The sequence below is a fragment of the Microcystis wesenbergii FACHB-1317 genome (genome assembly GCF_014696875.1).
Taxonomy (GTDB): Bacteria; Cyanobacteriota; Cyanobacteriia; order Cyanobacteriales; family Microcystaceae; genus Microcystis; species Microcystis wesenbergii_A.
The window spans coordinates 1-50,095 of record NZ_JACJQV010000126.1 but is presented as its reverse complement, the minus strand read 5'-3'; the positions used below and the strand labels follow the sequence as shown (position 1 = coordinate 50,095).

Sequence of the window (50,095 nt, the reverse complement as noted above, 5' to 3'; positions counted from 1 at the left end):
GCCGCTTGAAAATCACTTATCTCGCTTTTATCTTCCTCAAAAATTACATCTTTTACCCAATGTAACTGATTTTCTATTTTCCAATGTCCTCGAATAATTTTAGCAAATACTTGGGCGGATTCAGTTAGGCTACTGATATAGTAAGCTGTTTCTTCATAGGTTTTATCCCCGCGACTACCCCTTCTTTCTACTTTAATAACTCTTCGCAGATTTTCAAATCCTTGTCTTTCATTTTTCCTCACTTTAAAAACTTCTATTTTTCTGGATATTTTTCGACCATGACTATTATCTTGTTCAAGAAAACAACTTTCTGGCTTTGAGGAATTACTCAGGTCTTGTATTCGCTGATAAAGATTTTTCTGATTTCCTTTAACTGTGATAACATAATCATTTTTAGTCTTGGCTATTAAGCTGATTGTTTTCTTCTGACAGTGTAAAGCATCGCCAGTAAAAACTTTATTTTGGAGAGTGCAATCCTCAATTATAGCTTGACCTTCGTCGATTTCAGACCCTTTTTTGTTTTCAATTCTTTTTAAGTGTAATACCAAGCCACTTTCTTGACTAAACAATGAGACAAACATAATAAAATTTTGTTGTTCATTGTTAGGATTCTTTAGAGTGTTTTTGAGACTTTTTCCATCTATGTCTAGCCAATTTATATCACTTCTTTGTCCATATTCTTCTAATGCCCATTCATTAAACATTTTTAACAAACTCTGCCAGTCAACTCCCATCATTACCCTTCTAATTGTTGAATAGGATGGGACTCTTTCTGGAATTATGTTAAATTCTTGACTGAGCCTGTGCCGATTATTTTTAGCAAACTCTCCTAGCTCTCTATAACCTGAGTATCCTAGCATTGTTCCCAGTATTATTACTACTAATACTATCCATAAAGGGTGTCTTTTTCCTTGATCTTTCCGAAAGTCCTTGACTTGTTTCAGTTTTTCTATTAAGCTCAACATATCTTTCAAAAGTTCGCGTTCACTTCTCATTTTACCTGACAGTGATCGCTTTTACTTTTGATATTCTGATGGGAGAATGAAACAGCCCTAGGGATAACCGTGGGCATAGTTGGTGGTTCCATCGAGAGGATCGATCGCCCAGAGATACTCGCTATCCGTCCCTGGCAGTTTTCCCGATTCTTCCGCTAAAATCCCGTGTTTGGGAAAGTGACGGCTAATAATTTTGATAATTTCTGTTTCTGCTCGACGATCTATTTCCGTCACTAAATCGCCCGATCGCCCTTTTTCTTCTATTATCTCGATTTTACCCCAATTATCGAGGATAATTGTTCCCGCCGCTAGGGCGGCCTCGCTGGCAATGTCTAGGTATTTTTCTAATTGGCTGCTGGTATCTGGCACGATTAATCCCTAATCTATTCTTCATCTAAGGGTAAACCAAAACGCACTTTTCCACGAGCAAAAAAGCGACCGAATTGCAGTTCATAGACTTCATCTTCGTCTTGGGTGGCTACTTCCATATCGCCACGAGCATAACTGACACAAAGTAAAGCATAACCTCTGGCTTTTAATTCCGGCGATAGTCCGATCGCTTCTGGTTGATGGATATCTCCTGATAATACCCTGACCGCGCAGCTGGTACAAGCTCCATTGCGACAGGAAAAGGGTAATTGATAGCCCTGTTTTTCCAGACTGTGGAGTATATAGTTATCCTCGGCAACGGTGGTGGTAATTTTTTCGCCCGTCTGACGATTGTTAACGGTGATTTGATGATATTTAGTCATAGTTTAGTTAGGCGGAAATTATCGATGCAATTCTAGATAGTTCTAAATTTAGGGGCTATTTTGATCAACCATATCGATTATATCATAAATCATTGCTCAAATAGTCATCATCTTGACAACTGTTAACTTTTCTTAGGTCACTTGCCAATTTTCAGCAATTCTCATTTTAAGGTTTCATGACATTAAAACCCTTGCACCTAGAGGGGTTAATAATTCTTAACGAATCTCTAGATCGCTGAAACAACGCAAAATCGTTTCAAAATGAGAATTGCTGGCCAATTTTTATGGCTCTTGAAAATTCATCTCTTTTAATCTAACTGCACCATCGATAATTGAGATTTCCTGGGAGCCAATTTGCACGATCGCATCTAATCCCTTACCGATAATTTTAACTGCTGGGGGACGACTTTTCTGTACGGTCATCACTAGAAAAAACTCCTCGCTACCTGTGGCTAAAATGCGCTCACCTGTATCAGTTTTCTCGACTTTTAAAGTCACGGGAGTGATAAAAGTTCCCTGCATAGTTGCCCGATTTTGAGTGATAGTAAAACTATTTTTTCCGAGAGTGACATTTCCCTGGGTATTCATCACCCAAGTTTTATTAATAAATTCTGGTTGCTCGACTTTACCTAATAATTTATCCATCAAGACGAATAATCCGGGGGAACCGGAGGACAGACTGTAATCGACGGCGAAAGAGCGAACTAGAGCGACTCCTGCGGGTGGTTCAGCCCCTTTAACCCTAATTTTATCAGTTTTTAACGTAATTACTCCCGAACCATCGGGACTAGATTGAAAAGATATCGGTTTTGCCTGTCGCCAAGGCGGTGTTTTCGGGAAAATAACCGTATTTTCCGAATTCCAGTCGCCTTTTGAACCCTCAAAACTCGCCCAATGTCCTCCTAATCCCCAAATTCTCACACTGGCGACATCGGGAAAAGACCATCCTCCCACAAAAGGTTGCTGTTTAAGATAGATACTAGCGACAAAATCCTCTTCATTTTGCCAGCGATTACGAAAAGTATAAAATCCCTTTTCTTGATCAACTAAAACCCTGGAAAGTTGGCGTTCGGGATTTTCTGGAGTAAGATTAGATGGATAAGCAGCGAGAAGAAAAGGGGCAATATGAGGATAATGGGGGTGAAAAAGTTGTTTTTCTTGACCTTGTAATCGCCATTTTATTGCTGGTAGCCATGATTTATCGGTAATTCCCAATCCGATAGTTAATAAAGATACCCCTACAAACATCTGATGTCTGCCATAAGCAGGAATCAATAATTGACCATTTTTAGGGACAATTCTGGTTAAATAATGGGGGATCAATTGGGCTGCCGAGGAACCAGTTACTAAGTCTAATCCGAGACTATTTCGATAGCCTTGTAAAAAAGGAAAAACAGAAATAACCATGGGTTCGGTGCTGTATAAATCTCCTTCTGTGCCAAATCCTCGATCGCCGATCGCTGTGGTAAAATAGCGTTCGATGTGACGTTTGGCCATTTCCACCTGTGCCGAGGGAGAATAGAGAGAATCGGGTGGTACATCTTCTTTGAGAATCGCTAAACTAGCTAAACCGGCCGCACCTCTGGCCCGCGCATTCCAGTTACTAACTGCGTTTCCATTCCATCCATCTTTGGGTAAACCACTGAGAAGTTTTTTACTTTCACTGAATAACCAGCGAGTAATTTCCTGTTGGCGCTTTTCTCCCCAAAGATCATAACAAAGATCGTAGGCGAGAGCGACTCCAGCAACAATTGGCGATTGTTCTAAGATTCTCCTTCCCCGATTTTTACGGGTTTTTTCGATAATTTCCCAGGCGATTTCTGCTGATTTTCTATCTTGATTTAAAATTGCTAAAAAACAATGACCTGTGGCATGATAACCCCCATTAGGCACATAACCATCGTAATAAATTTTTTCTTGTAAACTGTTGTTTAATTGGGCGATAATAGTTTGACCGATGGGAGTTTTCGCTTTTTCTCTGAGATTAGTTAATTCTGACTTGCGAAAGATTAAACGGGGATGTTCTCGCGCTTGTAGGGGTTGATAATTAGGGACAGGATTGGGCCATAAAGGGGAAATTGTGCCATTAACTGTGTTTTGTAGTCTTCTTCCCCCTAACGTGCCTTGATAGCTGCCGATAAGTTGGTCTTGGTAGGGGACAATTTCGATATTATAGATAGCTTCCCTGACTTCTGCTTGCCAAGGGTGAGTTTGAATCTTCATTTTCACCTGTAATCGCCAAGCGTTGTCTAATTTAATCGTTTTTACCGTGCCTTGGTGATCCACTTCTTTATTGAATTTCGGCGCGTATCCCCACACCGACGGTTGACAAACAGCGCGATCACAGCTTAAATCTAGGGTAAGATTTTGATCAACGGGTTGATCTTGCCACAGTTTCCAAACACCATTTTTCAGGGTTAAACGAAGGTTGCCGGTTAATAATTGCGGATCAATGGTTTCTTGACTAGGTGCGCTTGTACCACCTAGCAAAAGTAAGGGAATGGCCGCTAAAAAAGGAGATATTTTCATAGTAAACAAGCGAGGGGAAATATAAGGTATTCTAGGAAGAATAATTTCCAAATAAATTGGTAAAATCGGCTGATTTCGCTTTTATCTTCTAAATTTACTCCGCGACTACGCCACCAAAGAAGAAGTAGTAGGAGCAGATGGGCGACAATGGCCAGAGGAGAATTAATTCCCGTTATCCCCAAGAGACCGACGGCAATCATCCCTGCATAACATAGAGAAATTGTCAAGAGGGAAATTATTAAGATTTTTTGAGGACCGAGCAGCAGGGTAAAAGTGGTAATTTGGTAAATGCGATCGCCTTCTAGGTCAGGCACATCCTTAAAAACAGCGATCGCAACGGTGAAAACGAGAACAAAAGCTGTTAAAACCCAGACCGAGGGATAGATAGACTGATTTTGATTAATAACTGTGTTGTAGTGGCGAAAAAGACCTAAATTAACGATGACACCTCGGACGGTAAAAATACAGAAGGCGGACCAGAGGGGAAAGCGTTTTAAACGCACTGGTGGCAAGGAATAGGCAGTGCCGATGAGTAAACTAATCCCCACGGTGATTAACAACCAAAAACCACCGATAAAAGCCAGTATAATTGCTAAAATACCGCTTAAACCCACGATTAACCCTCCTGTTAACCGAGAAAATTCGCCCTTGGCTAGGGGAAGATGGGGTTTATTGATTTTATCGATGTCGATGTCTTCTAACTGATTTAAACCGACGATATAGACATTACCCGCAAGACAAGCAGTCCAAGTGAGCAATAAAACCGACCAATGGCTAAAAAAATCGCTAATATTGCCTAAAGCAATTAAATACAGACTTAAAACACTGAAAGAAGTGCCGATAATCGTATGGGGACGGGAAAATTTCCAGAGACTCCCTAACCAGTGGAGAAAGTTAGGCTGGGGATGGTTGACTGGAAGAAAAGGAGCTTGATTCATCAGACCTCTGGTAAAAATCAAAAATTGTTGTTAGGGTTAGGAGTCAGTAGTCAGTAATCGGTAGTCAGGAGAATTAAAAATGAATAATAATCAATTAAATGGTCTATTTAGATATTTTATGCCGCTTAATCGTTATTTTTGACTTTTTTCAACCCTCAAAAATCAATTAGACAAGAGGTCTATCAAAAAAAATCAATCCTAGGGCAAGTAATCTGTTAAAATGATAATCCAGACTCAAACCCTGTGGAGAGGTGGCAGAGTGGTTGAATGCGGCAGACTCGAAATCTGCTTTAGGGTCACACCTAACGTGGGTTCAAATCCCACCCTCTCCGTTGAACTGATAATTTGGTGCTGTCGTTCTCAGCTATAATTTTTTGTCAACTATCTTAAGGGATATAAGTAGCGAGACACAATTAATTACACATAAGCTAAAACGCATCTAAGATGCGTTTTAGCAAGGCAGGAGGAATAAGCGGTTGAGAGTTTTTTGAATTTTAAGATATGTAACTTAAGTGCGTCTAAGCTTATCTAACTGTCTCTTGCATGAGTGCCTATCCTAACCAAGAAGTTAATTTTGCCCTTTCACTTTTTCATGGCTAGGGTCAAACCATCACCAATAGGAATAATACTGATATTTACCCGTTCATCCTGCTGAATTTTGGCATTGAGTGAACGGATAATTTTGGTGCGATTATCGGTGCTATCGGCCGTCGCTACCCGTCCCGACCAAAAAACATTATCGATAGCGATAATTCCGCCCGTTCTGACCAATTGTAACGCCTGTTCGTAGTAGCGATCATAATTACTTTTATCGGCATCGATAAAGACAAAATCAAAACTATTACTTTCTCCTGCGGCGATTAATTGATCTAAAGTCTCCAGGGCTGGGGCAATTCTTAAATCGATTTTAGCGGCGACACCGGCCTGCTGCCAATAACGGCGGGCGATACTGGTATATTCTTCGCTTAGATCACAGGCGATCAGCTTGCCTTCTCGGGGTAAAGCTAAGGCCACCACTAGCGCACTATAACCGGTAAAAACCCCTATTTCTAAGGTTTTTTTCGCCCCGATCGCCTGTACCAAAAAAGCCATAAATTGACCTTGTTCGGGGGCAATCTGCATGACTGCCAGGGGTTGAGAGGCAGTTTCTTGACGTAATTGAGCTAAAATAGGAGATTCTCGCCGACAGATAGATTGATAATAGGAGTAAAATTGTTGATCGAGTCCAAGAGTTTGATTAGCCATAAAAAAATTGCTAGTGGATGAAGTTATCGGGTAGAATTCTGGGTAACCTGAAGCTAGAGAGAGCTTATTTATTGGTTGACCAAAAAGGAAGACTTGGCAGGAAGCAAATCATGATGAAACCCGACTCGGATCATCTCTTTAACGAAGATCTCGAACAGTTGTTAGAGAGTTTAGAAGACAAAGACAGCGACGGTGAGGAGGCTCTAGACGAACTCAGCTTTTTATTTGAGCCGGCAGCCAGGTCTGGGGCTTCTCTTAGCCAAACCCCGTCTTCCTTGCCCTCAGAACGGGAATTACGGGAACTTTTTGGCGGTAGCATCAATTGGGAAGAAGCCGCCACTAATGATCTTTATTCTACCCGTAGGCCTGCGCCAAAGTCAGAACCAGAAGATGGGGATGATCTGGAATCGCTGCTGTTAGAAAATGCAGCGGTCCGGGACTCAAAAGCAATTATAACCATCAGCAACCCCAATTTTTACGACAGCCTCGAAGACTTAGACGCTTTTCTGGAAAAACCCACCCCAGGAGCGCAATCGCCACTGCCAGACATCTTTGAATCCCTAGAGGCCCTCCTCTCGGAATCCACGGCAGTGGAACGGGAGACTGGGGCGGAACATCTCCAACGGTTAGAATCACTGGAAATTGCCAGAGAAAGCCAAGAGAATAAATTCGAGGATTTAGAAAAACTCCTCACAGGGAGCCCTCGGGTGGTGGCGGGGACTCCGGCCTCCAGTTTCAGTCCACCAAAACGGTTAAATAACGGGCGTCCCCTTGTCAGTAAAGCTTTTGAACAGATGATGCGGGTGCCGATCAAACAATTGGATAACCTCAGCAATCTGATCGGGGAACTGGTGGTTAAACGCAATTGCCTTGAACAGGAACAGAAAGACCTGGGTCTCTTTTTGGATAATTTGCTTAACCAAGTCCAAAAACTCAGCGATGAGGGCAGTTGGCTGCAGGATCTCTATGAAAGAACCCTCCTAGAAAAGGCTTTGCTGGCTAGTCGCAATCCCGGCGGTGCCATCGGTTACGGTAGAGTTAAGGGAGAAAATCAGGGCGATTCGGCTATGACTGGCGAACTAGAGGACCTAGATCTCGACCAGTTTGATGATCATTTCCATAAAAAAGTGCAAAAAATCATCGAATTGATCGTGCGAGTGCGAGAATCGGCCTCTGATCTTAAATTTGTCGTCGATGAAACCGATCAGGTGATGCGTAGTCTGCGACAGGTTACCACCCAACTACAGGAAGGGATGACCAAATCCCGCATGGCTCCCTTTAGTCAAACTGCCGATCACCTCCCCCGGTCAATTCGCGATATGTCCCTGAAACTGCATAAACAAGCCAAATTAAAAGTGGAAGGGGGTGATGTTCTCATCGATCAGATGATCCTTGAACATCTCCTTAGTCCCATGACCCATCTGGTCAACAATGCGATCACCCACGGCATTGAATCACCCCAAGAACGCATGGCCAAGGGGAAACCTGCCCTCGGTACGATCTCTGTCCAGGCATTCCTACAGGGAAATCAAACCGTGATCACCGTTAGTGATGATGGGGCCGGTATTGATGCGAATCGGGTTAAACGCAAGGCGATCAAAAAAGGCCTAATCAGCGATCGGGAAGCTCAACACCTCAGTCGCCAAGAAGTCTATGAACTCCTCTTTCGCCCTGGTTTTAGTACCAAAGATCAGGCCGATGATTTTTCCGGTCGTGGGGTGGGTTTAGATGTGGTGCGGACCAGTTTAATCGATGTGCGGGGAACGGCAACTATTGACTCGGTACTGGGCAAAGGAAGCACTTTTACCATCCGTTTACCCCTAACCCTGAGTATCTGTAAGGCCCTCTTTTGTGTTAGTGATCGTGCGCGCATCGGTTTCTCCAGGGACGAAGTGGAAGAAGTCCTCCTCCCGAAAAGCCTGGAGGTCAAGGTGGCAAAGGTGGAAGAGGTGAAGATGAGCTTTTACCAGCCCAGGGATATCCAAATGGATATGGATGGACGGCGCTGCGTTTTCTGGCAAAATACTTTACTACCTTTCCAACCCCTGAGCGAGTTGCTTTCCTACAATCGGCGGGGCGGTCGCGGTAGTTTTTACACCAGCAAACAGGAGGACGACTCTTTTTCGATCGTGATCCTGCGCGGTGGTAATAATCTCTTGGCAGTGCAGGTAGATCAAGTGATCATGTCAGAGGACCGATTCCGAAGCTCGCTACCGGAAATCGTCATCAAACAGATCGAAGGACCGATTCCGAAAACGCTTGGGATTGCCGGGGCGACGGTTTTAGGCGATGGTACGGTGATGCCCATCGGCGATGTGTTAGAGTTAATCGACATTGCCCAGGGTCGTCTGCGTACCGATAAGGGGAGTCCTTGGCGCCAAACTGCCCCCCCCGTAGAGGTGGGACCTGGGCAAAAATCGGAGACTATGGTGCTGATTGTCGATGATTCGATTACTGTCCGGGAATTGCTCTCTTCAACCTTTAGTAAAGCCGGTTATCGTGTGGAACAGGCCCGGGATGGTCAAGAAGCTTGGGAAAAATTACGCGGCGGTTTGCCCTGTGATATCGTTTTCTCCGATATCGAGATGCCCCGCATGAATGGCCTGGAATTACTGTCTAATTTGCAAAAAGACCCCCGATTAGCGGCGATTCCCGTGGCTTTCTTGACTTCCAAAGCGGCGTACCTTCATCGCAAGGAGGCGGCGAAATTAGGAGCTAGTGGTTATTTTACCAAGCCCTGCCCAGACAGAGATTTACTCTCGGCAGCTGAAAAAATGATTGCGGGGGAAGTATTACTAGCTGATAGTATTAAAGCAACTCCTAATCAGCTTTCATCCTCTCCTCTGGTCTTGATTGTCGATGATTCGGTAATCATGCGAGAAATGTTAACGATTTCTTTTGTTAAAGCTGGTTATCGCATTGAACAGGCTCGGGACGGTTTAGAAGCATGGGAAAAATTACGGGCCGGATTAGCTTGTGATCTGATTCTCTGCGATATCGAAATGCCGCGCCTGAATGGGTTAGAATTGCTCTCTTGTCTGCAAGAGGATGAACAACTTCAGGGGATACCAGTAGCGATGGTTACCGCACAAGAGGCGCAAAAAATGCAGCATCTCGCCGCTGCTAAAGGGGCAAAAGGTTTTTTTGTTGTCAAGCCCTATATTGAGAATGTTTTACTGTCGGCAGCCCAACGTTTGATCGCTGGTGAGGTATTAATCCAAAAAGAAAGTCTTGTAGATTAAGTTCAGTGGGACTTAAGTTTGATCGAGGAGAATTTCTACTAAGGTTTTTACCGTTTTCTCTAACTGTTCAACCCGCTGCTCTAAACTAAGAGAAGGAGCGGGAGGTTTTCAACCATGAATCCCTCGCAAAAATGCCTGCCGCATTGTCCTGAAATCCCAAGTGCAAATGGTCAAGGAGAAACCATTGAAGAAGTCAAAGAAAGCTTAAAACCTTTAGCTGATATTCGTCGAGGACTACCAAAAGAAGCGATCGAGGAAACAATTTCCCTATGAACAAGATGATTTAATCAGTATTATTCGACATAGACAAATTGAAAAAAAGACGAGAAGAAATCGCCAAGAATATCCATCAAGCGCGTCAAGACTACCAACAAGGGAAAGTCTTTCGGGGAAACATTGATGATATTATCGCAGAATTAAACAATGACTAAATTAATTCTAAGCAAATATTTTTATTCATGTCGTCTTTTCTTTTAGGCTTGATTTTTGTCAATTATTGATCAGTAATTCCCAGATTTCTCCCCTATTATTGCCCTGGGAATTGATATTTCGTCGGGCTTTTACCCGTTGAATATTATAATTTTTATATAAATCATCAAAAAAATTGTTGTCAGAGTCAAAGTTTTTAACGTCGGAATTGCTTAAAATAAATTTATAACCAGCCTGATCCACTCGATCAATAAATTGTTTTAATCGTATTTGCTCCTCATCGTTAAAATCTTCTTTAGTATAAGAGGTAAAAGCTGATGTTTTTTTAATCGGTTTATAGGGAGGATCAAAATAAAATAAAGTCTTGTTATTGGCATAATTTAGGGTTTGGACAAAATCCCCTTGTAGGATCGTCACTTTCTGTAAATGATGGTTGACAGCTAATAAGTTTTCTTCATTGCAGATCAATGGTTTGACATATTTTCCAAAAGGGACATTAAAAAGTCCTTTGCTATTGACTCTATAAAGTCCATTAAAACAAGTTTTATTGAGAAATAATAACAAAACTGTTTTTTCTAGACAGTCATCGCAGCTGCGAGAATTAAATTCTATTCTTTTATCCAAAAAAAACTTTTGTTGTTCCTCTAGATTTTTAAGTTCATAAAAATCCTGCTGAATTTTTTTTAGCTTGACTATTAATTCTTTGACATTATTTTTAATAACATTATAAGCCATGATTAAATCAGGATTGATGTCATTAATAATAACTTTTTGGACAGGAGAAAAATTATTTAAAACTGAGAATAAAACCGCCCCACCTCCGACAAAAGGTTCAATGTAGTTAAACTGACAATCTTGAGAAATCTGGGAATTAATCAAAGATAGAATATTGGGAACCAGTTGAGTTTTGCCTCCCGCCCACTTTAAAAAAGGTTTGCCGCTAACTGTTTTCCTTCGAGACAAAGAAGTGGTCATTATTCCTACCAGATTATCCTAATTTATTCAATTTACAGCGCAATTCATGAAAACCTGATCAGAGAATGCGTTACGCTGGGCTAACGCATCTGAATATCCAATATAAGTAACTGATTATAATTAAATTGAAGATAGATTTTGGGTTTGATCCCCCCTGCCCCCCTTAATAAGGGGGGTATCGGACAATTTTTAACACCTACCTACTTATCTATTAGATATCAGAAAGGTAAACGGGGCATTTTTTTCAATACTGATTCAATTTGGTTGATTAAATCGAGCAGACGATTGCCATCCACATGAACCTCGCTGGTGGGATAATTATCGAGGACTTCGATGATTTGAATCTCATTATCATTAATGGCAGAAGTGACTAAGGCACCCCGTAAAGCTTGCCGACTAGCGGCTCGATTGGGTGTATGGACAATTTCAGTCGCATAATCTAGCAAACTTTCGCCAAAAAAACTATTAAGAAATTTGGAAAGAAAGACGGCATCCACCGCTACCCGACGATTAAGGATTTTGCGGAATTCTTCGGGTTTTTGGTTAGCCATCTTTAATTGTGCCGCTAAAGCGGGAGCTAATTCGCCTGTTTCGCTCAATTGCTTTAATTCTGATACCGATACGGACCCTTGGAAGATGTAGTATTTGATGATAGCTGATTCGGCGGCTGACAAAGACTGACAAACACCGAGAAAGATGGATATTCCTAGGGGAAGTAAAAGATTTTTGAACATAAACCAAAGGTGCAAAACAAGCGAAAAGCGATCGGGATGATTGACTCATTCTAGCGGAATTGGTTGCCGCTTAGGAAAAACTTAAGACGGTGATGATTATCTAGAGATGAATTTTTTAGTCACCCAACTAGGGGCAGAAAGCTGATAGCTTAATGCTAATCATTAATTTACATTCGCGAGAGAGCAGCGATTTTCGCTAGTTTATCTTTTCCCAAACCGTTGAGATCTTCTAGCTTTAACCATCCTTCCTTTAATAGTTGAGCAAAGACAAAAATTAGGGAAGTATAGCGATAGTCATATTTACCATCAATCTGATGTCGTCGGGCGCTTAGATAATCGTGCATTTGCCAGATATCATCTAAAACCGTGATCTGACCAGACTGTTCTTTAATATGTTCTATTAAAGTGCTAGTTTCTCGCTGATAGGCTTTTTGGAAAGCAGTTTGAGCAATTTCTTGTTCCGTATCTGACCAAATTATTTCACTCATAGGCATGATTTTAGTTTTAGGGATGATAATTTTGGATTTTTGAACTACCTCGACTCTTTTCGCCCACATCTGTTAAGAATGATTGTTTAGTTATTCTTACCTAGATCGGAGAAGAAACCGGTGTATTTACCAATTTTTTTAAGTCAGCCTTTTAATTGTATAAAAAAAAGAGTTCACTTGACAAGGAACTCTAATAAATTTCATCAGAATTTTTAATGATTTCTCTCAGTAGCTATTTAGCCACGGGCAAAGTTTAATAATTCTTTCGGAGAAGCTAATAAGTCGATCGCTACGAAGAAAATTTTATTATCAGGAGTTAGGAGGAAGCGCCATGCCATATTCATACCCACACCTGCACCAAACCAAGGAGTTTGTACTTTTCCCGTCACTTTAATCTGAGTAAAACCGTCATCGGCGGGTTCCACCACACCGCGTTCGGGGATTAATTTCAAATTTTGGCATTCTTCCCGGAAAAAGCGATATACTGCCTCTTTACCGACGACGGGACGTTGGAAAGGTGGTTGCAGAGCGCCGTCAGGGGTGAATAATTCAATTAATACATCAAAGTCGTTAGCGTTGAGGTTGTCCATATAGTTGAGGACGGTGGCATTGGTAACGCCTTCAATGCTAACTTTGGTCCGTTCGGCAATATTTTGGGGAGGAACCACGGGTTCGGAAATACGGTTATAATCGCCCAGTTTCTTGGGATCGTAGCCCATATCCACCACACAATTCCGCAGAACGGTGATTTGTTGTCCCGACTCTAATTTTTTAATCCCTTCTAAAACGGCGCTGGCATTAGCAGATAGTTCATAACCTTTGGGAATTGGGGCAACACTGCCATCTTCCATCCATTGTCCTAATTGATACCAGAATCCCAGTTTGATATTAGCAGACCAAGTGCTGTAGGTGCGACAAACCGGGGTGTCAGCATGGTTAGCTAAGTCGCACATCACCTGCGATTGTTGCAAGGGTGACATCTGCCGAATTTCATTCATGGTTTTTTCGGCAAATACCATACTAGCGGCGCCGGGGGCGGCAACGGTGATGGTTTTGCCCATTTCTAGGTAGGCAAACCAAATCAAGGCTAGTTGATCTTCGGTATTCAGCTGATTGAAACGCGCAATCGTGGCGGGAACCACATCCGCTGATAGCGTGTTGGGGAAAATGCTCCGCGCTGATTCGATCGTAAACGGCATAGATTCACCTTGAAGTAAAGTTTTGTATCAATTTACTGGCATTCTATCATATTGGCGACCCAAGGCAGCACTGATGGAGAAAATTTCCCAAAAAAGCTGTACTTTAGATCACACTTACCCGGGATTATCACCAAATCTTAATGGTTGAACAACTGTTCTATCATTTATCTAGGGTTGGCGGCAAAAAGTTTTTCGTGGGGGCAGGGTGTGACCCCCCCACCCCCCCCGACATCGTGGGGGCAGGTGGGGTGTGGGGTGTAGGGTTTTTCAGGGGGTCAATTACCTAATTTTCAGGGAAAAAGTGCCTAAATTTTGGCGTTGTCAGATCAGAATATGAAGAATGAATTGCGACACAACGAAAGCCTTGCTCTGAAAGCGTTGTCAAGTTTGCTCTGCTGCGCCATCAATAAACTTGACAACGCTTGTCATTTTTGGTAGGCTACGGCGTAATTGCAAGCTCAACAACACTTTTTAGAAGGCACTTGCTCATGTCATTAGCAAAACTTATCGAAAAATCCATCGGGGGGGGGTAATACTTATCAGTCTCTCCGTCGCCAGTGGAGTACAAGCTGTAACTATTACGGTTCCTAGCGAATCTAATCCTTGGCTGGCAGGGATGCCAAATGGCTCTACAGCTTCCTTTACAGATGTTGCTCCCGATCAATCTCCTGTACAAGTGTTGGGACTTTCCCTTATTCCCGGACAAACACTTAATTTCTCCGTGACCGGGGCAGTCAGCAATACTCCCTTCCTACCCCCACCCACTGCTACGCCAGATGGGGAAGTTTTTATTAGCCATTCGCCTGGGAGTCAAAATGGAATTTCCGATATTACCGCTCCGATTAATTCTCTTGTCGGTGTCTTTTTAGATAACAGCCAGCCAGATTCGACTCCCGCACCTGCAGCTCTTAACTTTTCTTCAATTGGACTTAATTTTTCTTCGTTAGCTCCACAAGTTAAGCAAGTTTTCTTCATTGGCGATGGACTGACAGGAACCGGCAGTGGTGCTGTGCAGAATTTCATCGTTCCTACTGGTGCAACTCGCCTCTTCCTGGGTCCAATGGATGGTTTTGAATGGAAAGGCAACAGTGGCAGTTTTACCGTAACAGTTCAAGCAGTACCTGAACCCAGCACGATTTTCGGCTTAGGTATATTGGGACTTGGCGCTTTCTTCAAGCACAACCTAGCTAAATCTAACAAGTCGAATAAATAGGACAAGTAAACGGGTTAAACTTTGGGCGCAAACATTGCGCCCCTACATTGCACCTTGTGTAATCGGTAGTGGCCTATAGTGTACTGCCTTTCTTCGATAATCCTTTCTTATCACCATAACTCCGGCAAGCAGAATTAAGATGAGTTAGAGTTTAAATGCTTGGGAAAATAGGGTTCGTAGGCGCACGGATTTTCCATTATGAATATAATATCATGTCAAGGGGCTTTTGTCAAGAGAAATTTTGACAATATCCAGAAAAACGTAGCCTATTGTAGGGCTAATTCATGAATTAGCCGATTGTAGGGGTAATTCATGAATTACCCCTACACCTATTACCTAGTGATAAGTAAAACGTAGGGTGCGTTAGACGGCAAAAATTTATGCTTTGACTTGAAGCTAACAATCCGTCCTAACGCACCACCTAATCATCGACTATGATTGAATTAATCACTGATAACTGATAACTGATAACTGATAACTGATTACTGATTACTGATAACTGATAACTGATAACTGATAACTGATAAAGCTATGACACTCAAAGAACAACTAATTAAAGAAATCGAGCAGACACCTGACACCCTTTTGACTGAATTACTTGACTTTTTGCTCTTTATCAAAGAACGACATACTGCAATAGAAATTACAGAAGAAGAGCAAGCTAACATAATCGCTTCTGAATCAGCTTATCAAGCAGGAGACTATCTAACCCTCGAAGAATATGAGGCAACTCAAGCGTGAACTACAGAGTTATTATTCCGAAACCAGTTCAAAAACAACTAAACAACTTACCCAAACAACAACGCGAACGCTTAATTACTGCCATTAGACTACTTACCGATACACCTCGTCCTAGCGGAGTCAAGAAACTCAAAGGATATGATGACACCTACCGAATTAGAATAGGGGATTATCGCATCATTTACAAAATTCAAGATCAAGAAATGCTGATTATCATATTGAGTAGTATTCATCGAAAAGATGCTTATTGAACCTCTCAGTAGGTGGGTGGAATTAAATATAAGATGAACGTAGGTTGGGTTGCCTATAGATATTGCTAATCAACAGGATCATCATCTTTAGGGAGTTCCCAAATCTTAAGCAAAGTAGAACCTCTCTATCGAGAAGCGATTAAGATTGCTACCCAAGTATTAGGAGACAATCATCCCGATAGCCAAACAATTATGGAGAACTATAAAACTATGTTGTCGCAACTCCGGCAAGCAGAATCAGGATGAGTTAGAGTTTAAATGCTTGGGAAAATAGGGTTTGTAGGCGCACGGATTTTCCATTATGAATATAATATCATGTCAAGAGGCTTTTGTCAAGAGAAATTTTAACAACATCCAGAAAAACCTAGCCGATTGTAGGGGTAATTCATGAATTACCCCTACACCTATTACCTAGTCCAGTAACCCACCACCAATCATCGACTATGATTGGAATGATTGAATGATGGACTGTGATTAGGGAGCTAGTTAAGAGTGGATTAGAGATGAAGATTGATTGAATGAACCAATCATAGTCAATCCAATAATCACATCAATCATAGTTAAGACCGTTGGAAAATAGGGTTCGCAGGCGCAGGGCTTTCCCATTATGAATATAATATCATGTCAAGGGGCTTTTGTCAAGAGAAAATTTTTCTGACCCGGAAGGAATTCAACCTAGATAAAAACTGAGGATCAGAGCCACTAAAAAAGTCATTAACAGCCATAAAATTCCGCAATAAAGGACGATTTTAGGACGGAAAGCTGATAGGAGGAGGATAAAAGCTTTAATATCAATGAGGGAAGCGACCAGTAAAAAAGCTAGAGTGGAACCCACGGACAGATTAGTAATTAAAGAACCGGGGACAAAAGCGCTAAGACTAGCATTAACAGCGAGAGTGACACCAAAAAACAACTGCACGAGAATTTGAGTAACGGGAGTATTCCCCCAGGCAATTAATTGACTCTGAGGTAATAATAGCTGAAAGACACTAGCGATCGCACAGCCAATGATTAATAATCCCCCTAATTCCAGCGCTTCATCGATAAAGTTATTGAGAAATAACTGCACAGAAATTGGCCAAGCTTGCCTATCTCTAGCTTTATACTCATAAACAAGACTGCCGACTCTTTGTAGGGGTTGACTGGCTGCTGCCTCTGGTAAAAAACTCCCAGAAAGAACCAAACTCGATTCTAGGGGAATTTCGCTATCGGTGCGGGGTTTTTCCCGATAGAAACTAAAGAGAGTACCGATAACAATTGCCATTAACCAGACCGAAAGCGATCGATAGAAGAAAATACTAGAATAGGTGAAAGTCTGCCAAGTTAGCCAAAGAGTGACGATATTTAGGGTAGGTGCAGCGGTGAGAAAGCTAAACACCACCCCTGGGGGTACTCCCTCTAATAAAAATCTTCTAGCGACGGGAATTGTGCCGTATTGTCCGACGGGTAGGATTAATCCGATTGTACTGCCAACGATCGCTCCTAACAGTCGATTACGGGGAAATATCGCCGCTAATCGCTGTTTATTGACGAAAACCAGCAAAAAACTGGAAACGGCTGCCCCCAAAAGTAAAAAGGGAAGCGAGGTCAAGACTAAACTAAGAAAAAAAGTAACAGCGATAGAAATTTGATTCATGAATAGGGTTCAAGATCGGAAGCTATCCTACAAAATAGCAGATAAGGTAAAAAGTAAAAAGATCGGTTTTCGATGCAACAATAGGTTAGTTTGTTGAAATCAAAAATTAAAAAGAACGTAAAGCGATTAATTGTGCCTCAGCTTTATGAAGGGATTCTAACCATTCTTTTTCGGGATCGCTATCGGCAACTATTCCCGCTCCCACTTGTCCCCAAACGGTGTTTAAATTCCCTTGAGCAGTCATTAATAGGGTACGGATGAGAATATTTAAATCTAAACGACCCCGTAGGTCAATATAGCCACAGGAACCATAGAATAAATTGCGTCGCATCGGTTCCAATTCTTCGATAATTTCTAGACAGCGAACTTTCGGACAACCGGTAATTGTTCCCCCAGGGAAAAGAGCTTTAATTAAATCAATAGCATGATACTTTTTATCTAATTTTCCTTGAACATTACTGACCAAGTGCATAACGTGACTATAACGCTCGATCGTCAGTAATTCATCCACATGAACCGATCCCCATTCACAAACTCTACCTAGATCATTACGTTCTAGGTCCACTAGCATAATATGCTCGGCCCGCTCTTTTTTATTAGTTAATAGTTCCTCGGCCAATTGTCGATCGAGTGCCTCGGTTTTGCCCCGGGGACGGGTTCCAGCGATCGGTCTAGTGCTGGCTATTCCTCTTTCTAATTTTACCAATCTTTCGGGAGAACAACTAATCATTTCTCCCCAAGGGGTGCGCCAATAACTGGCAAAAGGAGAAGGGTTAATCTGTTGTAAACTGCGATAAATTTGCCATCCTTTTGCCCTAGTTGTGCTTTGAAATCTTAGGGATAAATTTGCTTGAAAAATATCGCCTTTTCTGATATAATCTAAGGCTTTTTTAACAGCTTTTTCGTAGTCGAGTTGAGAAGTATAAAAGATTAAGGGAGAGGGACGAGGATCGATAAACTCAAAATCCAGTTGATTGCTTAAAGATTGTTCGTATTTATCTAAATCTTCGGGTTTAGTGGCAGCTAACCAGAGAATTTGTGCTTGGTGATCGAGAATGGCAAAACTATCCGGTTCATACCAATAAGCGACGGGAAAAGGGAGAGTATCAGCTTTCCTGTCGGGTAATTTTTCTATTTCCCAAGCTAAATCGTAGCCTAACCACCCCAACCAACCACCATGGAAAGGAAGATGATCGGGAAGAATATCCGATCGGGTTTGGGGGAGTAAACTGCTTAAAAAGGGCAAAATTTCCCCCAGTGCGGGGGTCCAAAGCTGACGCGGGGAACCAGCACAAAGAGAGTAACGGGAGAGGAAATTACCCGGATAGGGACTTTCTAGTAAAGTAGCGATCGCATCTTGGGAGAATAAGCAGGCAAAAACATCGGAACCGCTGCGCTGATGCAGAGGAAGCGATCGCCAATGCCATGCTAAAGGTTTTTGCATCTAAACTCGCGGGCCAAAATAGCTGGGAAATTGGGTATAACTAGGGTTTGCGGCAAAAAGTTTTTCGTGGGGGTAGGGTGTAGGGTGTAGGGTGTGGGGTGTGGGGTTTTACCCATTTTCAGGTGGTCAATTACCTAATTTTCAGGGAAAAAGTCCAGGAATTTTCCCCCCAATCACTCCAATGGTCGGCACTTTTTGAGGGAAAAAAAGTCTAAAGACCTTATCCAACAAGGTTTTTAGATTTATTCAGCCAACCCTAACTAGGGTTTTGGTGTTAGTTGTGAGGGGGGTGATATTTCCTATCTGCTAACACCTATTATCTTAGTCCTAAATGTTTGCTGCCTCCTAATTATCCCCGATAATCGAGGTCAATTTCTTTAGAACCGCCGCGCTGTAATTGGCCTAACAATTCCCCTAACTGACTCCAAACCAAACCACCGATAAAGATAGTCATCGGGAGAGAGATAGCGTAGGCAACCCAACCATTGAGAATAAATATATCTAATCCCGAGGCAAGGAAAAGACAGATTCCTACACAAATACCAATAAAAGGAATTTGTAAGGAACTGGATTTTAAAAGATTTTGATCGTCTGAACCCTTATTTTTATACCAATTGTTAACCACTTGCTTGAGACTAGCTTCAAAAGCGGCCCCGCAGGTAATACCGATAAATAAACCAGCAAAAACTAGAAAATAGGGCGGTTGGGGCAGAAAATAATAATCCATAGAAAAAGTGATTAACCGATGATGACCTTAAACACTTTAACGCGAACTGGTTTCTCGCGGAAGGACAGCGGCCACACCTTGGGACGATAATTCCCGAAAAGCGCTCATGGCCACATCCAAGAGTCGCCGCGGTTGCAATTCTCCTTGAATTAAACCCCAGAGACGTTGTACTTCGGCCGTGTGGAGACGGTCATCTTCCGTCAAAGCTAATAGCAATTGACGACGCAGATAACGACCTTCTTCCGAGAGAAGAAAAGTGATGCCTAATTGCGCTGTGGGCAGTAAATCGAAGTTACTTTCCGATCGAGCCATTGTAATCATGTTTTCTAGGCGTTGCCACTGGAATTTACCGTCTTTGAACAGCACATCTAGTAAACGCCGGCGCAGTTGGGGCGATTCCCCGGTCAGGAGACGTTTAGCAACGTAGGGATAGGCTACTTGGACGATTTTGAAGTTAGGATCGAGGGTAAGGGCCACCCCTTCTTGGGTGACGAGGGAACGAATAATCAGGGCGAATTTGGCGGGAATCCGGAAGGGATATTGGTACATCAATTCGGAGAAATCATCGGTAATAGTGCGGAAATTGAAGTCACCGACCCTTTGACCGATGGCATTGCCTAAAACCCGTTCTAGAGCCGGAATAATTGGTTTTATATCCGTTTCTGGGGTTAAAAATCCCAGTTTGACAAAGTTGCTGGCCAGGTTTTCGTAGTCTTTGTTAATTAAATCGACGACGCAACTAGCGAGGGTTTCTTTAGTTTCCTCCTCTAACTGGTCCATCATGCCAAAATCGATATAGGCCATGCGACCATCAAAAGTGGCGAAAAGATTACCCGGGTGGGGATCAGCGTGGAAAAAGCCGTGTTCGAGGAGTTGCTGTAATCCAGAGGTTACGCCGATTTTAACGATATTATTGGGGTCTAATCCTAAAGCTTTGATGTTCTCGGTATCGGTGAGTTTATAGCCATCAATCCATTCCAGGGTGAGGACGCGGCGACCACTATAACGCCAGTAGATACTGGGAACTTTAACTTCGGGGTTATTTTGGAAGTTGGTGGCGAATTTTTCGGCGTTGCGACCTTCGTTTTGATAGTCGATTTCCTCAAAGAGTTTGGTGCCGAATTCATCGACAATCAGGGTGAGGTCGTGGCCGAGATTGAGGGGTAATAAACGACCGAATTTTTGGGCAGCCCAGCGCATTAGGTATAAATCGAGGCTTAAAAGCGCCCGCAGCCCGGGCCGTTGCACTTTAACGGCTACTTCTTCACCGGTGGGGAGTATCGCTTTGTAAACCTGTCCTAAACTAGCGGCAGCTACCGGGGTGGGGGATATTTCTCGATAGGCTTTTTCTACAGGCATCCCCAATTCTGTCTCGATAAGGGCAAAAGCGATGTGGTTATCGAAGGGGGGAAGTTGGTCTTGCAGTTTAACTAATTCGTCTAAAAAGTCTTTGCGAACGAGGTCGGGACGGGTAGAGAGAGCTTGACCGACTTTGATGAAGGTGGGACCCAAACGGGTGAGAATTTGCCTAAGTTCGCTGGCACGCCTGTATTTATTGGCTTCTTCTTGCTTTGTCCATTTGTCCCAGAGGAGACTGAGGAGAAATAATCCTAAAGACCAAATAATCACGAAAGCGCGACCGAACAATTGCCAAGGTTTGTAACGGTATTCTTGAGCGATCGCTTCTGCACTGTAAGGAGTGAACTGTGTTTCTTCTCGTTTCCGGTCAGTTTGACTGTCTTGATGCCGACTCACTAGCTAATCTCTATATATCTTACGCCACTTGATATTGTATCTAAGTTCCTGACATCAGTATACAAAACTACACATTATTTAATAATTGTTATAATTCCCTGAGAAATTATAAGTATTTATAACTAGACTGCTGGGGAAATTCTCGGCTAGTGGATGTCCTCAAGTACCTGATGGATATTTTCAACAAGCTGTTCTATAAAGGTAACGGCATCATTAACGAGATTTTCATCGATATTCCAGCGACTGCCAATGCCATAACTCGGGTCTATATCAGCTTCGTGGGCGATTTTGTTCCTTCGATCAACAATTATGCTAAGTTGGCTTTTAATATCTTTGGCTGGTTTATTTAGTTTGCTGGCCACTTCTTCCCACAATTTCTTGGCTGAAATTAGTCTAATGGCCTCCGCTATCTTGTCCGGTTGTTGAAAGCTTTTATATCTGAGGTTTTCTCTAATTTCAGTCTCTAGCCAATAATTACTATTAAGTTTGTTGGTGAGGAGATTTTCAATCATTGGTAGTACCTCGGAAATTGAGCGAGATTCTTGACCAAAAAAAGAACCGTAGTTTTGTTGAATTTCGTTCTCTAACCAAGAGCCAATACTAATAGCTATCAATCGTTCTTGTCGTGCGCCATCCAAGGAGACTTGAAAACGAGAAAAGGCAGATTGAGAACTGTTAGGAGTGGGAGAAGGTTCTGAACGTTGGCCTCGATAAATTTCTAGCATTCCTAGAGTAACCACTTCGTGAATATAATAATCTAAAGCGCTCACAGTCAGGACTAAAGCGGCTCTGAGGATATCCGATACATCTAGGGCGGAAGTAGTCTGAGATTTGAGGGAATTGTGGATAGCGATCAAGTCACGAACGCGGGCAAGACTAAGGCGAAATTGTTCAATGGCTAACTGCATAAATCTCGGAGGTAAGACCGATAACTTTGTCTGCCAAGTCAGAAAAAATATTTTTAAATTCTTCTTGTTTTTCTTGGGCTTGATCTAACACTTTACCTTGCCATTCTAATTGTTCAGCAGTTAGCGCAAAAACAGACACTTGATGCTCTTGAGATAAGGCAATAAGACTATTAAAATCAGGGATTTTTACTAGAGTACAGCAGTCTGGTACACCATTCTGATCGTAGATAAATTTCGGTAGCATCATGCCATTTTTTTCTAGGGCTGGAATCATTTTATTGCCAATATTTTCCTCGATTTCGTTAATCCAGTTTTCAAGAGCTTTTGTTTCTTTACCACGAATAATTCGATAGTTCTGAACAATAGTTCCCAAAAAATGTAGGTCAACTTCGGGAAAGGGATAGTTGGCTGTTTTGAGAATTGGTAAAGCACTAGCTGCCTTAGCCCATTGGTGCCACTTAGGCAATATTTTAGCTAAAGAATCGATAGCCATAACCGAGAAAAAATCTGGCGTGGTTGGCACAATAAAAAAGTTGCTGGTCATCAGTATATTTTGATTGATTGACCCCAAACTGGGACTCATATCGATTAAAATATAGTCAGCTTCAAATCTTTCGGCAGTTTTGTCTAATAAATATGTAATCGCACCGGGGAGATTTTTTAAAGCCTGAATTGACCCACTAAGTTCTTGAGCAATACCTAGGGTAACTTCATATTCAGCTAACCCCACATGACCGGGCAATAGAAATAAACGATCACGACCATCAATAGGAATACAGTCCACAGCTTCAATTAATCTCGGTTGAGACTCAAAAGCAGGTGCTAAAGCTGTTTTAATATTATAGTAAGTATTGTAGATGGCTTGTAGTCTTTCCTCCCTATCTTCACTTTCTTTAGCCAAAGCCATACCAGTTAAGTTACATTGGGGATCGGTATCGACAATAATTACTCTTTTGCCCTTCTCAGCAAGCATCCAACCAAGGTTAAAAGTGGTTGTAGTTTTGCTGACTCCACCTTTATGATTAAAAAAAGCTATTTTTTGCACCATGGCATTAATTATATTTGAAGATTGTTGCCCTTGGTCATTATTGTAACATCAGTGTGGAGATTTTGCCATGATTTCTAGGCTAGAATCAGAGTTTCGGATTACTCGTTTTAATGCCTAGCAATTAAGGAAAAATTGCGCCATGGTTTCCACCCTAACACCCCCAACAGGATATTTAAGCAATTTCATCGGGATTAATGCCCAATTCTCGCAGCTTTTGGGCTAATTTTTCTGCCCGTTGTTGTTCTCTTTCTTTGGCTAATCTTTCCTGTTCTTTGGCTAATCTTTCCTGTTCTTTGGCTAATCTTTCCTGTCGGGCCGACTCTTGAGGGGTGGGAACCAATTCACCTGATTCAGTGAAATAGCGCAATTTATTGGCAAAAATTCCTAAATATAATCCTAGTTGCTTACTCCATAAATAACCGTTTTCATTGGGGGTAATCGGTTGGTATTGTCCCTCGATTAAAGTGAATCCTTGCCATTCTAAGGTATTAGGATCAAACCAAAAATATTCAGGAGTCCGGAAAGTATGCTGATATAGTTCCTTTTTGGCTTTTCTGTCCACATTAGCGGTGGAATCGGAGAGAATTTCGATGATTAGATTGGGATATTTACCCCCTTCTCCCCAGACGACCCAACTTTTCCTGGGACGTTTCTCTGTATCTAAAACCACGAAAAAATCTGGTCCACAAAAATCTCGCTGTTTCAGTTGTCTTTCGTTATAATAAATAGTCAAATTGCCCGAAGCATAGTAATCGTTTCTATCTTGCCAGAGCCAATCAAGACAAGATAATAATAAAATAATTTGTTGTAAATGCAGATCACTTTCCACGGGTGGTTCATCACTCCATAAATCGGTGGGAGGACAGACAATATCGGTAGCAATATCTAGGGTTGTCATCGTTTATAAACCCATTGAGTCAATTTGGGGTGATTCTAGCAACAAGCCACAATCAATACAATTATATTATAAGTTCGATCGTTTTGCTTGGGGTGCATCTCATTTTTGTAAATCTACTAATTTGGGATTTTTAAGGGGAAACTTTCTCCTAAAATTGGGCGTTATACTAAATCCGGTTATTAAAAACTGATTATATATTCTCCGTTTTGCATGAGTGCCTCTTGCATGAGTGCCTCTCCTGATATGTATACTTTAGACGTTCATAATCTGAGATTTATTAAACTTCTGAAATCGGAGAGTGAGCAAGGAATCCAGTTCTTTTTTATGTTTCAGATGGGCATCATTCAGACATTCATAAATAGCTTAGGAAAAGTCAGAAAAGTTTTCATAATATTTACCATAAAAACATTTCTTTTTGACCAATTTCCACCGCCTTTCAATTAAATTTAGATTCGGCGAATAAGACGGCAGATAGAGTAGCTATATTGACAAATAAAGAGCCAATTTCTCAACAACTTTACATTTTTGATAGCGGGCATTATCTAATACTAGAGTGATAGGAACTATTAGTCCTAAAGCAGCTATTTTTGACTGGAGTTCACAGACTTGAGTTGCTGGAATATAAGTGTCATATGTTACCAGAATAACTTCATGAGTTATTGCATTTAATGCTCCCAAAACATTAAAGCGTTTACGCCCGCTCGGTGACTTAACGAAAAGTCTCTCAAAACACCAAACAAAACCGAGAAAAGCTCCCATAACCAAGGAAGCCGCATCAACAAAAAAAACAGCCCTTTTTCCTTCTTTAGCCTTATTTAGTCTGGGTTATAGCTTTTTTTCTTTGTAGTCTTCTTGTTCATCCTGGTCAGCTTTAGAAGGAAGAGAACCTACTTTTAAACATTTCATTCCCATTGATTTTAAGAATTTCCTCACTTGGGGAGGACGCGGATAGAAGTCGGGCTGTCTTTGGCGACACAAAGGAGTTGTAGTGTCTCTAAGTCGCCAAGATTGGCCGCAGAACGGTTGTTCCCCCATATACCTGACCGCCGATCTCATCAATTCTTTGTCTGTCAGTATAGGTTTGCATTAAGTTATTTCTCCTATTATTTGATTGGAACTGTCGAAGTAATAATGTGCCTCTCACAGCAATAATACCAAATCCGGTTCTCATACCCCCCTAACAAATTAAAGAAAATTTAACCAATGATAATCAGTCAAATTTTGGCTCTTCTCGACTTTGTGTGATAATTTTTGCTTATGAAATCGTGAAATGTCTACTGGGAAAGACTTTTAGGACTATTTTGTTAAATAAACTATCAGTATAGGCCTCGTTTCCACATTTCCACAGTGAGTACGGATGCGCTCCCTTTGTTAAAGAAACAGCAAACATTAATGCAGAGCAACTAATTCGGCTACGCCCTAATCGCTGTATTTATGCAGAACCTCCCCAATATCAAGGAAATGGGAGACCGAAAAAACCTGGTCAAAAAATGAAATTATCTGACCCAGAAACTTGGGCAGTTCCAGTGGAAAGTATTGAGATTGATGACCCAACTTGGGGAGTCGTAAAAATTTCGAGATGGAATCGTTTTCATTTTGAACAATCGGCTGATTATCATCTGTCTATAATCTTGGTTCAACCTCAGGGAAAAAAACTCTCTCAAAGGGCTACTACACCAATGTGGTTGGCTTGGATAGGAGAAGAAGAAATATGCTCAATCGACCTGTGGAAATTGTATTTAAGACGCTTTGTCCTTGAGCATTGGAATCGTTTTATGAAGCAAAGATTACACTGGACTTTACCTAAACTAGGAACCACTGATACCATTTTTCACAAGTAATGGCAGAGATGGTTAATTGCCCTCACCCCCCACCCCCCCTGCCCCCCCGACATCGGGGGGGCAGGGGGGGCAAGGGTAGGGCTGATTCATTCTCTAGTTTGATTCCTTGTTTGTCTGTCTTCAATCGCTTACGGGGCAAGCAAAGCAAGGCATTTTAAAAATTTTTCAGATATTTGTTCTGAGAAATTGACTGAAAACCTTGCCAGATAAGGATTTGATTGAATGACATTTGCGAGAATGAAACGACCCTAGGGGCAAGGGGGGGTAAGATACCTGCCAAGAATAAAGAAAAATGGTATGAGAAGGGTCAAAGATGGAGTGATTTAATCCCTATTATGACATGGCAATTATGGTGAGCTTCGTGAGATTATAGAAGATAATCCCTTACCTTGGCAAAAGCCTTTACCTGTGGAGAAATTAACCCCTGCAAGAGTGGCACAAAGCTTTTTGGGACTTTTGGTCGAGATAGGCACACCCGCCAAACCGCCAAAACCCAGAGGAAAGTCCCCAGGTTGGGAGAAGGGAAAAAAACGTCACAAAAAAACTCGTTATCCGACGGTGAAAAAGACAGTTACTCGACAGAAAAAAGAGATAAAAGAGGTAGCTTAAAACAAGAATTGATCATATTTCTGACTATTCTTAGCTTTCTGACAGGCTAAGACAAATTTTAATGTGCTTCCCCCGACATCAAACCGGACAGTCTAGTCTAAACTCCAGTGAAAAGCAGACTTAGTAAATTTGGCACTTCCTCCTTGATGTTTTTTCTTAAAGCTAGGATACTTAGTAAGACCAGCCAAGAAATTAGTAAAAGCTGTTTGTAAATGTCTTAACCCTTCGGGTAAAGGTACACAGCTAACTTCGTTTAAAAAGTCTAATTTTTCTTGTTTTTTCCAATCGGTTAGCATTGAAGACGTTGCAGCATATCCTACTCTTTCTTGTTTTTCGTACCAAGCTTGTGTTCTGACAGGGAGAGCTTTATTGTCAACTAATCTTACACGGCCCAAAGCGCGCCGCAATAGCGACTCTTGTTTTGGTGTGGGGTAAAATCGAAACGAATAGGCTTTTTCCATATCTCACGTTCTAGCATATATTTTGTAAATGCGCTAGTATTTAATGGTAAAGCCGCCGTAAAACGGCGGGGTTTCAGACCCAAATTTTCGATGAAACTCCGAGTTATATTGCCCACCCGAATCCTATTAGAGACAGAAGTTATTAAAGTCACAGCAGAATCGGGAAGCGGTTGCTTTTGTCTGCTGCCACATCACATTGATTTTGTCACCGCTATCTTGCCCGGATTGCTGTCTTTCACCACTCCTCAAGAGCAGGAAAGATTTATGGCCGTGGATGAGGGCATTTTGGTCAAATCTGGTTTTGACGTGCGGGTTTCTACTCGCCATGCTGTTGAAAGTGCCGACTTAGGATGCTTAAGAGAGGCGGTAGAAAAGCAGTTTCAAATCTTAGATGAGCGGGAAAAACGCACTCGCGTGGCTCTGACAAAACTGGAAGCTAACATGATCCGGCAATTTATTGAACTAGGAGGGCAGCGAGGGGACTAGACGAGAAATAATAGAAATATGGGTACTAATAAAATGGCAGCAAGAAGTCATCAAAAAAATCGTTTGCGCTTTAGCCGCAAGGTAGGGGGCCAGGAAGAGCGCAAACTCAGAGCTAGAGTAGAAAAGAAGCACAGTATATGGTTTGGCCTGGGCTTATTGGGATTGGTCGGCTGGTCAGTCGTTCTACCCACTCTCTTAGGTATGGCACTCGGTATCTGGATCGATCGAGAATGGCCGAGTCGCTTTTCCTGGACATTAATGTTAATGTTGGCTGGATTGATGCTGGGCTGTTTGAATGCCTGGCAGTGGGTTAAGCGCGAACAATCCGCCATCGAGGGCGCACGCGAGCAATCGAAAAAGGAACTCAATCATGATTGAACTGCTGTATTTTCCTCTGGCATTATTGGCGGGAATGGCCTTGGGTTTGGCCTATTTTGGGGGATTGTGGCTAACGGTGCGTCAACTCCCCAGAACCAATAATCCCACGGTATTAACTTTGATTAGTTTTTTGGGGCGTACAGGCATAATTTTGCTGGGATTTTATGCGATAATAGTTGCAGTCCCCCACTTGCCAGTCCTCCACTTGCTGTTAAGCCTGGCCACCTTCTTCTGGACGAGAAATCTAATATTGCAGCAGGTACAACCTAAATTCAGAAGCAACTAAGTACAATAGCTCATGTATCTAAGTCCTGACAAGATTATTTTCTGGCAATCAGGAGCAATTACCCTTAATGCTACTCTGTTATTTACTTGGGGGTTAATGGCGTTATTGGGCATTAGTTCCTGGCTAATCACGCGCCGACTATCGACAGATACTCGTCTGTCTCGCTGGCAAAATGTTTTGGAAGTTGTAATCGAAGAATTGCGGGGTCAAATAAGAGATATTAGCGGATGCCAACCGGATATCTACTTGCCATTTATTGGTACTTTGTTTATTTTTATCGCCGCTTCCAATCTCTTAGAAATCATCCCGGGATATCATCCGCCTACGGCCTCTCTTTCTACAACGGCAGCACTTGCTATCTGTGTTTTTTGGGCGGTGCCATTTTACGGCATACGTCAGTCAGGGTTAAAAAAATATCTCAAGCACTATTTAGAACCCCATCCCTTGATGTTACCTTTTCATCTGATTGGGGAACTGTCACGCACTTTGTCCTTGGCTATCCGGCTGTTTGGCAATGTGATGAGTGATGTCATGATAGTAGCTATTCTTTTATCCATTGCTCCTCTCTTTTTCCCGATTATCATGCAGGTATTGGAGCTACTGACTGGATTAATTCAAGCGTATATTTTTGCGATTTTAGCTATGGTTTATATTGCTTCAGCAACAGAAGCACAGCAAGTGGTTAATAATTCTCATACAGGAGAAAAGGAGCAAAGAAACCATGAATAATATTGGCTTGACGGCAATGATCTCAATTTTAGCGGCTGGATTAACTATGGCGATCGGTTCAATCGGGCCAGCACTGGGAGAGGGAAGAGCTATCGCTCAAGCTTTGACCGCTTTGGCGCAACAGCCGGACGAAGCCAATACGATTACTCGAACGTTATTTGTTGGTTTGGCATTTATTGAGTCAGTGGCAATTTATTGTTTTGTGATTTCGCTAATTTTAATTTTTGCCAATCCTTTTTGGGGTTATGTAGTGACTAAAGCGGGGGGATAATTCCGTGGCAGTTGATTGGTTTACCTTTTTGGCCCAAATTGTTAATTTCTTGATTTTGGTGGCTGTACTGCAAAAGTTTCTCTACCGTCCTATTATTCAGGCAATGGAACGTCGGGAAAGAACAATTAGCGATCGCCAGCAAGATGCAGAACAAAAGTGCCAATTAGCGCGAGAAGAAATCGAAAAATACCAACAAATGCAGCAAGATTTTGCGACTGAGCGCTCGACGATGTTGGCTGAAGTTAAGGCAGCAGTTGCACAGACGCAAACAGAGTTAATGCAAGGTATCCGCACTGAAGTAGAAGAAGATCGATCTCGCTGGCAAGAAATAGTTCAACGGCAAAAAGATGCCTTTTTGCAAGAGTTGCGACATCGAGCATTACAACAGATTCAGGAGACAATTCGCCAAGTTTTGGCAGCTCTAGCCGATGTCCAACTTGAACAGCTTGTCATTCAAGTTTTCCTTGAGCGAGTTCGCAATTGGGAGCGGGAAGAGAAACGAGTGCTTTGTCAAGCGATCGCCGCAACGGCCAAGACGCAGGAGGCAATCATCTCTAGCAGCTTTGAAATCTCGGAAGAATTGCGGCAGCAAATTATCTCAGTTCTTCGCCAAGAACTTGTTGGTGATCTGGATATAAAATTTGAAGTGAAACCGGCCTTGATCTGTGGCATTGAGTTAAAAACCTCTGGCCGAAGAATCGCCTGGAATGTCGAGGAATTTTTGAACGACTTTGAAGAGGATTTAGCCGTTGTCTTTACGCGAGAGGCGAGGGGTAATCAAAAAATACCATGAACCGAGATGAGCGAGCTTTACATCGATTGCTAGAGGATACCTTCTCTACCTGCCAACGGATTTTGGGCGAGCAGCGCCCACAACTTAAATACCGAGAAATTGGCACGGTAAACTTTATCGGTCAAGGGATTGCCCGGATTGCTGGCTTGCCAGGCGTCAAATCGGAAGAAATTGTTTGTTTCCCTGGAGATTCCCTGGGTATGGCCTTTAACTTGGATATTGATGAAGTCGGCATTATCCTCCTAGATAAAAGCGAACATTTAAAAGCAGGGGATGAGGTACGCCGGACGGGACGAGTGCTAGATGTGCCGGTGGGTGACGGACTCTTAGGGCGAGTAGTCGATCCCATGGGTCGCCCCTTGGATAACCAGGGGCCAGTGCGGGCGGCACAAAGATATTTGGCCGAGCGAAAAGCCCCAGCAATTATGGATCGCGCTCCGGTGACAGTACCGCTGCAAACGGGATTAAAGGTGGTGGATGCTCTGATTCCCATCGGACGGGGCCAGCGAGAATTGATTTTAGGCGATCGCCAAACAGGAAAAAGCTCGATCGCTCTTGACACGATTATCAACCAAAAAGGTGAAAAGGTGATTTGCGTTTACTGCGCGATCGGACAGCGCAGTTCGGCGGTGGCTAAGTTCGTCGCTGACTTGCAGCAGTATGGGGCGATGGACTACTGTTTGGTCGTCTTTGCCGCTGGAGAAGAACCACCAGGCTTGCAGTTTATTGCTCCCTACGCCGCCACGGCCATGGCAGAGTATTTTATGGAGCAGGGCCATGATGTCTTGATTGTTTATGATGATTTGACCGCTCATGCTCGCGCTTATCGAGAGCTATCGCTGCTATTACGCCGTCCTCCCGGTCGAGAAGCTTTTCCTGGGGATATTTTCTACATCCATTCTCGTTTGCTCGAACGCTCTACACGCCTAAATGCTGCCCGAGGAGGTGGTTCTTTAACTGCATTGCCGATTGTCGAAACCGAAGCCCAAAATATCTCTGCTTACATTCCGACCAATTTAATCTCAATTACCGACGGGCAAATCTATCTCTCTCCTGTGCTGTTTCAAAAAGGAATTTTGCCGGCGGTAGATGCGGGTAAGTCGGTGTCGCGAGTGGGGGGGAAGACTCAATTAGCTGCCTATCGTGCTGTAGCGAGTGATTTACGCCTATCTTATTCCCAGTTTGAAGAACTAGAGGTTTTCTCCCGTTTTGGCACTCGTTTAGATGAAGTCACTCGTCAAACTTTAGAACGAGGGCGGCGCGTGCGGGAAGTTTTGAAACAAAATCAGTACGAACCGATGCCGGTTCCCGAACAAATTGCTATACTCCTAGCGGTGACATCAGGAGTATTTGATCGATTGATGATCGCGGAAATCCCAGCGGCTGAAAAAGCTGTCGCTTTAGCAATACGCCAGCAATTACCCGAAATATGCGTTCACCTACAATCTGGCAAAAAACTGAGCGATGGGGAGAGCCAGAATTTAGTTAATATAGCCGAACAAGCAATTGCTAGCCCAGATTGACGATCCCATCGCACTCGGGCGAGGGATTCTTGGTTCAACCAGTCCACTTAAACTAAATAGGGTTGGCTGAATAATGGTAAGTAGTTGGACAAAAGTAAAGTTAACTGTGGGGTAAGGAGTCTCCGAGTCGGTCGTCGGTCGTCGGTCGTCGGTCGTCAGTAAGAAATAATTCTTGGCAGATTTTCAAAATCTTTTCTTTCATTTTTTCCTCACTTTAAAAACTTCTATTTTTCTTGATATTTTTCTGCCCTGACTATTATCTTGTTCAAGAAAGCAACTTTCTGGCTTTGAGGAATTACTCAGGTCTTGTATTCGCTGATCAAGATTTTTCTGATTTCCTTTAATGGTGATAACATAATCATTTTTACTCTTGGTTATTAAGCTGATTTTTTTTCTGACAGTGTAAAGCATCGCCAGTAAAGAATTTATTGGGGAGAGAGCAATGCTTGATTATAGCTTGACCTTCTTCGATTTCAGACCCTTTTTTGTTTTCGATTCTTTTTAATTGTAATACCAATCGACTTTCTTGACTAAACAATGAGACCAACCTAATTAGGTTGTTTTTGAGATTTTTTCCATCTATATCTAGCCAATTTATATCACCTCTTTGTCCATATTATTGCCAAGCACATTCATTAAATACTCGTAATAAACTCTGCCATAAATCCCATCATTACCCTTCTAATTGTTGAATAGGATCAGACTATTTCTGGAATTTGTTAAATTCTTGACTGAGCCTATGTCGATTATTTTTAGCAAACTCTCCTAGCTCTCTATAACCTAAGTATCCCAGCATTGTTCCTAGTATTAGTAATAATACTATCCATAAAGGTTGTCTTTTTCCTTTATCTTTCCGAAAGTCCTTGACTTGTTTCAGTTTTTCTATTAGGCTCAACATATATTTAAAAGGTTGGTGGTCACTGCTCATTTTACCAAGACAGTGATCGCTTTTACTTTTGACATTCTGATGGGAGAATGAAACAGCCCTACTTTAAGGGGGGGTATCTGACAATTTTTAACACCTAACCTACTGAGAATGAAAGCTATCCTCATGACCGCCGTGGATGTCCTGCAGCTTCAGCAAGTCCCCACCCCGAAAATTAGTCAACCGCATCAGGTTTTAGTAGCATTAAAAGCGGCTGGTGTCAACCCTATTGATACAAAAATTCGTAAACGCGGCACTTTTTACCCCGAGCAAATGCCGGCCATTTTGGGCTGTGACGGGGCGGGAATTGTCGAGGCCGTTGGGGCGGCAGTGCAGGATTTTCGTCCCGGGGATGAAGTGTACTTTTGTAGCGGCGGACTGGGCAAGGCCGGCACGGGGAATTATGCTGAATATGCCCTGATTGAGGCGGATTATCTAGCCCACAAGCCGAAATCTCTTTCTTTTGCCGAGGCGGCCGCTGTGCCTTTGGTTTTAATCACCGCTTGGGAAGCACTCTATGATCGCGCCCGTCTCCAGTCGGGACAAAGCGTCCTTATCCATGGCGGGGCTGGGGGTGTTGGTCATGTCGCGATTCAATTGGCGAAACTGAAGGGGGCTAAAGTTTATACGACGGTGGGAAATAGCGATAAAGAGCGTTTAGTGCGGCAATTAGGGGTAGATTACCCGATTTTATACAAACAAACCGATTTCGTCGCAGCGATACTTCAACAAACCGCAGGGAAAGGAGTAGATATCGCTTTTGATACGGTGGGAGGGGAAACTTTTGGGCAAACTTGCCGGGCGGTGCGAGTTTATGGCGATATTGTGACGATTTTGGAACCTACGGGCAGCTGGAAGCAAGCGCGCGATCGCAATTTGCGGATTAGTTTAGAATTAATGTTAACCCCGGCTTTGATGGGGTTGGTAGAAGCACAAAAATATCAAACAGAAATTCTCAAGCAAGGGGCGCGTTTAATTGACGAGAAAAAGTTAACTATTCATCTCTCCCAAACCTTCCCTTTAGCGGCAGCTATCAGCGCCCATCAATTGCTAGAAACTGGTTCGGTGACGGGGAAAATTGCCCTAATTATTGACTAAGCTGTCCGCGCATTTAAATTGCTTGTTGAGATGAGGTGCTCTTGCAAGAGGTGGTTAGATATGTGTAATTAATTGTGTCTAGCTACTTATTCATTATGTGCCAAAATTCAATAAGCGAGAGCGCCTTTGTCCCTAGCCAAAAAGGAAGGCGTTTAAACCTTCCTCACACCAATTTTCTAAATTTTAGGGGTTAGGGGGGAGCAAAACGTCCTAATCTTAGCGCGTACTGCTATAAAATAAAAGCATGAAAACTGACACGATTTTTTATCAACTCTTTCAATCATTCTCCTCTATCTTCTTTGAGTTAATTCAACTCCCCATCACCGAAGCCAAGGCATGAGTAGAAAACGGGTTTCTCGGAGAAACCCGTTTTCTGTTTCTCGGAGAAACCCGTTTTCTGTGCGTTACTCAACGGATTTAGTATGAGGTACAATTTCAAGAAGATGAGGCTTTTTATCAGCGCTTTTTCACCGAAATCTTCTTATATCTCAGTAAAACCGACTTAACCAATGATTGGCGGGGTGTGATTGTCTATCCTAACCCTCAAGTAGAAACCGATAAAGTTCAACGCTATCGGGAACTCCTCCACTGCGAGCGAGTGAGACGGATTTATCTGAATGAATTAGAAAACACTCCTCAAACTTCGATTGGTTTAGCCACAGTGCAATTAATCACCCTATCTAAAGCAAAAGCGCTTGATAGTACCCGAAAATTAATCCAAAGAGTGCGGGAAGAATTAACCCCCGACCAAAAACCCCAAGAACTCTTACAATTAATAGAGACGATTCTCGTTTATAAGTTACCGCTTCTCAATCGTCGGGAGATAGAAACTATGTTTAGTTTAGATGAATTAAAACAAACTCAGTATTTTCAAGATGTGCGCGAGGAAGCGCGTCAGGAAGGCAGACTAAACAAAGCACTAGAGGCTGTTCCTCGTTTGTTAGCCTTAGGGTTAAGTGTTGAGCAAGTCGCATCCGCGTTAGAGTTAGAGGTTAAACAGGTTAGAGCTATAAGCAGTCCGCGCACTTAAATTCCCAGGCAGCTTAACCTTTATCCTTGCACTGCTGAGAAACTTACCTATGACTAAAAGAGCTTTACTACTAATCAATCGTCACTCGCGCAAGGGTAAAGAAAACTTTGCTCAAACTGTTGATCTGCTCAATGATTGGGATTTTGAAATTATCAGCGTCCCTTTGAAAAAGGTAGAAGATATACCTTTTTTGTTGGAAAAATATCGCTCTAATATTGATTTAGTTATCGTCGGTGGCGGCGATGGGACTCTTAATGCTGTGGTGGATGTGTTGTTAGAAACTCAACTGCCCCTAGGTATTATACCTTTGGGAACAGCTAATGATTTAGCCCGGACTTTAGGGATACCGAATTCTATTGCCGAAGCCTGTCGAATTATTGCCGAAGGTAATTTAAAATATATCGATCTAGGTTGGGTAAATAATAAATACTTTTTCAACGTGGCTAGTTTAGGATTAAGTGTGAAAATTACCCAAAAACTGAGCAAGGGTTTAAAGCGACGTTTGGGGATTTTTGCCTACGCTTGGACAGCCCTACAGGTATTAAGTAAAACCCGTCCTTTTACCGCTATGATCCGTGTTGATGGCCAAAATATTAAAGTTAAAACCCTACAAATAGCGATCGGAAATGGTCGTTATTATGGGGGAGGAATGCCGATCGCTCACGATGCCCAAATTGACGATCAAAGGTTAGATTTATATAGCCTAGAAATTGAACACTGGTGGCAAATTTTCCCGCTTTTATGGACATTACCGCGAGGACAACAGGGTTTATTATCTTGGGTGAGAACTCTTAAGGGGAAAGAAATTCAAATTCAGACTCGTAAACCCCATAGTATCAACACCGATGGCGAAATTACTAGCACTACTCCCGCCATATTTCGGGTTATTCCAGCAGCCATAGGGGTCTATATTCCCCGTCAGGAAACACAATCTTAAAATTAACGAAAAGGAGGAGAATACAATAAACCCCCCTTTGTCCAAAGATTATTTAAACCTCGATCGAGTTGTAGGGGTTTACCGATTTCCCGATCATAGATTTCACCGTAATTACCCACCTGTTTTAAGACTCTTTGGGCAAAATCATTGGGTAAACCCATATCTTCACCTAACTTCTCATCAATACCCAAAAAGCGCCGAATACTGGGGTCTTTGCTATCGGCAAAAGTGCCAATATTTTGGGAGTTAATCCCAAATTCTTCCCCTTGAATTAAACTAAAAACGATCGAGCGGACGGCATTCGACCAAGCGGGATCACCATCGGCCACGGCTGGGGCCAAGGGTTCCTTAGATATTACCACTTCTAATAATTGATGATCCTGTGGTCGGGGAAAAACCGAGCGCCGGGCCACCAATTGGGAGCGATCGGAAGTGACAGCCTGACAACGCCCCGCCTGATAAGCTGTATATAAAGCCTCCACATCATCGGAAACGATCGGTTTATAACCTTGAACTCCCGCTTTTGCCATGGCATCGGCCAGATTTTGTTCTGTGGTGGTTCCCGATAGCACACAAATGGACTTTCCGCTCAAATCTTCTAATTTCTTAACATTACTGGCTTTCGTGGCCATGATTCCTTGACCATCATAGAAAACCGGGGTGATAAACTCCATCCCCAGAGCGGTATCCCGGTTAATCGTCCAGGTGGTGTTGCGACTGAGGATATCCACTTCTCCCGTCTGTACGGCAGTAAATCTCTCTTGGGGGCTAAGTTTACGATATTCGACTTTGGAGGGATCATCAAAGATAGCCGCCGCAATAGCTCGGCAAATTTGCACATCTAAGCCCGAATATTCGCCTTTTTCATTAACAAAGCTGAACCCCGACACTTCTCCGTTAATGCCACAAATTAACTTACCGCGATTTTTCACCGTTTGCAAGCGGCCAGCATCGGGACTACTTGCGGTGTTAGAACTAGAATTAGATTGATTTTCCGTCCCACAGGCAGTAATTAGCAGTAACAGCAGGGAAAATGCACAAAAACGCCACTTTAGCATAGATATTTCTTTAGTCACTTAATTTTAGCTGAAAGACCAGAGCAAGCTTAACAGTATAGCCACGATCGCACCGATAACCGTATTGATCACATTGACCAATTCATTAGTTAACCACAGAAAGCGAGTTTGTAGGGTAGCTCCGATGAGACTTTCCATATTGGTGGCGATAAATGCCGCAATTACACACCATAACACACCAAGAAGATCGATCGCACCAATAGCCCATGCTAACAGGGAAATCGCCGTGGCTGCCAGCAAACCGGCGAGCGTTCCTTCCAAACTAACAGCACCTTCTGTTCCCCGGGGGACGGATTTAAAATTAGTGATTAGATAAGTAGTTTTACCGTAAGCTTTACCCACCTCGCTGGCAGTAGTATCGGCTAATTTAGTGCTAAAACTAGCCACATAAGCGAGTATTAAGAGGTAATCCCAGGGAGAAGCGGCAAAAAGACTGAGAATAGCGCAAATTGCCCCTGCTAAAGCGGAACCCCAGACATTTTCTGGACCGCGTACCCCCGATCTTTTTTCGGCGATTCCCTCCGCTTCCTTGCGAGCTAAACCGATGCGGGTGACAGTAGAACCGACGAGGAAATAGAATAAAACAATTAGATAACCGCGCCATCCCAAGCTTCCCCAGACAATTACCCCTAAAACCCAAGCATGGAGATAACCCATCCGAGTTAAGAGCTTTTTTGGGGCAATTGTAGCGATTCCGAGGAGGATGGTATTGAGAAGAACAGCGACGAGCCAAGGATTAGTTAACATAGTATCTGGGCAAGTTTACATACCCTATTGTATCGATCGAGTCGATGAAAACTAATCAACCCTATCAACCTCTTTTACTGCGAATTCTGCACGGATTCACGGGAATTGCCCTCATTGCCGCCATGGTTACGGCCTATTGGACCTATGATACTTTTGACGGTCGTTGGTTAAAACTGCCTTTACCAGAATATCAAGAAATTGAAAGTATTCATGGTACTTTTGGCCTCTATACTCTGATTATCTTTCCCGTTTTTGCTATCTATGCTTTTCGTCGCGGCAACAAAAGATTAATTCAAAGTGATTCTCTTAACAAATTAACCCAATTTGGTAAGCCGATTTGGTGGTATAGTCTCCATCGTTTAGTCAATACTTTGACTCTTTTTGCCCTAACTTTTGCTTTGTATAGTGGCCGGATGATGGATTCCAAATGGCTACCAGAAGGGGAATTAAATCACTTTTGGTATTATGCCCATTTGCTCAGTTGGTTAATTATGGCAGTATGTCTGGTGCTGCACCTGCTCATGACTGCTAAAGTGGGGGGAGTTCCCCTGTTATTGTCTATCCTTAAATGGGGTTTTCGTGAACAAGATAGCCCGAAATTATGGTTATCTCAATTACGTCAATGGGGGTTAAGTTTGCGTCTAGCTAATACTTTTCAGTGGCTACAATCTCTTAACTTATATAAAGTCTTAGAAATTGTTGTTTTATTGGCTATTATAGCAGCTTGGATTATTCCCAAGTTTGACTAGATCTAAGGGAGCAACCTACCAGAGCGGATCGGAGTATAAATGAACAGTTAAAGAATCTCGATCGCCGGGGATACCAGTAATACAACTACAGATTTGAGTACCATCATCTAATTCTACCTCGCAAGCGTGACAGGAACCCATTAAACAGCCGGTAGGAATGTCAATTCCTGCTTTTTTTGCCACATCTAATAATAGTTCTCCGGTTTCCGCTTCCATGATAATATCATCGGGTAAAAAACGCACTGCAATAGTCATAATTTCTCCTTACAAATGAGCAAAAATAGGGTTAAGATTTAAATGTTCTTCCAGTAAATTAGCCATAGCATCTAGGGTTATTTCTCTTTGTTCACTATAGTTAGCAATTCCCGTAGGCAAAGATAATAAACCGCGACGCTGACGTAGATGATTTAGCCAAGTTCTTCGCCAAGAACCATTATCAAAGATACCATGTAAATAACAGCCCCAAATTGACAGAGAATCATTGACAATTCCTAGACTAGCATCCTCCTCGAACATTTTTTGATAACCTGATTCACTTTCCCATGCGCTTATTCCTTGGTGAATTTCGTATCCTGTTACTGGTAAACCCCCTTCGGGAAAATTAGATAAAACTTGTCGTTGACGGGTAATTTTTTCGGCAGTAATTACCGTTTTTAAGGGCAGTAAATTTAAGCCAGCTGCTTCACTTTCGGGACCTTCTCGATGGTCAGGATCCAGGATTAATCGCCCTAACATTTGCAAACCACCACAGATGCCAAAGATAATACCTCCCCTTTGGTGATAGGCTTGTAATTGATTAGCCATACCACTTTGATTAAGAGCGATTAAATCAGCGACAGTAGTTTTAGAACCGGGGATAATTACCCCATCGGGATCACCTAAAGATTCCTGTAATTCTAGATAACGGACATTAACCGTTGCTTCACCACAGAGAGGGTCAAAATCAGTAAAATTAGCGATATGAGGCAGACGAATGACACTGATATTTAGTTCAGCTTTAGGTTTTTGGGCGGGGCGATCAAGTAAACTGAGAGAATCCTCGGCACTTAAAAAGATATCACTATAGGGAAGAACTCCCAACACGGGAATTTTTGTATAATCTTCTAGCCAAGTAATCCCCGAATCTAAGAGAGATTTTTGTCCGCGAAATTTATTGATCACAATACCTTTAATTAAAGCTCTTTCCTCCGGTTCTAATAATTCTAACGTACCGACGACGTGAGCAAAAGCCCCCCCGCGATCAATATCCACCACTAAAATAGTAGCGGCATCGAGATATTTAGCCACCCGCATATTAGTTAAATCCCGATGTTTGAGATTTATTTCCGCCGGACTTCCCGCACCTTCACAGACAACTAGATCAAATTCTGTTGATAATTTAGCTAAAGATTCTTTAATTGCTTGCCAACCTTGCTCAAAATAATTCTGATAATAATCCACTGCCGTGGTGATACCCACAGCCTTGCCTTTAATAATCACCTGAGAGGTCATATTTCCCTGGGGTTTTAATAAAATTGGGTTCATTTCTACCCGGGGAACTGTCCCCGCAGCCCATGCTTGCACCGCCTGGGCGTGACCCATTTCTCCCCCTCCTGCGGTAACATAGGCATTAAGGGCCATATTCTGACCTTTAAAGGGTGTTACTTGCCAGCCTTTCCGGTTGAATAAACGACATAAAGCGGCAGTTAAAAAAGATTTACCCGCGTGGGAAGTCGTCCCCACTACCATAATTGCTTTCATCTAGTTTTTTTATTGAGTATTTTCAGTGAACAGTAATCGGTAAACAGTAATCAGTTGATACTAAATCCGTTGAGTATATGCTACTTATAAGGACAGACACTCATGCAAGAGGCTAATAACTGAAAACTCACATCTGATAACTGATAACTGATAACTGATAACTGATCACTGATAACTGATAACTGATAACTGATAACTGATAACTGATAACTGATAACTGATAACTGATAACTGATCACTGATCACTGATAACTGACTCCCAACAGCATTAAAAAGAAAACCAACGTTGCAGAGTATTTAAAAATCTTTGCCAGAAAGTGGGTGTAGGGAAAAAGTCCCCTTGGGGTTGCCATTTTTCTATTAATTTCCTCCCCAAAGGAGTGAGACGAAAACTATCGGTTATCCCCTGTCCATCTACTTCGCGCCGCAAAATTCCCACTTTAATCAACCAGAGAAGATAGCTTTCCACTGCTGCTTCCGTCAGCAGTCTGGAAGTATAACCTTTCTCTAAACCCCCAGCACCAGGGATGCTTAAAAGTGATACACTTTGCTCCAGCATAGCGGCGAATAGGGTGACACGGAAAGGAGAACAACAGAGGGCCCGTTGGGCCCTAGTGATGGTAGCATCAGGATAATTGATGGCGGTAACGGTGGCAGTCGATAGGCTCATAGATTCCGGTCATTTAGCTATGGATAAACTCATTGTTACATTAATTCTGTCTCAACCCCTGTCAACCCCAATCATCGATAGAATAGGGATGAAGTGTTAAGTAGCTTGAGTGTTTATGAAGTCTCCCGAACCGTTCGATACTAAATATACCCCAGAAGAAGTGGAAGTGGAAATCGAAACCGACGATTTTTCCCCCGTTGATACCCGGGTTAGTTTCGCTACCACCCTCGAAAAAGTGAAAACTTGGTACAGCAGCCTGTCCACACCAGCACAGGTAGTGGTGGCAGTGGCGGGGGTTTTTGTGGCTCTTTCGATTTTAACGGCGATTTTACGGCTAGTCAGCGCAGTTTTAAGTGCTTTAATCCTCGCTGCTATCTTTTATCTTATCTATCGTTACATCCTTAAACCGAAAGTTTAGTCGGCTATGCACATTTTCTGTTCAATGTCAAGAGTTTAGTTGATAAAAAAAATTTATGGAAGAAGCGGACACCAGAGATATCTTGGGGGAAAGTGTGGCTAAGTTGGGACTGGCCCAGATCCAGCGTCATCTATTTCTCTGCTGCGATCAGACTAAGCCAAAATGCTGTGACAAGGAAGAAGGGTTAGAAGTGTGGGATTATTTAAAGAAGCGGTTAAGTGAATTAGAACTCGATCGCCCCAGTGCCGACCGTCCGGGCTGTGTTTTTCGCACTAAAGCCAATTGTTTGCGGGTTTGTAGCCAAGGCCCGATTTTATTAGTGTACCCGGAAGGGGTCTGGTATGGAAGGGTAAACAAGGAAGCGATCGAAAGAATTATCCAAGCACACCTAATCGGTAATCAAATCGTCACCGAATATGCTTTCCTTCGCCACGATTTACCGGTAATTTCTCTGAACTGTACAGGAGGAGAACCCGAAACAATAGAGGAAAACAGCGTTAAAACTAGCTGAAACACAATAAACCTCTTGTAAAAATCAAAAATTGTTGTTAGGGTGAGGAGTCAGTAGCCAGTAGTCAGTAGTCAGGAGAATTAAGAATGAATAATAATCAATTAAATGGTCTATTTACAGATTTTATGCAATTTAATCATTATTTTTGCCGTTTTTGAACCCTGAAAAATTATTAATTATGCAAGAGGTTTAATTAGGGTCTGCTGAAAAAGTACGGGCGAAGCATTCGGATAGAAAATCTCCGGTTTCACCGATAGGTTATTGCCCGAATGCTTCGCCCCTACAGGACGCGGGCCGATGAAGACGCAAGGTTTGGAAGCACGATTCTCTCAAAATCTTGCACCTGTTTCGCCAGAAAAGCCACAAAACCCTTACCTTACCTACATTTCACATTTATTCAGCAAACCCTAATTAACTACACATATCTAACTACCTGTTGCATGAGTGCCTGTCGATCCTTTGTCCGTCTCCATTCCCCCAACCCTGCAGCCCGGAAAATAGCGATGAAAGAGACCAACAAAGACAACAAACAACTTTTATTAATCGACGATGACCCAAATTTAATACTTTTGGTGAAGGATTATCTAGAGTTTCGTGGTTATAGGGTGACAACCGCAGAAAACGGTCGGGAAGCCCTAGAAATCCTCGAACGCGGGGCAAATGCGGCCAAAGCAGCGGAAATGCCCGATATGATTATCTGTGATCTGATCATGCCGGAAATGGATGGTTATGCCTTCCTCGAAAAAATTCGTCGGGACAGTCGTTTTAGTGGCCTTCCCGTGATCTTTCTCTCCCCTAAGGATCAAAGTCAGGACAAGGTGACAGGTTTAACCGCCGGGGCCGATTTTTATATGGTTAAACCCTTTGAACCGGAAGAATTAGTGGCCCTGGTGGAGTCTTCCCTCACACAAGCGGGCCGGTTGCCGAAACGCAGCACCCGCGGCCATTCCCCAGATGTCACCCCTCTTCAGGTTCCAGGTAATGTGGAATTAACCCCAACGGAGTTAAAAGTAGTACAATTGGTCGCCCAAGGACTGGCTAATCGGGAAATCGCCGCAAAACTCAATGTTAGTCAACGGACAATCGAAAGTCATGTGTCGAATATGCTCCATAAAACTGGTCTTCATAATCGCACGGAATTGACTCAGTGGGCGATCGAAAGTAATATCATTTTTCTTTATTCCTAGCAGGTATCCTAGACTAAATCCTGTTTAAGAAGTGTGGGGAGTGGGGAGAGGAGGGCCAAGGGTAATTAATACCATTTTTCTAAAGTAATGGCAGAGATGGTTAATTGCCCTCACCCCCAATCCGTATCTCAGAAAGGGAGAGGGGCAAGGGGATGAGGGACACGAATAAAGAAAAATGGTATAACCAACCTACCATCTAAAGATTACATTCTTTTTCTTAAACCAACACCCGCTAAACCAACGGCTAACAGGGCAAGCAAGGAAGAAGGTTCGGGAATGGGAGTTCCGCTAAATTGAACCTCAGAGAAGCCAGTACTACGAAGAAAACCTGGAATGAGGCTGGATTGACGGTTACTTAGAACAACAAACCGGACAAAAGACGCAGTAACTGGGCTAAAACTGACCACTTGTGGAGGCTGAGTAGCCAAAAGACCTGCACTTCCAATATTGAAGGAAGTAGGGGCACCTGGTATGGTAGTCCAAGTCGTGCCATTGGTGGAGGATTGAACGGTTACGCCATTAATCCCCTGATTGCGAAAAAGATTACTACTAAGGTTCCAGAAGCTAAAACCATCGAGACTATAGGCACGACCGAGATTAAAAGTGATATTGCCAGTGGAACTGCCTAAAGCTGAAATCCAAGCATTACCCCCTGCCGGAAAAGCATGATTGCCCGTCAGACTTGGGTTGTTACCTGGCAGCCCGTCCCCATTGACGGTATCGACTATATTAGTGGGACTTAGGCATTTTCGGGCAGCAAAAAAGGCTCAAACCATTACGGGACAAAGGGTTAACCTCGATTTATGATTTTCCTTGATCTATCTGGGTTTCAGCGATTTTGGGCTTCTCGAAGTAAATCCCAAGCAGGGATTGGGGTTGAGGCTTTTCTCGATTTGTTTTTTGTCTAAGTCCCATTAGGAAACAACAAAGAGTTCCCCATATTGGTTGAGGCAGTGATGTTAGGGATCAGGGCGGCTTGGGCGTTTTGTGCCACACCTAACATTAACCCTAAACTGGCAGTGGATAAAACAATCGGTACGATAGCGACTTTCATTGGCCAATTTCCTTTTGTAAAGTTAAGTTAACTTTAGTTAAACAGATGTAAAACTTCTTTGCACATCTTATTTTTTTTTTGCCAATTTCTGCAACTTTTAATACAGTTTTTTTAGCGTTTTTATGGTAAGAGAGTCAGGTTTATTCCCTCAATATCAGAAAAAAAAAGAGCCTCTTGGCTCTTGGCTGAAAAATGTTCACAATGTCACATTATGGTCGCAAGCAGTTCGATCAACTCACTGACCACTTTGCACCCCTACATTGCAGCTGCTGTGATTGGTAGAGACGTATAATACGGCCATCCGTTGAGTATAGGCTACATATGCAGTGGAATATAGCTAGGTCATAGGTGTAGGGCTAATTCCGGAATTAGCCCTACAATGGGCGTTGTCAAATGGGAACTGAAATTACTTTGATAGCAAGGATTGCATGGCATCTTTCTTATTCTGATCTGACAACACCGTAAAATCGGTCAACTAGAAATGACGGGAAACGATTTTTTCGATGGTTGCTTGGGTATCCTGCAGCAGTTTCTCGCGACTATCTCTAGTATTAGTCAGACTGGGAACGAGATTACGAGCTTGTAAAGCCATGTGAAGTTGTAGTTGAGCTACATACTCGCGGATATCTTCACGGGTTTCCGATTGGTGAGGATGAAACATAGAGAAACTGGAAGGGTTGTCTAGCTGATGGTGTCTTGTCGATAACTCCTCTACAAGTTATCACGAGAGCTTGGGTTTCAGTCAAGGGTCGGCTCCAACTCTACACATTTCTCAACAAAACTGATAAAAGTTATCTTAATGGTGAGGTACAAAGTTTTCGTTTTGGGGAGCCGATCGCCGGTCGTCGATACCAAATTTAGGTTACACTTCCTCTTGATGGGAAAGGCTGTATCTTGAGAACATAAGTCAGCAAAATAGACCGGAATTTAGGGGGAATTTTCCAGAAAAGAATCACTATAATTAAATAAAAATGGTACGCTATTTTTTCCCGCTCCATCCATGACTAAAACCCGGGGCATTTGCGCTCCACCTTCGCGCCAAGCTTCGATCGCTTCTTTCTGTAAAACCAATCCTCCTCCCTGTTCTTTTAAAGTTTCTGCTAATAGTCTTTGTGCCTCAGCTTTCCCTTTAGCGCGATTAATTTCTGCTTGGGCCTGTTGTTCCGCTTCTTGGGTGATATAAACGGCTCTTTGGGCGCGTTGTTCTGCGATTTGTTTATCTTCGACTGCCCGGGCAAATTCTGGAGAAAAATTCAAATCTACCACACTGGTATCTAAAACTAGAATACCATACTTTTCTAACCGAGTCGATAGGGCATTATCAAAGTCTTCTTTTAACTCACTGCGTCGAGTAATTGCCTCCTCTACGGTTCTTTTAGCGGCGGCAATTTTAAAGGATTCTTGGGTTTGAGGGGCGATAATTTTAGCGACAATATTTTGTAAAGTTCCTTGGGTTCTTCTAATTGCCACTACTTGCGTCGGATCGAGACGAAAATTAATCGCAAAACTAGCGGATAAATTTTGTAAATCTTTAGTGGAACTTTGGGCAGGAACTTCAAATTTTTGCACCGTAACATCGTAGATATCGACACTAGAAACAAAGGGAGGTTTAAAGTGCAATCCCTCCAATAAAACCCCGTCCTTAGCCTTTCCTAACACACTTAAAACCCCCGCTTGTCCGGGGGTGATAATCACATAGGCATTAAAGGCCGCTAAAATGACAATAGTGGCCAATAATCCCCCGATCAGGGAAAGTAAATTAATAGCATCTTTCTGGTTCACAGTTTATACTCCTTGACGAGGGACTAAAGCGAGAATTTGTGTTGCGATCGCTGGATTGACAGGCATCACTGACAGACGATTTCCTGTCCTTACTAATAATAATTCATCGGCGGTAAAATTTTGTTTTAAAATTCCCAGGGGCAGCCGTTGGGGAAAAAGGCGATCAAACTCAACTTTAACCGTCCACCAGCGCGGGGAATCTGGAGAGGATTTAGAATCATAGTAGGGACTATCACGATCGAATTGTGTGGGATCGATCATATCAGTTTGCACCACTCGCATCAAGCCGACAATCCCCGGCGGGGTCGTATTAGAATGATAAAAAAAGGCCAAATCTCCCCGCTTCATCTGACGGAGAAAATTGCGCGCTTGATAATTTCGCACTCCCTCCCAAATAGTTTGACCATCTTTTTTTAAATCCCCGATACTATAGACATCGGGTTCCGATTTCATTAACCAATAATTTAAATTCATCATTATTTATAGTTGTGATTAATTCCAATAAGCTCAAAAATATTTTTAGCCGTTCCTGTCAGCCTTGTTGCCATAGGGTTAAATATAATTCACTTTGGCTGCTTTTGTAGTTCTACTCAAACAATTATTGAGAAGAATGTATCTAAAAATACTTTTGTTAGCGGCAATTTTTAAGGACTATGAGCCTTCAAGTCTAGCTATTCTTGGCAACCGTCAGTTTTTCCCCACAGCTAAAAATAACTTATTCTCCACCATTAAATCGCTCAAATAAGCTGTAAAATAAGATACATTACCCTAAAAATCTCTAGCCAATCCATAGATTATCGGTGTTCCAAGCCACTCGCCGCCGTTTAGCCTTATGGTACACTGTTGTCACTGCCATACTACTGCTTTTTCTCGCTACGGGAATGTATTTTTATGTGCGCCATACCCTAGTGGAGCGCATTGATGATACCCTCAAACACATCATTGAGGTGGTAAATCGTTCCCTCGTGATCGAATCGATTCCCCCGAACCAAGGACGCTATCGCGTCGATCCCCTGGCAAGTTTTCCCAGTCAGGGTAAATCCGTCGAGGACGATCATATAGATTTGGAATGGTTTGATCCCCAAGGTAATCTAGTTTGGTCAACTCTGGCCGAATCCTTAGATATTCCCCTCCATCCCCACCGTCAGGGGGAAACTATTCGCTTATCCGATGATCGTCTGCTGCGACAAATAACCGAAAGGGTGGAAATCGATCATTATGTTTTGGGATATCTGCGGGTAAGTCATCCTTGGTTTGAGGTGACAAAACCAATTAGACAGCTATTATTGGATTTAATCGTCGGAATTTGCCTGATGATTGCCAGTGTCGCTGGGATTGGTTGGTTTTTGTCCGGTTTAGCCATTCAACCGGTAAAAGAGTCCTATCAGAGTTTAAAACAATTTACCGCCGATGCTTCCCATGAATTACGCAATCCGATCGCCACTATCCAAACTAACGTGCAAATGGCGATCGCTTATCCCGAAACTGGCGATCAACGCTTGCAGGTGATCGAGCGTTTAACGGAAAGATTGGGCAATTTAGTCAATGATCTGCTTTTTTTAGCCCGTTCTGATAGTGGCATCGTCCAACCGATCGAGCAAGCTGTACCTTTGGATGCTTTATTGATGGAAGTGGTGGAAGAACAGCGTTTAATCGCCGATAAGCAGGGAATTTCCCTCTCTTTGTCGATCGTGGAACCGGACCAAGAGGATTTTTCCTACAGCGATGAAATGTTTACTATGGAGGGAGATTGGGATCAATTGGCTCGTTTATTCACAAATTTAATTTATAATGCCCTAAAACACGCTTTTTTGCCCGAATCTGAGCCTAAAAATGTGGCAGTGGAATTGGAAAAAAGTAAACGCGATCGACAATCGGTGTTACTGGTACGCGTCAAAGATAACGGAATCGGTATTCCCGAGGCTGCCTTATCCCATATTTTCGATCGCTTTTATCGTCTCGATCCCGCGCGACAAAATTCCGCCACTTCCGGGGGAACAGGATTAGGATTAGCGATCGCTTTAGCGATTACCCTCAGTCATCATGGACAAATTAGCGTTGAAAGTCAGATCGATCGAGGAACAGTTTTCACCGTCACCCTACCAAAAAGCCATCAACGGGAGAAAAAAACCGAAAAGTCAGAAGCTTAACACCTCTGACTTTTTTTGATACCCCCAAGGGAATTCGAATCCCTGTCGCCTCCGTGAAAGGGAGGTGTCCTAGGCCACTAGACGATGGGGGCGTGGATTTCAGACCTTTTTAAATATAACAATAATCTTTCTGGGAGTCAAGGGTTTTAGCAAAAAATTTTTTTATCCCGCCCTTGCACAATAGGATAGTCTAAATGAAGATGTTATCGCCCAAAATCCATGGCTGCCGATCCCTATAAAAGCCGACTGTTCAACCTGATCAACCGTCGTTTGATCCGTCTGAAAGATAACCTCGGCCGCGTTTCCCGTCGCGGTCAAAATGCGATCGCTCTTGCCCTGCAAATAGCCATCTATCCCGTCTATTTACTGATACAATCGCTGCGGGTGACGGCTAATCAATTGGGGAACAGTCTCCAGAAACAATTATCACCCCCCGGCAAAGAGGGGACGGATGCGATTGCAGAATTTCTCCAGAGCTTATCCGACCAAGAAACGGCATTTATTGGCATAGCAGCCGATCTAGAGGATCAAGCTTTAGTTTTCGTCACTAACGATCACCAGACTGTTAAAATCACCGATAATCAAACCCAAAGACAAATAGAAAAACAAATTAGGACGGCACTGGCTAACTACGCCCTCGAAAAACGGAGAATTAAGCGATTAAATCCTCAATATCCGCCTTTATTACCAAATTTTACCGATAAAAATCCTGTCTTGCCTCCGATACGTTGGTTTTGGAACCTACTACGCTGGGAACAACAGGGACAAATCGCGATCGCCATAAATCTCTTCCAGGAATCCCATCTCGTCAAAACCCCGACACCACCCTCCTTACCACTGCCTAATTTAAATTCTCAAGCGATTTTAGAAGTTATTGACGAAAAATTAGCAATTTTCGAGGCTAAATTTCTCGCTATCTCCCCCGCAATCCCCAGCAGTGTTAGCCACACCTCTAACCCCCCTTCCGATCTCCTTAACCAGTCCCCGACTCTGGAGAAAAATTCCTCCTATCTCTGGCGACTTTATTGGTTAATTTATGCGGCGATCGAGCATTTCTGGGCAAAAGAAAAGAATAATTTAGAATATAGTGCTGATTCACCCGCTTTATCGGCAAAATATCCCCTAAGTCTTCCTAATTCTCTGCTGATCACCTTCAAGCAACGTCTCCAGGATTGGCTAGAAAAACAAACCCAAGCGGATCCCTTCACGATCGGCAAACTCATCCAAGCGGCGATCGATCACTTTTTTTCCTCTCGCCAATCCCTGACATTTTCCGCCGTCAGCGAGCAACCTTGGCTAGAATCCGCCGATATCTTGGCTATTTCTCCCCAAGACTCCGAAAAACCCCGCCTTAACCCCGCTAATTCCCTTTCCCAATCCCTAGTTACTCCAGCCCAGCCTACTATCACAAAAAGAGCTTTTAGTCAAGAAAAACAAAATAAATCTTTACAAAAAATCCCCCCGGCCGCTGCCCAAATTACTCCTGGAGAATCCCCCCCCGCCACCCAATTAGATCCTCGCTATGCTAGGGAGATAATTCAACCAATTAACGAAGAATGGCTAGAAACCGAATCAACCCCCGTCGGCTACGTTAAACACCCCTTAGAACGGATTTTAGAGGGATTAGATGCGATTATTTCATGGGTGGAGGAATTAGTTATTAAAATTTGGCGTTGGTTGCGGTATGATCGACGCATTCGCATTTCTAAATTACTCAAACGCAAACGTTAATCGGGTCAGGAGTCACAGCTGCTGTTTTTGGCTATACCAATCGCGCCACAAGTTAGAACTACGAATCACCAGCCAGAGTAGCAATAAAGCGATTAAACCGCCATTTTCTGGGGTGCTGAGGGCAAAAAACACTAAAATAATACATAAAAATTCTTCGGACAAAGTCACCCAAATCGGTAAACCGTGCAAACGAAAAAACCAGCCCACTTGTACTAACTTGATCACAAAAGCGAGTAATCCCCCCACTCCCGCAATTAACCAAAGGGGTTGCAGATTTAACTGCAACATTTTCACCATGGTTAAACTCATTAACGCGCCGACGAGCGGACTGGTAAATAAAGAGATAATCTGTAGAACCCGCTGCCCCAAAAGACTCTTGGAACCAAACAACTCGAATAACGACCAACTAACCAAAATCGCCAGTAAAACTTGAGGATGAAGACGCGATAATAACGGGACATCCTGCCAGAGATTAGTTCGTAGCAAACCAATAACCAACAACGGTAAAGCGGTGCGTAGCCCCGCCGCCGCCGCCGCCGAAAGTACCGCTAAAATTCCAATTAACATAGATTTCAGTTAAGCTAATGGGACTTAGACAAAAAACAAATCGAGAAAAGCCTCAACCCCAATCCCTGCTTGGGATTTACTTCGAGAAGCCCAAAATCGCTGAAACCCAGATAGATCAAGGAAAATCATAAATCGAGGTTAACCCTTTGTCCCGTAATGGTTTGAGCCTTTTTTGCTGCCCGAAAATGCCTAAGTCCCA

At 42.8% G+C, this 50,095-nt stretch carries 48 protein-coding genes, 2 tRNA genes and 7 pseudogenes; 25 read left to right on the top strand and 32 right to left on the bottom strand.

Going from position 1 to position 50,095, the window contains the following annotated elements:
• From H6F92_RS10810 to H6F92_RS10790, 5 genes and pseudogenes are all read right to left on the bottom strand, one after another.
• Window positions 1-965, bottom strand: a 965-nt coding sequence (locus H6F92_RS10810; protein ID WP_190357834.1) for an ISAs1 family transposase, incomplete at its 3' end; no start/stop codon positions are given.
• A 90-nt stretch (window positions 966-1,055) separates the two neighbouring features.
• A pseudogene (locus H6F92_RS10805) lies at window positions 1,056-1,364 on the bottom strand (inositol monophosphatase family protein); the annotation flags it as partial.
• Between the two features lie 14 nt (window positions 1,365-1,378).
• A complete protein-coding gene (locus H6F92_RS10800; RefSeq protein ID WP_190357830.1) occupies window positions 1,379-1,747 on the bottom strand; it encodes a 2Fe-2S iron-sulfur cluster-binding protein in 369 nt (122 codons plus the stop codon).
• Between the two features lie 282 nt (window positions 1,748-2,029).
• Window positions 2,030-4,276, bottom strand: coding sequence for a hypothetical protein (locus tag H6F92_RS10795; protein ID WP_190357829.1), 2,247 nt, complete (start codon window positions 4,274-4,276; stop codon window positions 2,030-2,032).
• Window positions 4,273-5,214, bottom strand: coding sequence for a homogentisate phytyltransferase (locus H6F92_RS10790; protein WP_190357828.1), 942 nt, complete (start codon window positions 5,212-5,214; stop codon window positions 4,273-4,275). Before H6F92_RS10790 ends, H6F92_RS10795 begins: the two co-directional genes overlap by 4 nt.
• 245 nt (window positions 5,215-5,459) lie before the next feature.
• On the opposite strand from H6F92_RS10790, the gene H6F92_RS10785 reads away from it, so the two are divergent.
• Window positions 5,460-5,546 (top strand) — tRNA-Ser (locus H6F92_RS10785).
• 250 nt (window positions 5,547-5,796) lie between these two features.
• On the opposite strand, the gene H6F92_RS10780 is transcribed toward H6F92_RS10785, so the two are convergent.
• Window positions 5,797-6,459: a class I SAM-dependent methyltransferase gene (locus H6F92_RS10780; RefSeq protein WP_190357827.1), complete on the bottom strand. Its 663-nt coding sequence runs from the start codon at window positions 6,457-6,459 to the stop codon at window positions 5,797-5,799.
• A 110-nt stretch (window positions 6,460-6,569) separates the two neighbouring features.
• Here H6F92_RS10780 and H6F92_RS10775 point away from each other — a divergent pair, with 110 nt between their 5' ends.
• On the top strand, window positions 6,570-9,701 hold the full coding sequence (locus H6F92_RS10775) for a hybrid sensor histidine kinase/response regulator (protein ID WP_190357826.1): 3,132 nt from the start codon (window positions 6,570-6,572) through the stop codon (window positions 9,699-9,701).
• A gap of 114 nt (window positions 9,702-9,815) precedes the next feature.
• Window positions 9,816-9,974: a hypothetical protein gene (locus H6F92_RS10770; RefSeq protein WP_190357825.1), complete on the top strand. Its 159-nt coding sequence runs from the start codon at window positions 9,816-9,818 to the stop codon at window positions 9,972-9,974.
• Between the two features lie 216 nt (window positions 9,975-10,190).
• Here H6F92_RS10770 and H6F92_RS10760 read toward each other — a convergent pair whose 3' ends face one another.
• The 4 genes from H6F92_RS10760 to H6F92_RS10745 all read right to left on the bottom strand — a co-directional run bounded on the left by H6F92_RS10760 (window position 10,191) and on the right by H6F92_RS10745 (window position 13,526).
• Window positions 10,191-11,105, bottom strand: a complete 915-nt coding sequence (locus H6F92_RS10760; protein ID WP_190357824.1) for a DNA adenine methylase — start codon at window positions 11,103-11,105, stop codon at window positions 10,191-10,193.
• A 218-nt stretch (window positions 11,106-11,323) separates the two neighbouring features.
• Window positions 11,324-11,839, bottom strand: coding sequence for an alpha/beta hydrolase (locus H6F92_RS10755; protein WP_190357823.1), 516 nt, complete (start codon window positions 11,837-11,839; stop codon window positions 11,324-11,326).
• Between the two features lie 167 nt (window positions 11,840-12,006).
• Complete coding sequence (locus H6F92_RS10750) at window positions 12,007-12,396, bottom strand: hypothetical protein (RefSeq protein ID WP_002801387.1); 390 nt, start codon at window positions 12,394-12,396, stop codon at window positions 12,007-12,009.
• A 167-nt stretch (window positions 12,397-12,563) separates the two neighbouring features.
• Window positions 12,564-13,526 carry an orange carotenoid-binding protein gene (locus tag H6F92_RS10745; RefSeq protein WP_190357822.1) on the bottom strand — a complete coding sequence of 321 codons (963 nt, stop codon included), beginning with the start codon at window positions 13,524-13,526 and terminating at the stop codon, window positions 12,564-12,566.
• Between the two features lie 616 nt (window positions 13,527-14,142).
• On the opposite strand from H6F92_RS10745, the gene H6F92_RS10740 reads away from it, so the two are divergent.
• From H6F92_RS10740 to H6F92_RS10730, 3 genes are all read left to right on the top strand, one after another.
• Window positions 14,143-14,739: a PEP-CTERM sorting domain-containing protein gene (locus H6F92_RS10740; RefSeq protein WP_190357821.1), complete on the top strand. Its 597-nt coding sequence runs from the start codon at window positions 14,143-14,145 to the stop codon at window positions 14,737-14,739.
• Window positions 14,740-15,270: 531 nt separating this feature from the next.
• Window positions 15,271-15,480 (top strand): hypothetical protein, encoded by a 210-nt coding sequence (locus H6F92_RS10735; RefSeq protein WP_002760925.1) that lies wholly within the window; start codon window positions 15,271-15,273, stop codon window positions 15,478-15,480.
• Window positions 15,477-15,731, top strand: coding sequence for a type II toxin-antitoxin system RelE family toxin (locus H6F92_RS10730; RefSeq protein WP_002760924.1), 255 nt, complete (start codon window positions 15,477-15,479; stop codon window positions 15,729-15,731). The genes H6F92_RS10735 and H6F92_RS10730 overlap by 4 nt, the downstream gene beginning before the upstream one ends.
• 670 nt (window positions 15,732-16,401) lie before the next feature.
• Here the strand turns inward: H6F92_RS10730 and H6F92_RS10725 are convergent.
• From H6F92_RS10725 to H6F92_RS10690, 8 genes and pseudogenes are all read right to left on the bottom strand, one after another.
• The gene (locus H6F92_RS10725; protein WP_190357820.1) at window positions 16,402-17,367 is read right to left on the bottom strand and encodes a permease; all 966 of its coding nucleotides are present in this window, start codon (window positions 17,365-17,367) and stop codon (window positions 16,402-16,404) included.
• A gap of 106 nt (window positions 17,368-17,473) precedes the next feature.
• Window positions 17,474-18,811 carry an anthranilate synthase component I gene (locus H6F92_RS10720; protein ID WP_190357819.1) on the bottom strand — a complete coding sequence of 446 codons (1,338 nt, stop codon included), beginning with the start codon at window positions 18,809-18,811 and terminating at the stop codon, window positions 17,474-17,476.
• 349 nt (window positions 18,812-19,160) lie between these two features.
• Window positions 19,161-19,538, bottom strand: coding sequence for a hypothetical protein (locus tag H6F92_RS10715; protein WP_002734118.1), 378 nt, complete (start codon window positions 19,536-19,538; stop codon window positions 19,161-19,163).
• 36 nt (window positions 19,539-19,574) lie between these two features.
• Window positions 19,575-21,293, bottom strand: a complete 1,719-nt coding sequence (locus tag H6F92_RS10710; protein ID WP_190357818.1) for an ABC1 kinase family protein — start codon at window positions 21,291-21,293, stop codon at window positions 19,575-19,577.
• A gap of 146 nt (window positions 21,294-21,439) precedes the next feature.
• Entirely contained in the window at window positions 21,440-22,201 is a 762-nt protein-coding gene (locus H6F92_RS10705) for a HEPN domain-containing protein (RefSeq protein WP_190357817.1), read from the bottom strand.
• Window positions 22,185-23,249 carry a ParA family protein gene (locus H6F92_RS10700; RefSeq protein ID WP_190357816.1) on the bottom strand — a complete coding sequence of 355 codons (1,065 nt, stop codon included), beginning with the start codon at window positions 23,247-23,249 and terminating at the stop codon, window positions 22,185-22,187. The genes H6F92_RS10705 and H6F92_RS10700 overlap by 17 nt, the downstream gene beginning before the upstream one ends.
• 172 nt (window positions 23,250-23,421) lie before the next feature.
• On the bottom strand, window positions 23,422-24,147 hold the full coding sequence (locus H6F92_RS10695) for a Uma2 family endonuclease (RefSeq protein WP_002746402.1): 726 nt from the start codon (window positions 24,145-24,147) through the stop codon (window positions 23,422-23,424).
• A 252-nt stretch (window positions 24,148-24,399) separates the two neighbouring features.
• Window positions 24,400-25,089 (bottom strand): annotated as a pseudogene (locus H6F92_RS10690) (IS630 family transposase); the annotation flags it as partial.
• 404 nt (window positions 25,090-25,493) lie between these two features.
• Between H6F92_RS10690 and H6F92_RS10685 the strand changes: the two are divergent.
• Together H6F92_RS10685 and H6F92_RS26770 are read left to right on the top strand one after the other, a co-directional pair.
• Window positions 25,494-25,970: pseudogene (locus tag H6F92_RS10685) on the top strand (NF041680 family putative transposase); the annotation flags it as partial.
• A 317-nt stretch (window positions 25,971-26,287) separates the two neighbouring features.
• Window positions 26,288-26,597: pseudogene (locus tag H6F92_RS26770) on the top strand (NF041680 family putative transposase); the annotation flags it as partial.
• 110 nt (window positions 26,598-26,707) lie between these two features.
• On the opposite strand, the pseudogene H6F92_RS10675 reads toward H6F92_RS26770, so the two are convergent.
• A pseudogene (locus tag H6F92_RS10675) lies at window positions 26,708-27,058 on the bottom strand (helix-turn-helix domain-containing protein); the annotation flags it as partial.
• A 90-nt stretch (window positions 27,059-27,148) separates the two neighbouring features.
• On the opposite strand from H6F92_RS10675, the gene H6F92_RS10670 reads away from it, so the two are divergent.
• From H6F92_RS10670 to H6F92_RS10640, 7 genes are read left to right on the top strand one after another with little or no spacing between them, the layout of a single operon-like run.
• Window positions 27,149-27,544, top strand: a complete 396-nt coding sequence (locus H6F92_RS10670; RefSeq protein ID WP_190357814.1) for a F0F1 ATP synthase subunit epsilon — start codon at window positions 27,149-27,151, stop codon at window positions 27,542-27,544.
• Window positions 27,545-27,562: 18 nt separating this feature from the next.
• A complete protein-coding gene (locus H6F92_RS10665) occupies window positions 27,563-27,922 on the top strand; it encodes an AtpZ/AtpI family protein (RefSeq protein ID WP_242030091.1) in 360 nt (119 codons plus the stop codon).
• Complete coding sequence (locus tag H6F92_RS10660) at window positions 27,915-28,208, top strand: ATP synthase subunit I (RefSeq protein WP_190357813.1); 294 nt, start codon at window positions 27,915-27,917, stop codon at window positions 28,206-28,208. Before H6F92_RS10665 ends, H6F92_RS10660 begins: the two co-directional genes overlap by 8 nt.
• A gap of 12 nt (window positions 28,209-28,220) precedes the next feature.
• The gene (locus H6F92_RS10655; RefSeq protein ID WP_190357812.1) at window positions 28,221-28,937 is read left to right on the top strand and encodes a F0F1 ATP synthase subunit A; all 717 of its coding nucleotides are present in this window, start codon (window positions 28,221-28,223) and stop codon (window positions 28,935-28,937) included.
• Window positions 28,930-29,208, top strand: coding sequence for a F0F1 ATP synthase subunit C (locus H6F92_RS10650; protein WP_002768905.1), 279 nt, complete (start codon window positions 28,930-28,932; stop codon window positions 29,206-29,208). The genes H6F92_RS10655 and H6F92_RS10650 overlap by 8 nt, the downstream gene beginning before the upstream one ends.
• Window positions 29,209-29,212: 4 nt before the next feature.
• Window positions 29,213-30,001, top strand: a complete 789-nt coding sequence (locus H6F92_RS10645) for a F0F1 ATP synthase subunit B family protein (protein ID WP_190357811.1) — start codon at window positions 29,213-29,215, stop codon at window positions 29,999-30,001.
• Window positions 29,998-31,524 carry an alternate F1F0 ATPase, F1 subunit alpha gene (locus H6F92_RS10640; RefSeq protein WP_190357810.1) on the top strand — a complete coding sequence of 509 codons (1,527 nt, stop codon included), beginning with the start codon at window positions 29,998-30,000 and terminating at the stop codon, window positions 31,522-31,524. Before H6F92_RS10645 ends, H6F92_RS10640 begins: the two co-directional genes overlap by 4 nt.
• A gap of 164 nt (window positions 31,525-31,688) precedes the next feature.
• Here H6F92_RS10640 and H6F92_RS10635 read toward each other — a convergent pair.
• A pseudogene (locus H6F92_RS10635) lies at window positions 31,689-32,422 on the bottom strand (ISAs1 family transposase); the annotation flags it as partial.
• Window positions 32,423-32,560: 138 nt separating this feature from the next.
• Here H6F92_RS10635 and H6F92_RS10630 point away from each other — a divergent pair.
• The 3 genes and pseudogenes from H6F92_RS10630 (at window position 32,561) to H6F92_RS10620 (ending at window position 35,514) form a co-directional block, all read left to right on the top strand.
• The gene (locus H6F92_RS10630) at window positions 32,561-33,547 is read left to right on the top strand and encodes a zinc-dependent alcohol dehydrogenase family protein (protein WP_190357809.1); all 987 of its coding nucleotides are present in this window, start codon (window positions 32,561-32,563) and stop codon (window positions 33,545-33,547) included.
• Between the two features lie 244 nt (window positions 33,548-33,791).
• Window positions 33,792-34,577 (top strand): annotated as a pseudogene (locus tag H6F92_RS10625) (Rpn family recombination-promoting nuclease/putative transposase); the annotation flags it as partial.
• 49 nt (window positions 34,578-34,626) lie between these two features.
• Entirely contained in the window at window positions 34,627-35,514 is an 888-nt protein-coding gene (locus H6F92_RS10620; RefSeq protein WP_190357808.1) for a lipid kinase, read from the top strand.
• Window positions 35,515-35,516: 2 nt separating this feature from the next.
• Here H6F92_RS10620 and H6F92_RS10615 read toward each other — a convergent pair whose 3' ends face one another.
• Window positions 35,517-36,572, bottom strand: coding sequence for an amino acid ABC transporter substrate-binding protein (locus H6F92_RS10615; protein WP_190357832.1), 1,056 nt, complete (start codon window positions 36,570-36,572; stop codon window positions 35,517-35,519).
• A gap of 24 nt (window positions 36,573-36,596) precedes the next feature.
• Entirely contained in the window at window positions 36,597-37,337 is a 741-nt protein-coding gene (locus tag H6F92_RS10610; RefSeq protein WP_190357807.1) for a TIGR00297 family protein, read from the bottom strand.
• A 44-nt stretch (window positions 37,338-37,381) separates the two neighbouring features.
• Here H6F92_RS10610 and H6F92_RS10605 point away from each other — a divergent pair, with 44 nt between their 5' ends.
• On the top strand, window positions 37,382-38,086 hold the full coding sequence (locus H6F92_RS10605) for a cytochrome b/b6 domain-containing protein (protein ID WP_190357806.1): 705 nt from the start codon (window positions 37,382-37,384) through the stop codon (window positions 38,084-38,086).
• A gap of 15 nt (window positions 38,087-38,101) precedes the next feature.
• Here H6F92_RS10605 and H6F92_RS10600 read toward each other — a convergent pair whose 3' ends face one another.
• The 3 genes from H6F92_RS10600 to H6F92_RS10590 form a co-directional block, all read right to left on the bottom strand.
• On the bottom strand, window positions 38,102-38,341 hold the full coding sequence (locus tag H6F92_RS10600) for a 2Fe-2S iron-sulfur cluster-binding protein (RefSeq protein WP_190357805.1): 240 nt from the start codon (window positions 38,339-38,341) through the stop codon (window positions 38,102-38,104).
• Window positions 38,342-38,350: 9 nt separating this feature from the next.
• Window positions 38,351-39,826 (bottom strand): cobyric acid synthase CobQ, encoded by a 1,476-nt coding sequence (gene cobQ, locus H6F92_RS10595; RefSeq protein ID WP_190357804.1) that lies wholly within the window; start codon window positions 39,824-39,826, stop codon window positions 38,351-38,353.
• Between the two features lie 268 nt (window positions 39,827-40,094).
• Window positions 40,095-40,496, bottom strand: coding sequence for an Npun_F0494 family protein (locus tag H6F92_RS10590; RefSeq protein ID WP_190357803.1), 402 nt, complete (start codon window positions 40,494-40,496; stop codon window positions 40,095-40,097).
• Window positions 40,497-40,611: 115 nt separating this feature from the next.
• On the opposite strand from H6F92_RS10590, the gene H6F92_RS10585 reads away from it, so the two are divergent.
• From H6F92_RS10585 to H6F92_RS10575, 3 genes are all read left to right on the top strand, one after another.
• Window positions 40,612-40,914 (top strand): hypothetical protein, encoded by a 303-nt coding sequence (locus tag H6F92_RS10585; RefSeq protein WP_190357802.1) that lies wholly within the window; start codon window positions 40,612-40,614, stop codon window positions 40,912-40,914.
• A gap of 55 nt (window positions 40,915-40,969) precedes the next feature.
• Complete coding sequence (locus H6F92_RS10580; protein WP_190357801.1) at window positions 40,970-41,425, top strand: (2Fe-2S) ferredoxin domain-containing protein; 456 nt, start codon at window positions 40,970-40,972, stop codon at window positions 41,423-41,425.
• Window positions 41,426-41,928: 503 nt separating this feature from the next.
• Window positions 41,929-42,612 carry a response regulator transcription factor gene (locus H6F92_RS10575; protein ID WP_190357800.1) on the top strand — a complete coding sequence of 228 codons (684 nt, stop codon included), beginning with the start codon at window positions 41,929-41,931 and terminating at the stop codon, window positions 42,610-42,612.
• Window positions 42,613-42,815: 203 nt separating this feature from the next.
• Here H6F92_RS10575 and H6F92_RS10570 read toward each other — a convergent pair whose 3' ends face one another.
• From H6F92_RS10570 to H6F92_RS10550, 5 genes are all read right to left on the bottom strand, one after another.
• The gene (locus H6F92_RS10570) at window positions 42,816-43,220 is read right to left on the bottom strand and encodes a discoidin domain-containing protein (RefSeq protein ID WP_265795895.1); all 405 of its coding nucleotides are present in this window, start codon (window positions 43,218-43,220) and stop codon (window positions 42,816-42,818) included.
• Between the two features lie 296 nt (window positions 43,221-43,516).
• The gene (locus H6F92_RS10565; RefSeq protein ID WP_322874212.1) at window positions 43,517-43,666 is read right to left on the bottom strand and encodes a hypothetical protein; all 150 of its coding nucleotides are present in this window, start codon (window positions 43,664-43,666) and stop codon (window positions 43,517-43,519) included.
• Window positions 43,667-44,141: 475 nt separating this feature from the next.
• Entirely contained in the window at window positions 44,142-44,327 is a 186-nt protein-coding gene (locus H6F92_RS10560) for a hypothetical protein (protein ID WP_045360613.1), read from the bottom strand.
• A 266-nt stretch (window positions 44,328-44,593) separates the two neighbouring features.
• On the bottom strand, window positions 44,594-45,448 hold the full coding sequence (locus H6F92_RS10555; protein WP_190357799.1) for a prohibitin family protein: 855 nt from the start codon (window positions 45,446-45,448) through the stop codon (window positions 44,594-44,596).
• Between the two features lie 3 nt (window positions 45,449-45,451).
• Window positions 45,452-45,925 (bottom strand): EVE domain-containing protein, encoded by a 474-nt coding sequence (locus tag H6F92_RS10550; RefSeq protein WP_190357798.1) that lies wholly within the window; start codon window positions 45,923-45,925, stop codon window positions 45,452-45,454.
• Between the two features lie 91 nt (window positions 45,926-46,016).
• Between H6F92_RS10550 and H6F92_RS25525 the strand changes: the two genes are divergently transcribed.
• Entirely contained in the window at window positions 46,017-46,193 is a 177-nt protein-coding gene (locus tag H6F92_RS25525) for a hypothetical protein (RefSeq protein WP_206755591.1), read from the top strand.
• Window positions 46,194-46,248: 55 nt separating this feature from the next.
• The gene (locus tag H6F92_RS10545) at window positions 46,249-47,598 is read left to right on the top strand and encodes a sensor histidine kinase (RefSeq protein ID WP_190357797.1); all 1,350 of its coding nucleotides are present in this window, start codon (window positions 46,249-46,251) and stop codon (window positions 47,596-47,598) included.
• 19 nt (window positions 47,599-47,617) lie between these two features.
• Here H6F92_RS10545 and H6F92_RS10540 read toward each other — a convergent pair.
• Window positions 47,618-47,690 (bottom strand) — tRNA-Glu (locus H6F92_RS10540).
• Window positions 47,691-47,817: 127 nt separating this feature from the next.
• Here H6F92_RS10540 and H6F92_RS10535 point away from each other — a divergent pair.
• On the top strand, window positions 47,818-49,329 hold the full coding sequence (locus H6F92_RS10535; RefSeq protein WP_190357796.1) for a hypothetical protein: 1,512 nt from the start codon (window positions 47,818-47,820) through the stop codon (window positions 49,327-49,329).
• Window positions 49,330-49,341: 12 nt separating this feature from the next.
• Here H6F92_RS10535 and H6F92_RS10530 read toward each other — a convergent pair whose 3' ends face one another.
• Window positions 49,342-49,896: a DUF4126 domain-containing protein gene (locus H6F92_RS10530; RefSeq protein WP_190357795.1), complete on the bottom strand. Its 555-nt coding sequence runs from the start codon at window positions 49,894-49,896 to the stop codon at window positions 49,342-49,344.
• Window positions 49,897-50,095: the final 199 nt, after the last annotated feature.

What these genes read in the sequence shown, in the direction of transcription:
- H6F92_RS10800 (WP_190357830.1), bottom strand. Translation starts at nt 1,747, where the DNA reads ATGACTAAATATCATCAAATCACCGTTAACAATCGTCAGACGGGCGAA.
- H6F92_RS10795 (WP_190357829.1), bottom strand. Translation starts at nt 4,276, where the DNA reads ATGAAAATATCTCCTTTTTTAGCGGCCATTCCCTTACTTTTGCTAGGT.
- H6F92_RS10790 (WP_190357828.1), bottom strand. Translation starts at nt 5,214, where the DNA reads ATGAATCAAGCTCCTTTTCTTCCAGTCAACCATCCCCAGCCTAACTTT.
- H6F92_RS10780 (WP_190357827.1), bottom strand. Translation starts at nt 6,459, where the DNA reads ATGGCTAATCAAACTCTTGGACTCGATCAACAATTTTACTCCTATTAT.
- H6F92_RS10775 (WP_190357826.1), top strand. Translation starts at nt 6,570, where the DNA reads ATGATGAAACCCGACTCGGATCATCTCTTTAACGAAGATCTCGAACAG.
- H6F92_RS10770 (WP_190357825.1), top strand. Translation starts at nt 9,816, where the DNA reads ATGAATCCCTCGCAAAAATGCCTGCCGCATTGTCCTGAAATCCCAAGT.
- H6F92_RS10760 (WP_190357824.1), bottom strand. Translation starts at nt 11,105, where the DNA reads ATGACCACTTCTTTGTCTCGAAGGAAAACAGTTAGCGGCAAACCTTTT.
- H6F92_RS10755 (WP_190357823.1), bottom strand. Translation starts at nt 11,839, where the DNA reads ATGTTCAAAAATCTTTTACTTCCCCTAGGAATATCCATCTTTCTCGGT.
- H6F92_RS10750 (WP_002801387.1), bottom strand. Translation starts at nt 12,396, where the DNA reads ATGTGGGCGAAAAGAGTCGAGGTAGTTCAAAAATCCAAAATTATCATC.
- H6F92_RS10745 (WP_190357822.1), bottom strand. Translation starts at nt 13,526, where the DNA reads ATGCCGTTTACGATCGAATCAGCGCGGAGCATTTTCCCCAACACGCTA.
- H6F92_RS10740 (WP_190357821.1), top strand. Translation starts at nt 14,143, where the DNA reads ATGCCAAATGGCTCTACAGCTTCCTTTACAGATGTTGCTCCCGATCAA.
- H6F92_RS10735 (WP_002760925.1), top strand. Translation starts at nt 15,271, where the DNA reads ATGACACTCAAAGAACAACTAATTAAAGAAATCGAGCAGACACCTGAC.
- H6F92_RS10725 (WP_190357820.1), bottom strand. Translation starts at nt 17,367, where the DNA reads ATGAATCAAATTTCTATCGCTGTTACTTTTTTTCTTAGTTTAGTCTTG.
- H6F92_RS10720 (WP_190357819.1), bottom strand. Translation starts at nt 18,811, where the DNA reads ATGCAAAAACCTTTAGCATGGCATTGGCGATCGCTTCCTCTGCATCAG.
- H6F92_RS10715 (WP_002734118.1), bottom strand. Translation starts at nt 19,538, where the DNA reads ATGGATTATTATTTTCTGCCCCAACCGCCCTATTTTCTAGTTTTTGCT.
- H6F92_RS10705 (WP_190357817.1), bottom strand. Translation starts at nt 22,201, where the DNA reads ATGCAGTTAGCCATTGAACAATTTCGCCTTAGTCTTGCCCGCGTTCGT.
- H6F92_RS10700 (WP_190357816.1), bottom strand. Translation starts at nt 23,249, where the DNA reads ATGGTGCAAAAAATAGCTTTTTTTAATCATAAAGGTGGAGTCAGCAAA.
- H6F92_RS10695 (WP_002746402.1), bottom strand. Translation starts at nt 24,147, where the DNA reads ATGACAACCCTAGATATTGCTACCGATATTGTCTGTCCTCCCACCGAT.
- H6F92_RS10670 (WP_190357814.1), top strand. Translation starts at nt 27,149, where the DNA reads ATGAAACTCCGAGTTATATTGCCCACCCGAATCCTATTAGAGACAGAA.
- H6F92_RS10665 (WP_242030091.1), top strand. Translation starts at nt 27,563, where the DNA reads ATGGGTACTAATAAAATGGCAGCAAGAAGTCATCAAAAAAATCGTTTG.
- H6F92_RS10660 (WP_190357813.1), top strand. Translation starts at nt 27,915, where the DNA reads ATGATTGAACTGCTGTATTTTCCTCTGGCATTATTGGCGGGAATGGCC.
- H6F92_RS10655 (WP_190357812.1), top strand. Translation starts at nt 28,221, where the DNA reads ATGTATCTAAGTCCTGACAAGATTATTTTCTGGCAATCAGGAGCAATT.
- H6F92_RS10650 (WP_002768905.1), top strand. Translation starts at nt 28,930, where the DNA reads ATGAATAATATTGGCTTGACGGCAATGATCTCAATTTTAGCGGCTGGA.
- H6F92_RS10640 (WP_190357810.1), top strand. Translation starts at nt 29,998, where the DNA reads ATGAACCGAGATGAGCGAGCTTTACATCGATTGCTAGAGGATACCTTC.
- H6F92_RS10630 (WP_190357809.1), top strand. Translation starts at nt 32,561, where the DNA reads ATGAAAGCTATCCTCATGACCGCCGTGGATGTCCTGCAGCTTCAGCAA.
- H6F92_RS10620 (WP_190357808.1), top strand. Translation starts at nt 34,627, where the DNA reads ATGACTAAAAGAGCTTTACTACTAATCAATCGTCACTCGCGCAAGGGT.
- H6F92_RS10615 (WP_190357832.1), bottom strand. Translation starts at nt 36,572, where the DNA reads ATGCTAAAGTGGCGTTTTTGTGCATTTTCCCTGCTGTTACTGCTAATT.
- H6F92_RS10610 (WP_190357807.1), bottom strand. Translation starts at nt 37,337, where the DNA reads ATGTTAACTAATCCTTGGCTCGTCGCTGTTCTTCTCAATACCATCCTC.
- H6F92_RS10605 (WP_190357806.1), top strand. Translation starts at nt 37,382, where the DNA reads ATGAAAACTAATCAACCCTATCAACCTCTTTTACTGCGAATTCTGCAC.
- H6F92_RS10600 (WP_190357805.1), bottom strand. Translation starts at nt 38,341, where the DNA reads ATGACTATTGCAGTGCGTTTTTTACCCGATGATATTATCATGGAAGCG.
- cobQ (WP_190357804.1), bottom strand. Translation starts at nt 39,826, where the DNA reads ATGAAAGCAATTATGGTAGTGGGGACGACTTCCCACGCGGGTAAATCT.
- H6F92_RS10590 (WP_190357803.1), bottom strand. Translation starts at nt 40,496, where the DNA reads ATGAGCCTATCGACTGCCACCGTTACCGCCATCAATTATCCTGATGCT.
- H6F92_RS10585 (WP_190357802.1), top strand. Translation starts at nt 40,612, where the DNA reads ATGAAGTCTCCCGAACCGTTCGATACTAAATATACCCCAGAAGAAGTG.
- H6F92_RS10580 (WP_190357801.1), top strand. Translation starts at nt 40,970, where the DNA reads ATGGAAGAAGCGGACACCAGAGATATCTTGGGGGAAAGTGTGGCTAAG.
- H6F92_RS10575 (WP_190357800.1), top strand. Translation starts at nt 41,929, where the DNA reads ATGAAAGAGACCAACAAAGACAACAAACAACTTTTATTAATCGACGAT.
- H6F92_RS10565 (WP_322874212.1), bottom strand. Translation starts at nt 43,666, where the DNA reads ATGAAAGTCGCTATCGTACCGATTGTTTTATCCACTGCCAGTTTAGGG.
- H6F92_RS10560 (WP_045360613.1), bottom strand. Translation starts at nt 44,327, where the DNA reads ATGTTTCATCCTCACCAATCGGAAACCCGTGAAGATATCCGCGAGTAT.
- H6F92_RS10550 (WP_190357798.1), bottom strand. Translation starts at nt 45,925, where the DNA reads ATGATGAATTTAAATTATTGGTTAATGAAATCGGAACCCGATGTCTAT.
- H6F92_RS10535 (WP_190357796.1), top strand. Translation starts at nt 47,818, where the DNA reads ATGGCTGCCGATCCCTATAAAAGCCGACTGTTCAACCTGATCAACCGT.
- H6F92_RS10530 (WP_190357795.1), bottom strand. Translation starts at nt 49,896, where the DNA reads ATGTTAATTGGAATTTTAGCGGTACTTTCGGCGGCGGCGGCGGCGGGG.